A 57,671-nucleotide genomic window follows, 5' to 3' on the forward strand; every position below is an offset into this window, starting at 1 on the left:
GAGCGGCCGGAGTCAACGCCAGCGACTGGAAGAAGCGCCAGGGCCTGATGGATCAGGAGCTTCCGCAGACCATGGGCTACGAGGCGGCGGGCATCGTCGACGAACTCGGCGAGGGCGTCACGGACGTGGCCGTGGGCGACCGCGTCTTCGGGTTCTCCGCCGACGGTACGGCGCAGGCCGAACTGGCGGTGCTGGCCTACTGCGCGCCGGTCCCGCCGTCGCTCGACTTCCCCGCTGCCGCCGCACTGCCCGCCGCCGTCGAGACGGCCACGCGTGCGCTCGACCAGCTGGGTGTGGGGGAGGGGGCGGCGCCGGGCGGCACGCTGCTCGTCAACGGCGCGTCCGGGAGCGTCGGCAGCGCCGCGGTACAGCTGGCCGTGGCGCGCGGCGCGCGGGTGATCGGTACCGCCGGTCCCGCCAACCACGCGTACCTGCGCTCGCTGGGGGCTGAGCCCGTGGCCTACGGCGAGGGCCTCGTCGAGCGGGTTCGCGCGCTGGCGCCGGACGGTGTGGACCTCGCGCTCGACGTGGCCGGGAGCGGTGTCCTGCCCGAGCTCGCCGAGCTCGCGGGCGGCCCCGGGCACGTCGTCACCCTCGCCGACTTCGCCGGTGCGCGGGAGCACGGGGTCCGGTTCAGCAGCGGCGACGCCGGACGCGCGCTCCACGCGCTCGGCGGGATCGGTGAGCTGATCGAGTCCGGGCGCTTCGCGCTCCCGGCCGTGCGGACCTTCCCGCTCACCGAGGTCGCGGAGGCGCACCGCGCCGGGGAGGCCGGTCCGGGGCGGGGGAAGCTGGTACTGGTGGTCGGCGCACCGGCGGACGGGGCCGGTGACGCCCCCGCCTCCGGGTGACGCCCGGCCGGGCGGGCCGGAGTGCGGCCGCTCAGGAACTGACCGCGGTTCCGGTCAGCTCCCCCCGAAGACGGCTCGGGTGCTGGTGACGACGGCGCATTTCCCGGCCGCCCAGCGCAGCGCCATCGCATGGTCCCGGGCGGAGAAGTCGGCCACCGCGTCGGCCACCACGAAGGCCTGGATGTCCTGCATCCAGGCGTCGCACGCCGTCATCAGGACCCCGATGTGGGCGTAGACGCCCGTGATGACGATCTGGTCCCGGCCCTGTTCGCGCAGCCGCTCCAGGAGGTCGGTGCGCACGAAGCTGCTGTACTTCCACTTGGTGAGCACCACGTCGTCCCCGTCGGGTGCGATGCCGTCCGCGATGGCGGCGGCGTGCGGGTCGTCGGGCAGGCCCGGCCCCCAGAAGTCCTGTTGCAGGCCGCGCTCGTCGGGGCTCTGCCCGCCGGGCTGCGCGGTGTACAGCACCGGTACGCCGAGCCGCTTCGCCTCCTTCCTCAACTCGGCTACGTGCGAGAGGAGTTCGGGTACCGGTGCGGACCGGCGGTCGTAGGCCGACAGGAAGTAGTTCTGCAGATCGTGGACGAGGAGTACGGCGCGCGCGGGGTCGACACTCCACCCGACCCGGTTGGCGGGCAGCTCGTCGGCGGTCGGCATGGGATACGGGGCGATGGCGGGCAGGGCCATGGTGCTCGGGTTCCGTTCAGGGTTGGGGAAGGGAGGGCCGGGTGCGGGTCCCGCAGGCGAGGGGCTTCTGGCCCCGGCGGGTCAGCCGGCCGGGGCGGCGGCCGCGGCGGTCCGCAGGTCCCGCTTGGAGATCTTCCCGACGCCGGTCTGCGGGAACGTCCCGACGAACTCGACTCTGTCCGGCACCTTGTACGCGGCCAGTCCCCGGTCCCGTACGAACCGTTTGATGTCCACCGGCTTCAGCGGGCCCTCGCCGGGATGCAGGATGACGTAGGCGCAGACGCGCTCGCCCAGGTACGGGTCCGGCTCGGCCACCACGTTGGCGTCGTGCACGGACGGGTGGGCGAGGATGTGGTTCTCGACCTCCTCGGCGGCGACCTTCTCGCCACCCCGGTTGATCTGGTCCTTGGCGCGGCCCTCGACGACGATGTGCCCGCTCGCGGTGACGCGGACGACGTCGCCCGTGCGGTAGAAGCCGTCCTCGGTGAACGAGCGGGCGTTGTGCTCGGGCGCCCGCCAGTAGCCGCGGATCGTGTAGGGCCCGCGTGTCAGCAGGTGGCCCGTTTCGCCCGGGGCGACCTCGCGGTCCTCGTCGTCCACGACCAGGATCTCGTCGTCCGGTGAGATGGGCCGCCCCTGCGTGGTGACGATCGTCTCGACCGGGTCGTCGAGGCGGGTGTAGTTGACCAGGCCCTCGGCCATCCCGAAGACCTGTTGCAGGGTGCAGCCGAGCGCCGGCCGGACCCGCCGTGCCGCCTCCTCGCTGAACTTGGCGCCGCCCACCAGCAGGACGTCCAGACTGCTGAGGTCGTGCGCGGTGGTGGTGGCCGCCCGGGTCCACAGCAGGGCGAGCGGGGGGACCAGGCCGGTGATGGTGACCCTCTCCCGTTCGATCAGCGGGAAGGCGGCCTCGGGGGAGGGGTGGGGGCACAGCACCACGCGCCCGCCGGCGTAGAGCGTGCCGAGCGAACCGGGGGAGGAGAGCGGGAAGTTGTGGGCCGCGGGCAGTGCGCAGAGGTAGACGCTGCTCTCGTCGACCCCGCAGATCTCGTTGGAGCCGCGCAGCGAGTAGATGTAGTCGTCGTGGGTGCGCGGAATCAGCTTCGGGACGCCGGTGCTGCCGCCGGAGAGCTGGAGGAAGGCCAGGTCGTCCGGGCGCGGGGCGCCGTAGCCCACCGGGTTCTGCGCGACGTCGGACAGCGCCTCGAACTCGCCGGGGTCCCCGGCCGCGACGAACACGTGCCGCAGCGTGCCCGCTCCGGCACGGGCCTTCGCCGCCAGCTCGCGGTAGTCGTAGCCGTCGTGTTCGGCCGCGATGACGTACGCGACCGCCTCGGTGAACTCGCAGAAGTACGAGATCTCCGTCTCGCGGTGGGCCGGCAGCGCGAAGACGGGCAGTGCGCCGATCCGGAACAGTGCGAAGACCACCTCGAAGAACTCCGCGATGTTGGGCAGTTGCACCACCACCCGGTCGCCCTTGGCGATGCCGCGGGCGAGGAGGCCCGCGGCCAGCCGGTCGGCGCGCCGGTCCAGGTCCGCGTAGCTCAGGCGCGTCCCCGCGACCGGGTCGACCACCGCGATCCGGTCCGGATGCGCCTCGGCACGCTCCCGGAGCATGGAGCCGAAGGTCTCTCCGCGCCACCAGCCGGCCCGCCGGTACCGTTCGGCGAAATCGGCCGGCCAGGTGGGTGCGTCGTGCGGGCTCACAGCTCGGCCCCCACGGCGCTGAGGAAGGTACGGAACTTGGCCGCCGTCTCGGCGGTCTCGGCCTCCGGCTCGGACGCCGCGACGATACCGGCTCCCGCGTAGAGGCGCAGCGTGCGCTCCTCGGCCTCGGCGCAGCGGATTGTGACGACCCACTCGCCGTCGCCGCCGGCATCGCCCCAGCCCACCACGCCGGTGAAGAAGCCTCGGTCGAACGGCTCCGTCTCCGCGATGACCCGGCGGGCCGTCGCGGTGGGTGTGCCGCACACCGCGGGTGTCGGGTGCAGGGCGCAGGCGAGCGCCAGTGCGGAGGTGCCGGGGGAGGCGAGCATGCCGGTCACCGTGGTCGACAGGTGCCACATGGTGGCGGTGCGGATCAGGGTCGGCCGGGCGGGCACGGTCAGTTCGGTGCAGTGCGGGGCCAGGGCCTGGTGCACGGCGTCCACCACGACCGCGTGTTCGTGCAGGTCCTTCGCGGATTCCAGCAGTGTGGCGGCGCGGCGGACATCCTCCGCGAGGTCACTGCTGCGCGGCGTCGAACCGGCGAGCGGGTTGGCGACGACCTGCTGCCCGTGCCGGGAGACCAGCAGTTCGGGACTGGCGCCGATGAGGGTGCGGTCCGGCCCGGTGGGCAGCGCGAACGTGTATCCGACGGGGTCGCGGCGGGCCAGCCGCTGAAGCATCGCGGGCAGGTCCAGCGTTGCGGGGGAGGTGAGTTCGAGGGTGCGGGCGAGTACCACCTTGCTGAACTCCCCGCGCCACATGCGTTCCACCGCGGCCGCTACACCCGCTCCGTAGACCTCGGGTCCGGGCACCGGGCGTATCCGCCATTCCGCGGCGCCCGACACGCCGACGGGGAGGGCGATCAGCGGATCGGAGGCGAGCGGCGGCGCGATCCGCAGTGCCGCCGGCACGCTCAGGGCGGCCGGTGCCTCGTGGTCGAACGGGATGGCGCCGATGACCACGGGTGCTTCCTGCCCGGCCGCACGGGCCTCGGCCAGGGTGGCGTTCACCCGCTCGTCGAGCGGCCGTCTGCCGTGCGGTACGGGGCGCGCCGCGCCGGATGCCAGCAGGGTGCGGCCGGGGGTGGCGAGGAAACGGTCGCCGGGCCGGTAGCCGTCCAGCAGCGAGGTGGCCGCGCCTACGGCCGGGTGGGCCGGATCGGCCGGGGGTTCGTGCGTGGCGACCTGGGATGCCGTCGGCACAGGGACTCCATTCTCGATGTTCCGTCAGTGGGGGTACCAAGGAGCAGGGCGCGGTTCAGCGCAGGGTCGCGCCGCCGTCGACGTACAGCTCCTGCAGGGTGATGTGGCGGGCGCGGTCCGAGGCGAGGAACGCGACGGCGTCGGCGATGTCCTCGGGGGAGGCGATCCGGCCCAGCGGTATGCCGGTCCGGTAGGCGGCGGGGTCCCCGTCGATGACCCGCTGTTCCGCGCCGGTATCCGTCCACAGGGCGCGTTGCATGGCCGTGTCGGTGGATCCGGGCGCGACGACATTGCAGCGGACGCCGCTGCGGGCGAGTTCGAGGCCGAGACATTTCGTGAACGCGGTGGCCGCCGCCTTCGACGCGGCGTAGGCGGCCATGCCGGTGCGGGGGATCCCGGCGGCATTGGAACCAACGGTGATGACACAGCCGTTGCCCCGGCCGGCCATCAGCGGTGCCAGGGTCTGGGACACGTGGAAGACGCCGTCCGTGTTCACCGCGAAGGTCTGCGCCCAGTCCTCTGCGGAGAGTTCGGCGGCGAGGCCGGTGCGCAGGATCCCGGCGACGTTCACGAGCACTTCCACGGGGCCGAGTTCGCGCTCCACGCGGGCCACCGTGCGCTCCACCGATGGCCGTTCGGTGACATCCATGACGTACGGCTCCAGTCGGCCCGCCGAGCGCCGGCTCCCCGGGCTCTTCGCCTGGAGCCGGTTCCACCGAACGGCCAGGGCGTCGATGCCGCCCTGTGCACGGTCGGTAGCGGCGACCCGGGCGCCGAGTGTGGCGAGCAGCTCGGCGACGGCCGCCCCGATGCCCTGTGCGGCACCGGTCACCAGGACAGTACGGCCGTCGAACTCGCCGTTTCCGCCCGGTATGCGCTCATGCATGAGCAACCTCCTACGGGTTAGTTAGGTAAGGGTAACCTAACTTATTTGACGGATCGATGCGAGGGGGTCGATGTGCTTGAGGGGGTACTCATGTGACGTTCGGTCACCAAAGTGCCGTGCGTCCGGAGGATGGATATCGCCGGGGATCGCGTTCGGGTGCCCCGTGTTCATGGGTTAGGTTAGCCTTGCCTCACCTTGAACGGGAGAGCGGGAATCCCTGCGCGAGGAGCCGTCGAGCGGCAGCGTGCGGGTCTTCGCCGCCGCTGTCGGCGCACGGGGTTCCCGCCACCGCGCGTTCCGGTGAACTCGCCCGTTTATCCGGTCAAGTGGCCTGCCCGGCCGCTGGCTTGTCCCATGACGGCCATGACCACGGGTGTGCGCACGCCGCCCCGTGACGTGGCCCCGTAACCGTTGCCGCCGACGTGCCGACCGCGCCGTCGGCGCCCGTCCAGCAGGAGCCGTCCGATGAACCAGACCCTGTCGCCCGAACGCGTCCGTGCCGATGTCGCGGAGCTGCTCGACTGTGACCCCGCCGCGATCCCGCCCGAGGAGAACCTGGTCGACCTCGGCCTCGACTCGATGCGGATCATGGCCCTGGTGGAGCGCTGGCGGGTCGCCGGGGCGCCCGAGCTGGAGTTCCCCGATCTGGCCGAGAAGCCCGAACTGGCGCACTGGACAGCTCTGCTGACGGGCCGTCCGGCATGAGCGCGGTCGATCACCGGCACCGGCATCTGGACCGGATCGCGGAGGTCAGGAGGGGGCCGCACGCCGAGAAGGTGGGCTACCCGATCGGCATCCGGGCGACCGAGGTGGTGCGCACCGCCATGGTCGGCACCGGTCTGCTGCGGGTGACCCTGGGCGGGGCGGGCGCCGAGGGGTTCGAGGCCCACGCGCCGGACGAACACGTGAAACTGATCTTCCCCGACCCGGACGGCACGCTGCGACTGCCCGAGCGCAACGGGGCGATGCTGCGCTGGCCCAGGCCGGCGCCGGTCTCGCGCGAGTACACCGTGCGCCGCCACGACCCGGCCGCCGGCGAGATCGACATCGACATCGCCCCGCACGCGGGCGGCCTCGCCTCGGACTGGGCGCACGCGGCCCGGCCCGGCGACGTCATGCATCTCGCGGGGCCGCCCGGCGGGCTGATCGTCCCGGACACCTACGACCGGTACCTGCTCGCCGGTGACATCACGGCCCTGCCCGCGATCGCCCGGCGGCTGGAGGAGTTCCCGGGGAGCGCGAAGGGCTGGGCGTTCATCGAAGTCGTCGATGCCACGCAGGAGATCGAGCTGTCGGCGCCCGACGGTTTCGAGGTGCAGTGGCTGCACCGCGGCGAACTGCCGCCGGGGAGCGGCGACGCGCTGGTGCGGGCCGTGACCGCGGTGACCGTACCCGAGGGTGAGCGGGCGTACATGTGGGTCGCGGGCGAGGCTGGACAGATCAAGCCGCTGCGCCGATGGGCCCGCGACGAACTGCGGCTGGCCAGGGCCGACCACGACATCACGGGTTACTGGAAGCGCGGCGTGGCCGACTTCGACGAGGACGTGCACTGACCGGCCGGCCGCGCGGGGGCGGGTGTCGCGCCGGCCGCCGTGGTTGTCCTGCCCGGAGAACATCAACTAAGGTAAGCCTTACCTAAGTAACAAGGAGCATCGCATGTCCATACGCAGATCGTCCGGCCTTGTCGGAGCGCTGTCGCTGGCCCTCGCCCTGACCGCGTGCGGTTCGTCGGACGGCGGGTCGGACGCCTCGGGGGAGACGAAGACCCGGGTGTTCGCCGCGGACAACGGCAAGATCACCATCCCCGCGCACCCGAAGCGGGTCGTCGCCACCGGCTACGCCGTGCCCGCCATGATCGAGGCCGGCGCACCGCTGGTCGGGATCTCGTCCTGGCAGCGCGGTGAGCCGATGATGACCGAGGAGGACCTCGCCACCTACAAGAAGCTCCCCAAGGTGGCGGGTGAGCAGGCGGCCGAGACCAACTACGAGGCGGTGGCCGAGGCCGAGCCCGACCTGATCATCATCGGGGTCCCCGCGCCCGTGCTGGGCGACATCGACATCAAGCGGCTGGAGTCCATCGCCCCCGTCGTGGCGATCGGCCCGACCGTGCCCTCTGCCTGGCGCGAGCTCTCCCGCAAGCAGTCCGACGCCGCGGGCGCGCTCAAGGAGTTCGACGTCGCGAAGAACACCTACGAGGAGAAGGCCGCCGCGCTGGCCGAGAAGTACAAGGGCGTGCTGCCCCGGCTCGAGCTGGGCCACGTGGGCGCGTACGGCGACGCCGCCAAGGGCACCTTCCAGCGCGAGTTCGACGGTTCGTGGGGAACCAACATCGCGGACGACATCGGCGCGAAGTACTACGGCAAGGTCAAGAAGTCCGGTCCGGGCTCCCAGTCGGTCAGCGAGTACCCGTCCATCGAGGAGCTCCCGGCCGCGTTCCGCGAGGCCGACGTCATGACGTACTCGGTCAACGCCGACGGCAGCGTCCCCGAGTCCGTCAAGTACGTCCTGGACTCCAAGCTCTGGAAGAACCTTCCCGCCGTCAAGGCCAAGAAGGCCTTCCCGTTCCGTTACACCGAGGCCGCGACCTACGGGGAAGCGATGAAGACCCTGGACGCGATCGACAAGTCGCTCGCTCCGCTGCTGAACCGGTGACCGTCGCGGGCCGCGCGTTCCGGGCGGCGGCAACCGGGCGGGCCGCGCCACAGATCGCCCTGCTCGCCGGCGGACTGGTCCTGCTGGCGGCGGTCGCCGTGCTCAGCATGGGCCTCGGGGCCCGTCACGTCCCGCCCACCGAAGTCGTGCGGGCACTCCTGGACTTCCGGGGCGCCGACGACGACCACGTCATCGTCCGGGACATCCGGGCGCCGCGCGCGCTGCTGGCCGTCGCCGTGGGCGCCGCGCTCGCGGTGGCCGGCGCGCTGATCCAGACGCTGGCCCGCAACCCGCTGGCCGAGCCCGGCATCCTCGGGGTCACCGCAGGCGCCGGGTTCGCCGTCACCGTCGGCTCGGCGCTCGGACTGGCCACCGGCCAGGCGGGCGAGCTCGGCTTCGCGGTCACCGGCTCCGTACTCGCGACACTGCTGGTCGCCGCCGTCGGACAGAGCTCACCGCTGCGCCTCGTGCTCACCGGCGTCGCCCTGACCGCGGTACTGGGCGGCATCGCCCTGGGCATGCGGCTGATGCTCCCGGACACCTTCGACAGCTACCGGTTCTGGTCCGTCGGATCGCTCGCGGGCCGCGAACAGGCCCCGCTGGCAGTGCCGTTGACCGCCATCGGGGTGTCCCTGCTCGGCGCGCTGCTGCTGAGCCGGGCGCTCAACGCGCTGGCGCTCGGGGAGAGTGTGGCGCACACCCTGGGCGCCGGCGTGGGCCGGGTACGGGCCGCGGCCCTCGTGCTGATCACCGTGCTCAGCGGGGCGGCGACCGCGGTGGCCGGGCCCATCCTCTTCGTCGGGCTGATCGTGCCGCACCTGGTCCGCAGGCCGGCGGGCGGCTCGGTGCCCTGGCTGATCCTCTACACGATGGTGCTGGGCCCGGTTCTCCTGCTGGTCGCCGACGTCTGCGCCCGGGTCCTGCTGCCGACCGGCGAGGTGCCGGTGGCCATCGTCACCGCTTTCCTCGGCGGACCCATGCTGATCTGGGCCGTTCGCCGCCACGGGGCGGGGGCGCTGTGAACGCGCTCGGGCTGAGGACCGAACGCCGCACGGTGGTACTCGTCGCTGTGATGGCGGCCCTGATGCTCGCCCTCGGCCTGCTCGGGCTCTGCTACGGGGCGTCATGGTCTTCCCCGGGCAAGGTGTTCGCGGTGCTCAGCGGGGCGGACCACTCCGTGGTCATCCGGGACTGGCGGCTGCCGCGGGTACTGGCCGGGCTGGTGTTCGGCGCCGCCCTCGGAGTCGCGGGGGCGATCTTCCAGAACCTCACCCGCAACCCGATGGGCAGCCCGGACGTGATCGGCCTCGACGCCGGTGCCTACACCGGCGCGCTGGTCGCCATGACCGTGCTGTCCGGCACATCCGCGCAACTGGCCACCGGCTCGGTGCTCGGCGGACTGCTCGTCGCGGCCGCCATCTACCTGCTCTCGCTGCGCAGCGGCTTCTCCGGGCTGCGGCTGGTGGTCATCGGTATCGCGTTCAACGCCATGGTGACCGCGATCAACTCGTGGATCGTGCTGCGCGCCGAACTGGAGGTGGCGATCGCCGCCGTCGGCTGGAGCGCCGGTTCTCTCAACGGCGTGGGCTGGCCCGACCTGGGGATCCCGTTCACGGTGATCGCCGTGCTGCTGGCCCTGATGGCGGCCTGGTCGCACTCCATGCACCAGGCCTCGCTCGGCGACGCGATCGCCGTGACCACCGGAGTCGGCCTCGGCCGGCTGCGGCTGCTGATGGTGCTGGTGGGCGTCGGCTGCACCGCCACGGTGACCGCCGTGGCCGGCCCGATCGCCTTCATCGCCCTGGCCGCCCCGCAGATCGGCCGCCGGCTCGCGGGCGCTGCCGGCATACCGCTGCTCCCGGCCGCCCTGACCGGGGCGGTCCTGCTCCAGGGCGCCGACCTGATCGCCCAGATGCTGCTGGCGCCCGTCGCGCTGCCCGTCGGCGTGGTGAGCACCGCGATCGGCGGCTGCTATCTGATCTGGCTGCTGACCAAGGAGGTGAGGCGCGCGTGACCGCACGCCTGAAAGCGCGGGAGATCACCCTGCGCTACGGAGAACGCGTCGTGTCCACACGGCTGAGCCTAGACATCCCCGACGGCGCGTTCACCGCCATCGTCGGCCCCAACGCCTGCGGTAAGTCGACCCTGTTGAGCGCGCTGGTGCGGCTGCTGCGCCCCGACTCGGGGCAGGTGGAACTCGACGGCCGCGACGTCGGCGGCTACGCGACCAAGGCCCTGGCCAGAGAGCTCGGCTTCCTGCCGCAGGACCCCCTGGCACCCGACGACATCAAGGTCCGCCGGCTGGTGGGGCGAGGCAGGTTCCCGCACCAGTCGATGCTGGCCCTGTGGTCCGCCGAGGACGAGGCCGCCGTCACCGGGGCGATGGCCGCCGCCGGCGTCGAGGACCTGCACGACCGCCCCGTGCAGGAGCTTTCCGGCGGACAGCGCCAACGGGTCTGGATAGCCATGGTGCTCGCCCAGCAGACGTCCTGCCTGCTGCTCGACGAACCGACGTCGTTCCTCGACATCACCCACCAGTACCAGCTGCTCGGACTGCTCGCCAGGCTGCGCGACGAGGGCCGCACGGTGGTCGCCGTCCTGCACGACATCAACCAGGCCTGCCGGTTCGCCGACCACCTGGTCGCCATGAAGGACGGCCGGGTGGTCGCCGAGGGCGTCCCCGGGGACATCGTGGACGCCGGGCTGATCAAGGACGTGTTCGACCTGCCGAGCGTCATCGTCCCCGACCCCGTGACCGGCACGCCGATGGTCGTACCCACACTTCAAGGAGAGTAAGTTGAGCACCGCAAGCGCGCCCTCGGACGGCCTTCTCGCCCTGACCGGCGCCCAGTCGGGAATCTGGAACGCGCAGCGCCTGGAGCCCGAATCGCCGTACTACGTGGTCGGCGACGTGGTGGAGATATCCGGCACCGGGCCGGTCGACGCGGACGCGCTGGCCGAGGCGGTCCGCGCCACCACCGAGGAGGCCGAGACCCTGCGGCTGCGGGTGTACGACACCCCGGACGGGCCGCGCCAGGCGGTGAGCGCGGAACCCGTGGCGCTGCCCGAGGTGGTCGACGTCAGCGGCGCGGCCGATCCCGCCGCCGCGGCCCAGGAGCTCGTCGAGGCCGAGCGGGCGCGGGCGGGCGAGGCATGCCGGGGGATGGTGGACCGGGTGCTCTACGCACGTACCGTCATCAGGCTGTCCGAGCACGAGGTCTGGTACACCCAGCTCGGCCACCATCTCGTCTTCGACGGCTACACCGCCGCGATGCTCGCCCGGCGCACCGCCGTCCGCTACACCGCCCTGGTGCGCGGGACGGAGCCGTCCAGGTCGACGTTCGGCAGGTTCGCGGACCTCGTGGCCGCCGACCGGGCCTACCGGGAGAGCGACCGGTTCACGGAGGACCGCGCGTACTGGGTCGAGCGGTTCACCCCGCTGCCCGAACTCGACGACGCCCACGGGGCCTCGGCCCCGGCGCCCGCCGGTGCAGGGCCCGTCCGGACGCTGACCGCCCGCGCCGTCGTCGCCCCCGAGGAGACCGCCCGGCTGCGCGCCTTCGCCGGCCGGGAGGGCGTCGCCTGGGGCGAGGCGCTGATCGCCTGCTACGCCGCCTTCCTGCACCGCATGCTCGGCCGCACCGACCTGGTGTTCGCGCTGCCGCTGATGTGCCGGGCCGGCTCGGCCGAGCTGCGCACCCCCGCCATGTCCGTCAACGTACTGCCGCTACGGGTCGCCGTGCGGGGCGGAGACGGACTGGGGGAGCTGAGCCGCCGGGTCGCCGCCGCCATGCGCGAGATGCGGGAGCACCAGCGCTACCGGGGCGAGGACCTGCCCAGGGACCTCGGAGCACCCGGCGCGGGCGCGCTGCTGCACGGACGCGGAATCAACCTCAAGGCCTTCGACCTGGCGCTCGACTTCGCCGGGGCCGGCGGCGCGATGCGCAACGTCGCGGGCGGACCGCCGGAGGACATGGGCCTGAGCGTCCTGCCGACCCGGGACGGCGGGCTGCTGCTCGGCTTCGAGGTCGACGCCCGCTCCAGGGACCGGGCCGCCGTCGACGCCCTGCTGTCCGGGCTCCTCGCCCTGCTCTCGGGGCTGACCGACGGACAGCCCGTCGGCCGGATCGCCCTGACCGGCGACGCGGACCGGCTGCCCGGCCAGTGGTGCCCGCCCGCCCTGCCCGGCACCCCGCCGGACCTGCCGGCCGCGTTTGCCGCGATGACCGCCGCCGGCCCCGGGCGGACCGTCCTGGTCTGCGGTGAGGACCGGCTGACCGCCGCGGACCTGGCCGGCCGGGTGCACCGGGTGGCCCGAGCGCTGCGGGCCCGCGGGATCGGCCCCGACGACGTGGTGGCACTCGCGCTGCCCCGCTCGGCCGACTCGGTGGTCGCCCTGCTGGCCGTACTGGACGCGGGCGCCGCGTTCCTGCCGCTGGACGCCGCACACCCGCCCGAGCGGCTGCGCGACCTGATCGAGGACACCCGCCCCGCCCTGGTGCTGACCGCCGGCGCGACCGAAGGACTGCCGTGGGAGACCCTGCTCGACGAGGCGGCCCGGCTCTCCGGCACCCCCCTGACGGCCGGTGAACTGGCCGGACCCCGCCACCCCGAGCACCTCGCCTACGTCATCCACACCTCCGGCTCGACCGGACGTCCCAAGGGCGTACTCGGCCGGGCCGGCGGACTGGCCTCGCTGCTGCACCACCAGCGCTCCACCGTCGTGGCCGAGGCAGAGCGCGCCGCCGGCAGGCAACTGCGCGTCGCGCACATCTACTCGTTCGCCTTCGACTCCGCCTTCGACCACTTGGTGTGGCTGCTGTGCGGGCACCAACTGCACGTCTACGACACCGAGACCGCCCGCGACGCCGAGGCGCTGCTCGCCGCCTGCGCCCACGACGGCATCGACGTCGTGGACACCACCCCGTCGATGGCCGCACCGCTGATCGAGGCCGGGCTGCTGGACCTGAGCCCCACGCTCCTGGTCCTCGGCGGCGAGGCCACCGCGCGCGCACTGTGGCGACGCGTCACCGAATCCGGCGTCACCGCACGCAACATCTACGGGCCGACCGAGGCCACCGTGGACAGCACCACCGCACGGATCGAGGGCGACGAGCCGACGATCGGCCACCCGCTCGCCGGCACCCGGACCTACGTCCTGGACAGCGCGCTGCAGCCGGTCCCGCACGGCACGGCGGGCGAGCTCTACCTGGCCGGTCCGCACCTCGCACGCGGCTACCTCGGCATGTCCGGGGCGACCGCCGAACGCTTCGTGGCCGACCCGTTCGGCGCCCCAGGCGCACGCATGTACCGCACCGGCGACCTCGCCCGGTGGGTGCCCGGCCGGGGCCTGGAGTACCGGGGCCGGGGCGACGGACAGGTCAAGATCCGCGGCCACCGGGTGGAGACCGGCGAGGTGGAGGCGGCGCTCGCCGCACTGCCCGGGGTCACCGCGGCAGCCGCCGGAGTGCGCTCGTCCCGGCTGACCGGCTACATCGTCTCCGACACGCTCACCCCGGACGCGGCCCGTGCCCACCTGGCCGAACGGCTCCCCGAGCACATGGTGCCCGCGGCGGTCGTGGTGCTGGACCGGCTGCCGGTCACCCCCAACGGCAAGCTCGACCGCGCCGCCCTGCCCGCGCCCGTGCTGCCCGGCGGCGGGGGCCGCGAACCCCGCACCGAACCCGAGCGCCTGCTGTGCGCGGTCCTCGCCGAGGTGCTGGACGTCGAACGCGTCCGCGTGGACGACGACTTCTTCGCCCTCGGCGGCGACAGCATCACCGCGATCACCGTCAGCAGCCGGCTGCGGGCGGCGGGCCTCGTGCTGCGCCCCCGGGACCTGCTGGCCCGCCGCACCTTCGCCGCGCTGGCGGCCGCGGCCGAACCGGTGACCCGAGCGCCCGAGGAGGCGGACGACCCGGTCGGTCCGGTGCCCGCGCCGCCGATCGTGCGCGGCCTGCTCGACCCGCACCCCGACACCGCCACCGTCGCCGGATACGCCCAGTGGACCGCACTGCACGTCGACGAACTCGCCCGCCACGACCTGGTCACCGGCGTACAGGCCGTGCTCGACCACCACGACGCACTGCGCCTGCGGGTCGCCGAAGGACTGGAGATCCTCCCGCGCGGCACGGTCCGGCCCGTCGTCCACGAGGTGCGGGGCCAGGACGTGACCGCGCTGGCGGAGCGGCTGGCGGCCGAACTCGACCCGGGCTCCGGCGACCTGCTGCGGGCGGCCCTGCTGCGTACCGGCGAGGACACCCCGGACCGGCTGGTCGTCGTCGTGCACCACCTCGCCATGGACGGCGTCTCCTGGCGCATCCTGCTCCCCGACCTGCACACGGCTTGCACCGGCGGCGCCCTCGAACCCGTCGGGTCGTCCTGGCGGCGGCACGCCGCACTCCTCGCCGAGCAGGGCGAATCCGGCGCGCGGCGCGGCGAACTCGACCACTGGCGCACCGCGCTCGCCTCCGCGACCCGGCTCGGCACCCGGCCGCTGGACCCCGCCAGGGACACCGTCTCCACCGCCCACCGCTCGGTCACCGTCGCCTCCGCCGAGGCCACCGAGGCGCTCCTGACCACGCTGCCAGCCGCCTACCGCGCCGGTGTCGACGAGGTGCTGCTCGCCGCACTCGTGCTCGCCCTGCGCGGCTGGGGCGTGCGGGACGACGCGCTGACCGTCTCGATGGAGGGCCACGGCCGAGAACACCTCGACCTGGCCCGCACGGTCGGCTGGTTCACCAGCGAGTACCCGGTGCGCGTCCCCGCGTCCGACGACGTCGGTCAGGCCCTGCGCGCAGCCAAGGAGGCCCGCCGCGGCGTCCCCGACAGCGGCGTCGGCTACGGCGTCCTGCGCCACCTCGACCCGGAGGCCGGCCCCGCGCTGGCCGCCACCCCGCCACCGGACGTCCTGCTGAACTACCTCGGCAGGTTCACCCCGTTGGCCGCCACCGGCTGGCGCCTGCCGGAGCGCGACGCCTTCTCGGTGACCGAGCCCGGAGCCAAGGCCCTGGAACAGATCCTGGCCCTCAACTGCTTCGTCCACGAGGAGCCCGCGCCCCGGCTCGCCGTCGAGTGGACCGCCGCGACCGGAGTGCTCGGCGCCGCCGCCGTGACGGCCCTCCAGGAGTCCTGGGCCGCCGCCCTGGACGCGCTGGCCGCGCACGCGCTGCACACCGGGAGCGGGCTCACCCCGTCCGACCTCCCACTCGTCGGCCTCGACCAGCCCGCGATCGACGCCCTCGAACGCACCGGCCCCATCGCCGACATGCTGCCCGCCACCCCGCTCCAGGTCGGGCTCTCCTTCCATACCCTGGTCCGCGACGAGCAGGACACCGACGTCTACGTCGTCCAGGCCGTCACCACCCTGGCCGGCGAACTGGACCCCGGCCGGATGGCCGAGGCCGCCCGCGAACTGCTGCGCCGCCACCCCGCCCTGCGGGTGTACCTGGGCACCGCCGGGGACGACGTGGTCCAGGTCATCCCCGCCGAAGTCGCCCTGGAATGGCGGCAGGACGACCGGTTCCCCGAAGCAGCCCGCGCCGATCTGGAGCGCCCCTTCGACCCGGCCACGCCGCCGCTGATCCGCTTCCTGCTCTCCCGCGTCGGGCCCGCCGAGCACAAGCTGGTGATCACCAACCACCACGCCCTGCTGGACGGCTGGTCGATGCCGCTGGTCGGCCGCACCCTGCTCGCCCTCTACGCCGAACTGAGCGGCGGCCCCGCCGCACCGGCCTCCCCACCCCTGTCCGAGTACTTCCGCTGGCTGGCCGGCCGCGACCGGGAAGCGTCACTCGCCGCCTGGCGGGACGCGCTGGCCGGCGTGGACGGCGCGACGAGGCTGGCCCCCGCCGGCGTCGAGTCCGGCGTCGAGCGGCCCGGCCGCGAAACCGTCGCGCTGGGCGCCGAATTCAGCGACCGGCTCCGCGCGTTCGCCCGCGACCGGGGCGTCACCCTGACGACCGTGCTCCAGACGGCGTGGGGCCTGCTGCTGGGCCGGCTCACCGGCCGACGCGACGTCGTGTTCGGCTGCCCGGTCTCCGGGCGGCCCGCCGAGGTCGACGGCGTCGAGTCGATGATCGGCCAGCTCGGCACCACGATCCCGGTACGCGTCCGGCACACCCAGGACCAGACTGCGGCCGCCCTGATGGCCCAGGTACACGCCGAGAGCGTCGCCCTGGCCGAGCACCACCACGTGGGACTGCCCGGCATCCAGCGAGCCCTGGGCGTTGGAGAACTGTTCGACACGATGCTCGTCATGGAGAACTTCCCGCTCTCCAGCCGCAAGCGCACCCCGCTCACCCCCGGCCTCGACCTCGCCGGCGTGGACATCACCGACGCCACCCACTACGCCCTCACCGTCATCGTGATCCCGGACGAGGAGATCACCATCGGCCTCGGCTACCAGCCGCGCGCCTTCACCGCGCAGACCGTGCGCGACTACGGCCGCTGGCTGCGCAACCTCCTGACCGAGATCGTCGCCGACCCGGCACGCCCCGCACTCCGCCTCCCCGTGCTCGACGCCGACGAGCGGGCACAGATGCTGCGCACCGGCGCCGACGCCGTACCCGTCAGGCAACGAGGCCACTGGCTCGAGGAGTTCGCCGGCTGGGTGCGGCGCAGGCCCGCCGCCGAGGCGCTGGTCTGCCGCGACCGCAGCCTGAGCTACGAGGAACTGGACCGGCAGGCCAACCGCCTGGCGCGGGCACTGATCGCACACGGGGTACGGCCCCAGGACCCCGTCGCCGTCCTGCTCGGACGCGACATCGAGATGACCGTCGCACTCTTCGGCGTGGCCAAGGCCGGTGCCGTGTACGTACCGATGGACGAGAGCTACCCGCGCGAGCGGCTGGCTCACATGTTCGACGACATGGCCCCGGCGGCCGTCGTGACCACCGGCGCCGCACTGCCCGTCGACCGCGACGTCCCGGTCCTGCGCCTGGACGACCCGGCCACCCTCGCGTCCGTCCCCGGCACCGACCCGGCCGAGGCCCGCGCCCGGCTCACCGAGGACGCCCTCGCTTACGTCATCTACACCTCCGGAACCACCGGACGTCCCAAGGGTGTCGGCGTCACCCACCGTGGCGTACCCGACCTGATCGCCCTCCAGGAGGACGTCGTCGGCGTCACCGAGCACGACCGCTACCTGCACTTCGCCTCGACCGGCTTCGACGTCGCGTTCTGGCAGACCATGGTGCCGCTGCTCTCCGGCGGCACGTCCGTGATCGCCCCCGAAGAGGTACGGGTCCCCGGCGACGAGCTGCTCGACTACATCACCGAGCACCGGGTCACCGGAGTGAACCTGCTGCCGTCGTTCCTGGCCGCGATGCCCGATGACCGCACGGTCGGCCCCGACGTCTTCTTCGTCGTCGGCGCCGAACGCCTCGATCCCGAGCTGGCGCGACGCTGGGGCGAGGGCCGCCGGGCGCTGTTCAACGCCTACGGTCCGACCGAGGTCACCATCAACTCCGTGACCTGGCAGTACGACCCGGACGACACCGGACCGCTGCCGATCGGCCGCCCCGACCCCAACGTCCGTGCCTACGTTCTCGACGGCGGACTCCAGCCGGCCGGCACCGGCGTGACGGGTGAGCTCTACCTCGCCGGGCCGAGCCTGGCCCGCGGCTACCTCGGCCGCCCCGGCCTGACCGCCGCCGCGTTCGTCGCAGACCCGTTCGGCCCGCCCGGCGAACGCATGTACCGCACCGGCGACCTGGTGCGGTGGCGGCCGGACGGACAGCTGGTGTTCCTGGGCCGCGCCGACCACCAGATCAAGATCCGAGGCTTCCGAGTCGAACTGGGCGAGATCGAGTCCACCCTGACCGGCCACCCCGACGTGCGCGCCTGCGCCGTCATCGTCCGCGAGGGCAGGCTCGTCGGCTACGTCATCCCCACCGACGACGCCGACCTCGATACCGCGCAGGTTCGTGCGTACCTGGCCCGGGAACTGCCCGACCACATGGTGCCGACCGCCCTCGTGCCGCTCGACCGGCTGCCGCTGAGCCCCAGCGGCAAGCTCGACTCCGCGGCACTGCCGGCCCCCGGGACCGGTGCGGCCGCCCGGCGCGAACCCGCGACCCGGGCCGAAGCCATCCTGCTCGGCGTGTTCCGCGACGTCCTCGGCACCGATGACATCGGCCCCGACGACGACTTCTTCGCCATCGGCGGGGACAGCATCGTCTCGCTGCAAGTGGTCTCGCGGGCCCGCCGCCAGGGACTCGGCCTGACCGCCAAGGACGTGTTCGAGGGGGAGACGGTCGCCGGGATCGCGGAGCGCGCCGCCGCCCTCGATGCCGGACAGGCCCCCACGACCGGCGATGCCCCGCTGACCCCGGTCATGCGCGACCTGCTGCGCCGGGCAGGAACGGCGGCCGACGGATTCTGCCAGTGGGTCGAGGTCTGCGTCCCGCCGGGCGGCGACGAGACGGCCTGGCGTTCCGTGCTCGACGCGCTGCTGACCCGCCACGACGTACTGCGGGCCCACCTGTCCGGCGACACGCTGCACATCCCGCCGGCCGGCGCGGTGACCGCCGCCGACGTACTCACCCGCGTACCGGCCTCCGGCGACCTGCGCGCCCCGGCCGACAACGCGATCGCCGCGGCCCGAGAGGCGATGGACCCGCGCACCGGTCCGCTGCTGCGCGCGGTGTGGCTGGACGCCGGACCCGGCCGGCCGGGCCGCCTCCTCCTGATCGCCCATCACCTGATCGTCGACGGAGTGTCCTGGCGCATCCTGCTGGACGACCTGGAGCACGTCCACTCCGGCGGGACGCCGACCCGGCACGGCCAGTCCTTCCTCGGCTGGGCGCGATCACTGCGCGAGGCGGACCGGAGCGCCGAACTCCCGCACTGGCGGCGGATGGCCGCCACCCCGGCGCTCACCCGCACCCTCGACCCCGCCCGCGACACCGTGGCCACCGCGAGGCACCACGAGATCCGGCTCGACGCCGAACCGACCCGCGCCCTGATCACCACCCTGCCGGCCGCCCACCGCACCACGCCGGACGCCGTACTGCTGACGGCGCTCGCCCAGGCCGTACGGGACTGGCGCGGCACACCGGAGGTACTGGTCGCGCTGGAGAGCCACGGCCGGCCACGGCACGTCGACCTCTCCCAGACCGTCGGCTGGTTCACCGCCATCCACCCCGTCAGGCTCGAAGCGGGCGACGACGTGAAGGCCGTCAGGGAGCGGCTGCGCGCCCAGGGCGACGGCCTCGGCCACTCCATCCTCACCTCGGCGGGCCTGCTGGACCCCGTGGAACCGGAGATCGCCTGGAACTACCTCGGCCGCTACCCCGGCGCCCCGGACCGGGAGACGCCCTGGCAGGCACCCCCGGACGCCGGCCCGCTCGGCTCCAACGGCTCCGACGCGATGCCCCTGCCGTACAGCCTGATGGTCAACGCCCTGGTACGCGACGACGCGCTCGGGATCCGGATCACCTGGCCGTCCGCGCTGTTCACCGACGCCGAGGCCGAGGAACTGGCCGGGCACCTCAGGGCCGCGCTCCTGCGCCTCGCGGCCGCCTCCGGGAGCGACGCACTTGACGACGGCCGCCCGGCCGCCGACATGCAGCCACTGACCCCGTTGCAGGAGGTGATGCTGCGGCACTCGCGCACCGAGCGGCCCGACCCGTACACCGTCCAGTCGTCGTTCTCCCTCGCCGGCCCGCTCGACCTCGACGCCCTGCGCGCCGCGGGCTCCGATCTGCTGGAACGCCATCCGAACCTCGCCGCCGTGTTCCCCGCCGACCTGGCGGTGATCCCGCAGTCGCCCCGGCCGGACTTCCGGGTGTCCGACGGACCCGTGGACGAGGTGCTGGCGGCCGACCTCGCCGAACCGTTCGACCTCGCCCGCGGCCCGCTCCTGCGGCTCACCGTGATCCGGCGCGGACCCGAACGCGCCGACCTGGTCCTGACCAGCCATCACGTACTCTCCGACGGCTGGTCGGCCCCGCGCATCCTCACCGAACTCTTCGCCCTGTACTCGGCGAGGGTGCGCGGCACGGCCCCGGAGCTGCCGGCCCCCGTCCCGTTCGCCGGCTACCTGCGCTGGTGCGCCGAGCACGAGCCCGGCCTCGACGCCTGGGCGGCCGAACTCGAAGGCCTGCCCGAGGGCGACTACCTGGACGGCGGACAGCCGGGCCCGGCCTGGCAGGAACCCGAGGTCATCGAGTTCGACGCGGAGCTGGTGGCCGGTCTCACCCGGCTCGCCGCCCGGCGTGGACTCACCCCGAACACGCTGGTCCAGGGCGCCTGGGCGGTACTGCTCGCCCGCCGCTCCGGTCGCGCGGACGTCTGCTTCGGCGCGATGGTGTCCTGCCGCCCGCCGGAGCTGGAGGGCGTCGAGGAGATCATCGGGCTGCTGGCCAACACCGTGCCGGTACGCGCCCGGCTCGACGGCACCCTCGCGCAGACGCTCACCCGGCTGCAGTCCCGGCAGCGGGCGCTGATCGAGCACCACCACGTACCCCTGTCCGACCTGGAACGGCTGACCGGCCGGCGCAGGCTGTTCGACAGCATGGTGGTGTTCGAGAACTACCCCGTCGACCCGGACCGCCTCCGCGAACCCGCCCCCGGGCTCACCGTCGTCGGAACCCGCTTCCGCGAGGCCACCCACCACCCGGTGACCCTGACCGTCATGCCGGACGGCGACGGCTGGACCGGAGTGCTCGCCCGCCGGATCACCGCCCCCGGACTCGCGGCGGAACTGCTCGACCTGCTCCGCGGCATGGAGGAGCACCTCGACGACGACGTGCTCGGCCTTCTGGCGGGCCGATGAGCGCGAACGCCGCACCGCCGCAAGAGCGGGCCGACCGGGAACTGCTGCGGATCGCCTTCATCCTGGTGCTCGGCACCTTCATGGCGACCCTGGACGCCACGATCGTCAGCGTCGGAATCGAGCGTCTCACCGACGAGTTCGACGTGTCCGTCGCCGGGATCCAGTGGGTCACCACCGCCTACCTGCTGGCCGTGGTCGCCGCCGTGCCCGCGTCCGGCTGGCTGGCCGACCGGTTCGGCGGCAGGCGGACGTGGCTCGCCGCCGTGGTCGTCTTCCTGCTCGGCTCGGTGCTCTGCGCGTCGGCCTGGTCGGTGACCAGTCTGATCGTGTTCCGGGTGATCCAGGGCCTCGGCGGCGGCCTGCTGCCCGCGACCGGGCAGGCGCTGCTGGCCCGCGTCGCGGGCCCCGGCCGTACCGGGCGGGTGATCAGCGTCGTCGCGGTCGTCCCGCTGCTGTCACCGGTGTTCGGCCCGCTGGCGGGTGGCTCGATCCTCTCCGTGGCGCCCTGGCCGTGGCTGTTCCTGGTCAACCTGCCGATCGGTCTGACCGCCGCCCTGCTGGCCCGCCGCTACGTGCCGGCGGCGCCCCCGGCCAACCGGCGGACTCCGTTCGACCTGCGCGGGGCCCTGCTGCTCTCACCCGGCCTGGCCGTGCTGGTGTTCGGCCTCACCGAGGTCGCCCACGGCCGCGCCGTCCCCGCCACCGCCGGTGCCTGCGCGGGGCTGGCGATGCTCGCCGCGTTCACCGTGCACGGCCTGCGGACCCGCCGCACACCCCTGATCGACCCCCGCCTCTTCACCAGACCCCCCTTCGGCGCCGCCGCCGTCGCCCTGCTCGTCCTGGGTGCGTCGGTGTTCGGCACGATGTTCCTGCTCCCGCTCTACTTCCAGACCGGCCGAGGTATGTCGGCCTGGGCGGCCGGACTACTCCTCGCGCCACAGGGACTCGGGGCGGCGGCCGGATCGGTCCTGGTCACCCGCACCATCACCAAGGTCGCCCCCAGGACCCTGGTGGTCACCGGCATCGTGCTGATCCTCGCCGGCACCGCCCCCTTCACCCAGCTCCACCACGGCCTCCCGGACGCGGCGGTCGCCGCAACCCTCGCGGTCCGCGGTTTCGGCATGGCCATGGTCGGCGCACCCGTGATGAACATCGTCTACAGCCGCATCGAACCCGAACACCTCCCACGCGCCTCCGGCGCGCTCAACCTGCTCAACACGGTCGGCGGCTCGATCGGCACCGCCGCCCTCGCGGTGGTCCTGCAGAACCGCCTCTCCGCCCGGGGCCCCGACATCCCCGCCGCGTTCGCCGACACCTTCTGGTGGGTCCTCGGCTGCTGCCTGTTCGCGGCGGCGGGTGCGACGAGACTGCCCGGGACGGGGGTCAGGAGGGGGGCTCCGGAGAAGTCCTGAGGCCGCTGTCCGGCACCGAGGCGGCCGGATCCCGGATGTGGAGGGTGAGTCCGGTGATGTGTCCCGACTGAATCACCGGGCCCTCGTGCACACCACCGGTGATGCTGTTGTGAACGGTGACCGGGCCCGGCCCGGCGGTGTCCGTGATCCGCTGAAGCGAGGCCAGCAGTTCGCCCAGATCGTTCCCGGTGACGGCGCCGGTCCGCAGCAGCTCGTGCAGGCGGATGTGCCACTGGGCGGTGATCTCCCGGGTGGCCCGCGCGCGGTCGCGGGCGTCGGCTGCGAGCAGTGTGGCCCGTCCGGCGTCCAGCTCCGCGACCGGGGCACCGTCCGACGAGCCGCGTGCGACGAGCCGGCCGACGAGCTGACGCGCCTGCGCCCAGGCGTCGGTGACCATGAGCGAGACCAGGGTGGTTGCTCCCGCGGCGGCGAGAGCGGCCGGCTCAGCGGTCATCGTTCTCCTCCCGAGGCCGTGCCGTGAACGTCGTACCGGCCCCGCCGTCGGGGGAGTCCGGGGCCGGGTCCGTAGCGTCCGGTGTGAACGTAGCCTGCGGGCCGAATCGGCTCAGCACCTCGTCAGCCGTCTCGTGCTGATCCTGAGTCCGGATGACTTCGGCCATCTGTTTCGCCAGGATCGCCCGACGGGGATCCCCGTCGGGAAAGTCCAGCGCGTTCAGCCCGTCCGCGAGAAGGTCCGCGGCCGTCGGCGGCGCTTCGAAGGGAGCGCTCCGCCCCTCCAGCAACTCCCGGAACTCCGCGTCCCCGCGCTGCCCGGGAATCAGATCGCGCAGCCGGTCAGGGACGTCGGTGTCGTTGGCCGCGGACGCGAGCCGGGCAAGAAGGCCAAGGTCGGCCACGGTCTTCTCCACATGATCATCGTTCTTGGCGAGCCACCACACCACCGCACTGCCGGTGTCCTTGAGCACGTCCTCACCCAAGTACTTGCGCTTGCTCTGTTCGTACTTGCGCTGGTGCTCCCAGACCGCCTTGTCCTTGCGCACTCCGGCGAGTCTGTCCAGGCGCTCCTGGTCGTGCTCGTGCAGGGTGAGCGTCACGTTCTCCGCCATCGCCTGGAGGTGTCCGGTGCTGTCCGGACGCATCCGGCTGAGCGCACCGCTCAGCTCGTGCTGCACGAGCGACACCCGGCCGGGCTCGCGCCACTCGGTGATCCCACGGGCCCGGTCCAGCACCGCTTCGACCGCGAGGCCCGCCGGGTTGAGCACGGGATCGTCGTCGGATGTGTCGAAGGGGTACCAGCGAACGGTCGCTGAGATCAGGAAGTCGTAATCTGGCCAGTGACTGGGCAGGGCAATACGGCTGACATGGTGTTCCCTGCGCTCGACAGGAGCCGCGGTGAGCTGCTCCTCGAACGTGATCCGCGTGGGCCCGCGACGGCGCGCGGCGATCCTGAAGGCCGCGGCCGGCGCGGCGCCGAGGACCACGGCCAGGACCGGCCACGCCCACGGCGGCCACCGCTCCGTGAGACCCAGAATGGTCAGCAGCAGCCCGCACAGAACGGTGAGGAAGACAGTCGTCGTCCTGCATCCGGTTGTCATGATTCGGTCTCCCTCGCAGATTCCGCCTGCGGCGGTGTGGTCGGCCGGCCGAGGCCCTGCGCCGCACAGATCTTCTGGAACAGCAGGTCAGTGGTCTCCGCGGCGCACGCGGATCCGAAGGGGGCGGTGCATTCGGCATCGCGGGCGCTCGCGTACAACGCGGCGAAAGCCGCGCCCCGGCGGCTGCCGCACCGGTCGGCCGCGTCGACGAGGACATCGAGCAGGATGCCACCGAGGCGGTCGCCGACGGCCGCCGTGTGCAGCCAGCGTCGGGCCTGCGACTGCCAGCCGCTCGGTGGCAGATCTCCCAGTACGTCCCGCCAACAGGCCGTCAAGGCGCCCCGCACGGCGCTCTCCTCGACCAACGCGCGCCCGTTGTCGTACGGGTCGGTGAGCGGCCCCGGGGCGCAAACCGACAGGAAGATGTCGAGCTCCGCCGGTGAGAGTGCTGGGCCCGCGAGCCGGTTCAGTAACCGTCGGCGCAGTCGGTGGCTCGTGTCCACCAGCTCGCACAGCGCCCGGAGCGCATGCGTGGTGTCGGGCTCGCGGCGGGCCAGGTAGTAGAGGCGGAGCAGGGCCTGGTCGGGATGGCTCGACGCGATGACATCGGCGCACACCTGGACGAGCACTTGGGCGAACTTCCCCCGGAGCCGTCTGTTGGCGCACCATTGATAGACCCTTTCGCGGAAGTGCCTGCCGTGCGCGGGATCGTTCAGGCCGCAGGTGAGCGCCTGCACGGCCGCCTCCAGCCCGGCGCGGCTCGCGCTGGTGGAGCTCCACTCCTCGGCGAGGGATGCCAGCTCCTCCCCGTGCGCCGTCCGCAGATACTGTCCGGCCAGCTGGGTCACCATCCCGTCGCGGAGTCCCCGGGTGACGTGTGTTCCGTCCAGGTCCACGCTGTGCGCGGTCCAGACGCCCAGATGCTGCCGCAGGTCCGGCATGTGGTCCCAGAAGTGGGTGCGGACCGCGGAGTCGTAGTCCAGTTCCGTGAACCGGACATGCCCGTCAGGTCCGGTCTCCGCGGATATCTCCGTCAGACGTTCGGCGAGGTCCCTGCGCTGGAGCAGCGGGACTTCCTCGGGCGGGGACCCGGTAACGCCCAGCAGAAGCTGGGTCGCGCGGTGGATGACGTCGGCGTGTGCGCCGTGGAGCATGGCCACGGTGATCAGGAGGGCCCGCTGAGGGCTCTCCCGCAGACGTGCGACGAGAACGGCGACATCGTTTCGCCGGTCGGCCCGTGACCTGAGCGCGGTCGCGCACCACTGCGGGAATCCGTCGCCTGCCCGCGTTGCCCCGCGGGCCCGGCGGACAAGGTCGGCGAAGTCCGCGATCTCCCGCATCGGCCTGCGCTCGCGGAGGAAATCGTCCACGGTGGGATCGGGCCGCAGATACTGCTCGCACGGCAGACCGTGCATCCGCAGGTGCCGCCGGAAGACGTTCACGCCGGGTGGGTCATCGATCACGACCCGGTTGCGCTGGAGGTCGGATTCCAGGACGCCGCCGTGCGGCATGACGACCACGAGACGCGCCTGCTGATCGTGCACGGCTTTACGCAGAGCGGGGAGTCCGGACCGCGCCGCAGCCCATCGAGCGGCGTCGGACGCCGACAGATCCAGCAGTAATCGGTCGCCGGATCCGACCAGACCCGGGTCCGTGAGGGACAGCTCGCCCTCCTCGCCCGGCAGGAGCTCACGGAAGACGCCGGAGTCGCGATGAGACTCGCGCAGGAGCACCCGGGCCGCGGAGGTCCGGCCGCTTCCGGGCAAGCCGTCCAGGATCACCGTGCCGGTATCGGCCAGTTCGGCACGGGCCGCGCCCATGCCGCTCGGGGCGACCAGCACTCGACGCAGCCATGTGAGCTGGTCGTCGGCGATCCGGCGGAAGGACGGCCGGCCCGGATCCCCCAGATCAGGACCGACGGTGACGTACATGTTGCCGCTGCCGGTGTGCATGGGGCCCTGTGCGCCCTCGACCCGTGTGCTGCTGCGCTCGCTCACCGAACGTCGTCCTCGCGCCGGTCCGGTTCGCCGAAGCGGTGCTGGATGCCGCCGTGCTGGTCGCCTTCGAAGTACGTCATCCCGTTGCCGGAGAAGTGCCGTCCGCCCGAGTCGTGGCGGGAGTTCTGGTAGATGTCGCCGTGACCCGTGTGGACCGGTCCGCCCGCGCCTTTGACGACGGTGTTGCCGACGTCTCCGGTGAAGTCGCGGCTCTGGACGGCCGTTCCGCTCACGTCCCCGACCGTGTTCACCACGGAGTCGGGAACGAGCGAGGCGGCGTCGTCCAGGTCCAGGTCGTGCAGTCCGGGGACCATGTCGGCCACCACATCACCGAGACGTTTCAGCCCGGCCCCGGTGTCCTGTGTACTGAACGCGATGGACTGGAGGTCTGCGAGCCGGGCCAGTTCGCCGGGCAGGTCCTTCTTGCTGAGCCGGTCCGTCTTGCGGCCGTCCAGTACGGGAACGACCGGAAGCTCACGGGCGAACGCCTCGACGAGCTCCCGGCGCACCCAGTCCTGCGGATCGCGCAGCCGCTCGCGGAAGTTCGTCCAGTCGGGGCCGATGACCGCCAGGAGTACGCTGCTGCGCCGCAGGCCGTTCAGCAGGTCGTCGGGGTAGGGCCGACCGGGTGCGACGGACTTCGAGGCCCGGAAGATCCGTCCGCTTCCGAAGCGGCGCGAGAGCTCCTGGTCGATCAGGGCGGCGGTCTTCTCGCCGTCCCCCGTGCGGTAGTTGATGAAGACGTCGGTCATGACGATGCCTCTCTTCAAGAAGTGGGAAGGCGTGACAACGTGCCGAGCCGGGGGCCCAGCCGGCGCACCGATGCGTGATCGGAGTGGCGGGCCAGTACGCGGGCGAGGCGGTGGAGGTCGATCGTGATGGTCGCGGAACGGATGGTCGCCACCCCGTCCAGCAGGGGTGCCGTCAACGCACAGGCGTGGTCGATCTCGCCGTTCGACGCGTAGGCGAGTGCCCTGCGGACGCCGTACCGTGCCTGGGTACGCAGCGCGTCGCCGGAGACCAGGGAGAGCTGCCGGTCGAGCTCCTCGGCAGCCTGGCCGGGCCGGCCGAGGTCGACCAGGCACCAGCCGGTGACCATTCCGACTGAATCGGGCAGATGCATGCTGCCGATCACCGTCGCGTCGGGGCTGCCCTCGTCAGCGGCGAGCAGCGCACGGGCGCGGTCCAGCGCACGCAGACAGGCCCGGTGGTCACCCGCAAGCGCGTGCCCCTGCGCTTCCCGCTGCGCAGCCAGTCCGCGGATCCGCGGTGGCAGCGTGCCGCTCTGGGCCCGCCGGGCCAGGGCCACCGTCTGCTCGGCGTTGTCCTGGTACAGCGTGATCAACGCCCTGCGGACCAGCGCGTAGCCTGCCAGCGCCGGGTCACCGCCGGCGGCCGCGAGGTCCACCGCGCGCTGCGTCCACCACAGCGCCGCCTGTTCGTCTCCCGACTCCTGGGCGAGCCAGCCGATGTACTCGGCGTATCGCGAGGCGAGTTCAAGCAGCTCGCGGCGGGTGGTGCCGTCGGAGTGCGCGGACAGTTCCCGCAACGTGTGGGTCTGTGCGATCAGAGCGGGCAGCAGGAATCCGGGCTGGACGCTCTGGCCCAGTCGCCGGTAGTGCGTGAACAGCGAGCGGGACGCCTCCAGCATTCCGATGCCCGCGGCCGGGGTGGCCGGGCCCTGGCCACCAAGACCCAGCCGCATCAACGAGGCGGCGCCCGCGCCCACGACCTGTCGCCGCCCCAAGGGCCGGAACTGGCCCCTGCCTTCCGGTGACAGCTGCATGATCCAATCCTCCTCATCGACTTCTCCTGGCACGGCGTCGACCGGTGTGCCGGCAACGGCTGGGGTGCCGAGGGCGTTCAGCGCGCCGTCGGCCTTCAGAGCGGCGTCGCACAGCCGGACGAGATCGCGGCTGGGCGGCTTGATGCCTCGTTCGACCTTGCTCAGCTGAGCCTTGCTGTAGTGAACGGCGGCAGACATTGCTGTGAGGCTGAGTCCGGCGTCCAGGCGACGCCTCCTCAGCTCCTCACCGAACTCGGTGGACGGCTGGGGCACGGGAACCTCCATAACCATCCGTCCAGGCGAAGGGCCCGCACGAAAGAGTGCGGCAATCCCCGCCCGGCGGACAAGGCGATCGGTGCTGTTTCCCGTTTCATCTCCCCATGGAGATGCGATGTCTCACCGCGAGCGGCCGGTTCGGCCAATGACCGCTGGAACGTTCGCTGTATGTCCTGATTCCGCTGTGCTCCGGGTGAGCTCCGCTCCGGACCCGCCCCGGCAGCCACCAGTAGCACCCGCACATGCGAACCATAGAGATGCTGGTGCCGTCCGCCGGCAATGCCGACACCGTCGGCCTGCTTGCGCTCGACGCCGGCGAGCTCACCCGGTACGTGGCCGATCCCGCATACCCGTGGTGGCGGCGCAGGTCCTGCGTTCTCGCGCTCGCCGGGCGGGTGCCGGAGCGGTACGCGGCCGAGTTGATCGCGCGCGTGCAGGACCCGGACGATGTGGCCGAGGTGCGCATCGCGCTTCTCGACCTGCTCGCGGGCCGGGCGGCGGAGCTGCTTCCCTGGCTGAAGCACGAGGACCGCCGCAATGAGCGTTCGTACGCCATGCCCGAGGCGATCCTCAAAGCGCGTGGTCTGTTCGGTGACCGGTCGGCCGCGCCCGAGCTGGTGACGCTGGCGGCCTCTCCGTGGCCGCACCGGCGGACAGCGGGCGAGGCCACGATGGACGCGCTGGTCACGCGGTACGGCGCTGAGGAGATCCTCGCCGATACCGGTGTCGAGCGGCCCGAGGCCCGAGCGTTTCGTGTCCGGATGCGGCATCGCGCGGGAGCGGACGTGACCGACGCGCTGGCGGACCGCGATCGCGGCGTCGCGTACCTGGCCCAGTCGCTCCTGACGGATCCGGTACGGCTCCGCGATTACCTCGGCGATGCGCCGACGACGGATGCCGCGCTCTGGGCCGCGTACGCGCTGCACCGCCTCACCGGTGACGCGGCCGAGACCCGGGCCGTGTACGAGACCCTGGGGCGCCCCAGGGTCGAGGTGGACGGCCTGGACGAGGAACTCCGCAGCGCGATCCTGCACGAGTACGCGAGTCGTTGCGAACGGGGAAGCGATCCCCGCTGGCGCGTCGAGGCGCTGTGCACCGAGCCGCCGTCACCCGTCGCTCAGGACGGACAACTCCACCGAGCGACAGCGGCGTTGAAGGAGGCGGGGCTCGCGCCGGAACCCCCTGTGCCGTGCGGCGAACACCACCACCAGGGCGGTGGGTCCTACCACGTGATCGAGTGCGGCGAGGGCCGGCTGTGCGTCAGCACCCTCGGGCGGTTCGCCACCGGCGACGGCACGGACGACGGCATCGGTCTCGCCGCACGCGCTGCCCTCGAATCGGCCGGCTTCCGCTGGATCGACGGAACCACCGGCGCGATCCGGGTCACCGGCCTCTGCGTCTACTACTTCGGCGAGCGTGAACCCGTCAGCGTCGACACCCTGTTGTTCTACTGGCAGGACTGAGGGCCGTCCGGGCGGCTGCAGCCAACGCCCCGTCCGCCGGGTGAGGAGTCGTTCGCGACATTGGGTAAGTCTTTGCCCATGGCCGGAATGAGTTGCTCCGCCACGCCCCGGCCCCTGCGGTGCGGGAACGTCCCGTGACGCCACGCTGCCGCGCGGTGCGGGGACCGGCCGAAACCGTTCGGTGGCGGGCCTCAGCGGTGTTACGGCCACGTTGACCGTATGCAATGACGCGACGCACTCTCGTTACGTAACTGCGCAGTACATCTAGTTCGGCCGGGAGTGGCGCAGGCCTCGAATCCGCTGTTCAACTGTGGTTCCCGGGCCCCGGTCGACGACAGCACGCAGGAGGTAGCGCATGTGTGGCATCACCGGCTGGGTCTCCTTCGAACGCGATTTGCACAGTGAGACCGCCACCCTGGACGCGATGACGGAGACGATGTCCTGCCGCGGTCCCGACGACTGCGGTACGTGGATCAACGGCCCGGCCGCCCTCGGGCACCGTCGGCTGGCCATCATCGACCTGCCCGGCGGGCGCCAGCCGATGACGGCCGACACCCCGCAGGGTGCGGTCGCCCTCGTCTACTCCGGGGAGACGTACAACTTCACCGAGCTGCGACGTGAACTGACCGGGCGCGGACACCGGTTCACCACGGACTCCGACACCGAGGTCGTGCTGCGCGGGTACCTGGAGTGGGGCGAGGCGGTGGCCGAGCGCCTCAACGGCATGTACGCGTTCGCCGTGTGGGACGGGCGCCACGACAGGCTCGTCATGGTCCGTGACCGGATGGGCATCAAGCCCTTCTACTTCTACGAGACCCCGGACGGCGTCCTGTTCGGCTCCGAGCCCAAGGCGATCCTGGCCAACCCGCTGGCCCGCGCCCGTGTCGGCCTCGACGGGCTGCGCGAGCTCTTCGCGTTCGTCAAGACCCCCGGCCACGCCGTGTGGGAGGGGATGAACGAGGTCGAGCCGGGCACCGTCGTCACCGTCGACCGGGGCGGGCTGCGCCGGCACGTCTACTGGCAGCTGGAGACCCGCCCGCACACCGACGGCAAGGACGACTCCATCGCCCATGTGCGAGCGCTCCTGGACGACATCGTGCGCCGCCAGATGGTCTCAGACGTGCCGCGCTGCACCCTGCTCTCCGGCGGCCTCGACTCCTCCGCCATGACGGCGATCGCCGCGCGTCAACTGGCCGAGAACGGCGAGACGGTGCGCAGCTTCGCGGTCGACTTCGTCGGCCAGGCGGACAACTTCGTCGCCGACGAGCTGCGTACCACCCCGGACACGCCGTACGTGCACGACGTCGCGCGGTCGTCGGGCACCGACCACCGCGACATCGTGCTGGACTCGCACGCCCTGGCCGACCCCGAGGTGCGGGCCAAGGTGATCCGGGCCCGGGACATCCCGATGGGCTTCGGTGACATGGACGCCTCGCTGTACCTCCTGTTCCGGTCCATCCGCGAGCACTCGACCGTCGCGCTCTCGGGGGAGTCGGCCGACGAGGTCTTCGGCGGCTATCTGCAGTTCTTCGACGAAGGGGCGAGGCGCGCCGACACCTTCCCCTGGCTCGTGCGCTTCGCCCAGCACTTCGGGGACGACTCCGATGTGCTGAGGCCCGACCTGACGGCCGCCCTCGACCTCCCGTCGTACATCAAGGACAGCTACGACACCGCGGTCACCGGCATACAGCGGCTGGACGGCGAGAGCGATTTCGAGTTCAGGATGCGCAAGATCTGCCATCTGCACCTGACCCGCTTCGTGCGCGTCCTGCTCGACCGGAAGGACCGGGCGAGCATGGCGGTCGGACTCGAAGTGCGCGTGCCCTTCTGCGACCACCGCCTCGTCGAGTACGTCTACAACACGCCCTGGTCGCTGAAGTCCTTCGACGGCAGGGAGAAGTCCCTGCTCCGCGAGGCCACGGCGGACGTGCTGCCGAAGTCGGTCTATGACCGGGTCAAGAGCCCCTACCCCTCCACCCAGGACCCCAAGTACGCGCTCGCGTTGCAGGGGCACGCCAAGGATCTCCTGGCTCGGCCGTCGCACCCGGTCTTCGACCTCGTCGACCGTGACCGGGTCGCCCGCGCGGCGCAGCACGACGCACCGCAGATCACGCAGGCCTCCCGGCGCGGGCTGGAACGCACCCTCGACCTGGCGCTGTGGCTCGACCTCTACAAGCCGGACATCTCGCTCTCCTGAGAGGCCGTGTGCGGCGGCGGGCGGCCGCTGGATATGGTAGCGGGCAGCTTTCAGGCGCGCACCGGGACCGAAGCCGCCCCCGCCGCTACGCCCCGTACCTCTCGGTGCGGCCGCCCAGATCCTCCACGGTGTCGCGCATCGTGCGGACCGAGGGAAGCGTCCGCGCCAGATGCAGGGCGGCATCGGCCCCGTCCCGCCCTGCCAGGGGGCGCGCGATCCCGGCCTTCGCCGCCGCGGCCGACACCGCGGTGAGCGATGCCTCGGCCTGCTCCGCCAACTCCAGCAGCCGCCGGGTCAGGGTCACCGCCGCTTCCACCCGCTCTTCGAAGCTGGGCTCGCCCGGTTCGGTTTCGCCGGACACCGTCGGCCCGACGCCACCCGGTCCCCCCAGGGCCGGTGCCGTACCCGCTCCGGCCGGTGCCGGCAGGAGCGGGAAGGGCCCGGTCGCCACGCTTCCGGGCTGGTGCCGCCACGTGTGCAGAGGGAACAGCGCGGTGGCCGGAGCAGTGCCGGCTGAGCCGTTCTGTACCGTGGCCGCACTGCTCGGGCCCGGCCGGGGAGCGGGGACCTTCGGGCGGCGTTTGCCGGAATCCTTCGGGAACTCCCTGTCGAACCAGGCGGTGGTCATCTCCTCGATCAGCAACGCGCCGGAACGGCTGACGCGGATGGGCCTGCGGTCACCCTCGTCCATGGCTTTCGCCAGCTCACGCAGCACGGCGACGGCCATGATCCGGTTGCTTCGCAGGGCGTTGAGATGGTTCTTCACGGTGCGCCGGACGCGCGCCGCCTTGGCGCCGTCGTCGTCGTCCGTCTTCTGGCCGGCCAGCGAGCCCCGGTCGGCGTCGATGATGTCGAAGGCAGCCAGCCAGTGGGCCGCACGATAGGCCACGAGTTCCTCGAACGCGTCGTCATCCTTGTCGGCGACGTTGAGCAGTTCCCGGAGCGGGCGTTCGGAGAAGTGCAGCCCCGCCCGGACGGATCCGGCGTTGAACACCTCGGCGATACGGGGATTCCACGGGGCCGGGTAGCTCTCCGAGGTCAGCGCGGACCAGGCGCGGGCACGCCGGTTGATCTCGGGGCTGCTCAGCTGTGAGGGGGGCGACTCGCTGAGTGCGCGGCGGATCAGTAGCTTCTTGTAGGGATCTACCGGAAAGAGCTCTCGCAGGATCATCATGGAGCGGAGATCCCGCAGTTCCGAGACCGTTGCGTCCTCAGCGGCGGTGCTCAGTTCGTTGACGGGTGCCAAGCCCGACAGCACCTGTGATTCCCTCTCGTCGAGAACGCCTTGCGCCACGTACATTCCGAGCACGCTGCGCCCCAGTGCCCGCCCTCGGTCATTGGGCACGAACTCCAGTGGCGGATGAACGTGGTCGCGGCGATTGCTCATCTGCACGATGCGATAAAGACGTTCAGGAGTCGGCGTACCGACGACCAGGTGGGCGGTCACCACCGCCACATTGGTCGCGCGGATCGCCGTAGCCTCATCATCACCCGAAATCTGGGCGTCAGCCCATTCCTGGTTGAGTCGGTAGGAGAGCTTCTCCAGCCAGAACTGCGGATCGAAGAATACTTCGTCACCGGGGAGGCCGAGCTTGCTTGCCGGAACCCCGGTAAGGACTTCGGCGGAAGTCAGGCCAAAGATGTCCTGGCGTCGCTTCGTTCGATTATTGCCTCGAACGGCCATCCAGCCCACGTATTCAGCGGGGTGTTCCGCCACGCCGTCGGCGCCTACCGGTGGCTGCTCAGCGAGGCAGAAACGTTGAGGGATGTACATGCCGGGTTCTTGCTGGCCGTTGAGGACCAGATCCTCTTTGAGGTCATAAGAACGCAGGCCGTCCCGGCGGTCCAGTTCGTCAGAAGCCTCTTCTGTGTTGGACGTGAGCCACTGTCGGTTGGGGGGATGACTGAGCAGCGCCGCGTAGGGTTGGTTGTCTTCGTCGGGGCTCTCATGGGGCCAAGGGTGCACCCTGGTGAGGGAACGTTTGGTGCCGCGGCCGACCGAAGGATCCGCTGTCGAGTGCCAGAGGGAGCTGATCCGCTCGTTGTGTTCCCACACGATCCCGGCCACTCCGTGCATCTGCACTTCGACCACCAGCATCTCACCCGCATCGGTCCGTACGGTCCGCAGCGCCCCTTCTCTGATGGTGCGGACGCCGTTGACGTCCGGCTCGCTCAAGGTGTGTTCCGGGTCGACGAGGAAGGCGGCGGCGTTCTGCAGAGCGGAACGAGGCGACTTCACGTGCGGAGTCGCCAAAGCGGCCTCCACCCAGACATTTTGGCGTTCTATCGAAACAGGAGACCGGAACGGGCCGTTGGTTTGGTGGTCGCTCATCACGTACCCCTTCACTCATCGTCCAACTCGAACAGCTTGGCGAATTGCCTCATGGTTCTCGCCACCACGGTCCAGACCTCGCTGTCGGATCCGTTGAGTGCCTCTCGTGCGGAGAGCAGGAGGCCAGCCACTCGAACAGCCTGGCCGAGTCCGAAACGGTTCCGATTCCGCAGCTTGGTCAACTCGCCCTCAATTGACTGGAGCTGGCGATGCACATCGAGACTGAGGGCAGGCTCGGGAATGCGTTCGGAACTGGTTTCGGGGCTGGTGTCAGGCTCCGGTGAAGGGTCCGAAGGCGAGTGGACGGACATCGAGGTGAACCCTTCGAGCGGCGGCTTGGATTGCCTACCGTGCCACCGTTCAGGGTGAGGGTGTGCGTGATGACCGCATGAAGCGGCAAACTGCTTGGTGTTTGTCGTATTGAGGGCAAGGGTAAGGCGATGTGGCCGCCTCGTCGATCAAATACGATCAAGAAAGAAAGCAGCTTAGAAAAACGAACGGCCCGTCAGCGGCTATCGAGCGCGCGGCCACCGTTCGTTCTGCGGTGCGGGGTGGTGAGGCATGCGAGTTGACATCGTGCGAGTGTGCGTGGTATTGGGCTGAGGAGTGTGGCTCACCCGCCGCCGCAGTCGGGGCACAGCCCCCGGTACGTCACCTCGACCTCGGAGACGGTGAAGCCGAACCGTTCGGAGTCCGGCAGCCCGGCCAGTGGGTCGGCGTCGGGGTGGACGTCCCGGATGGTGCCGCACGCCGAGCACACCAGGTGCTGGTGCGGGTGATGGGCGTTCGGGTCGTAGCGCCTGGCCCGGCCGTCGGTACCCACCTCGATCACCTCGCCGAGCGACACCAGTTCGCCGAGGGTGTTGTAGACGGTGGCGCGAGAGATCTCCGGCAGCCGGGCGGCGGCGCGTACGAGTACCTCGTCCGCCGTGAGGTGGACGTGCTCGCCCGAGAGGACCTCGGCGACCACCCTGCGCTGAGCGGTCATGCGCCAGCCGCGTTCACGGAGCCGTTCCAGCAGGTCACTCATTCCCACCAGCCTCACTGTGCGTTGTTCTACGAATGATTCGTACAGACCCGTCTGTCGTATTGACTTGGACTAGGTCCATCGTAGGATCGGTTCCGGCTGACAGCCAAGGGTCAGGTCAACAGCAGGGGAAAATGCGTGTCTTCAGGAGACGGGTGCGCCCACGCCGGCATCCGGACTGTGATCGCCTCGCATCCGAGGCGATCGCCTCCGGGCTGCGGCGACGCCCAGGCCGCCGTCTCCCTCCGCTCCCTCCCGGTCCGTGATCCCGGCGCCCTCGGTCCCGCCACCCTCGATTCCAGTACCCCCCGGATCCACCACCCTCAGTTCCAGAGCAATGTGATCCGCCCCGTCCGGAAGGATTTCCATGACTGAGAACCATGACGCGATCGTCACCGATCCGAAGACCGAGGAGGTCTCCGGCTGCCCGGTCGCGCACGGTCGCGCGCCGCACCCGACCCAGGGCGGCGGAAACCGCCAGTGGTGGCCGGAGCGGCTCAACCTGAAGATCCTCGCCAAGAACCCCGCCGTCGCGAACCCCCTCGGTGAGGACTTCGACTACGCCGAGGCCTTCAAGAGCCTCGACCTGCCGTCCGTGAAGCGGGACATCGCCGAGGTGCTCACCACCTCGCAGGACTGGTGGCCCGCCGACTTCGGCAACTACGGCCCCTTCATGATCCGGATGGCCTGGCACAGCGCCGGCACCTACCGGATCAGCGACGGCCGAGGCGGCGCCGGAGCCGGCCAGCAGCGGTTCGCCCCGCTCAACAGCTGGCCGGACAACGCCAGCCTCGACAAGGCCCGCCGGCTGCTGTGGCCGGTCAAGAAGAAGTACGGCAAGAACCTCTCCTGGGCCGACCTCATCGTGCTCACCGGCAACGTCGCCCTGGAGTCCATGGGCTTCAAGACCTTCGGCTTCGGCGGCGGCCGCGCGGACGTGTGGGAGCCCGACGAGGACGTCTACTGGGGTCCTGAGACCACCTGGCTCGGGGACGAGCGCTACACCGGCGACCGGGAGCTCGAGAGCCCGCTCGGCGCGGTCCAGATGGGCCTCATCTACGTCAACCCCGAGGGCCCGAACGGCACCCCGGACCCGATCGCCGCGGCTCGCGACATCCGCGAGACATTCCGCCGGATGGCGATGAACGACGAGGAGACGGTCGCCCTGATCGCGGGCGGCCACACCTTCGGCAAGACCCACGGCGCCGGCCCGGCCGACAACGTCGGCCCCGACCCCGAGGCCGCCCCGCTCGAGCAGCAGGGCCTCGGCTGGCAGAGCACGTACGGGACCGGCAAGGGCGCCGACGCGATCACCAGCGGGCTCGAGGGCATTTGGACGGACACCCCGACCGCCTGGGACAACAGCTTCTTCAACATCCTGTTCGGGTACGAGTGGGAGCTGTTCAAGAGCCCCGCGGGCGCCCACCAGTGGCGGCCGAAGGAAGGCGGCGGTGCGGGCACCGTCCCCGACGCGTTCGACGCCTCGAAGACCCACGCACCGACCATGCTGACGACCGACCTCTCCCTCCGCTTCGACCCGGCGTACGAGGACATCTCGAGGCGCTTCCACCAGAACCCCGACCAGTTCGCCGACGCCTTCGCCCGCGCCTGGTTCAAGCTGACCCACCGCGACATGGGCCCGATCGTGCGCTACCTCGGCCCGGAGGTCCCGGCGGAGACGCTGGTGTGGCAGGACCCGCTGCCGGCGCGGACGTACGAGACCGTCGACGCCTCGGACGTCGCGGCTCTCAAGGCCCGGATCCTCGACTCGGGCCTCCCGGTCTCCGAGTTCGTCTCCACCGCCTGGGCCTCGGCCTCCTCCTTCCGAGGCAGCGACAAGCGCGGCGGTGCCAACGGCGCGCGCATCCGTCTGGAGCCGCAGAACGGCTGGGACGTCAACGGCCCGGACCAGCTGGCCGGGGTGCTGCGCACCCTCCAGGGGATCCAGGAGTCCTTCAACTCCGAGCAGTCCGGAGGCAAGCAGGTCTCGCTCGCCGACCTCATCGTGCTCGCCGGTGCCGCAGGCGTCGAGAAGGCGGCCAAGGATGCCGGCTTCGACATCGAGGTCCCCTTCACCCCGGGCCGCGTCGACGCGTCGCAGGAGCAGACCGACGTGGAGTCCTTCGTCGAGCTGGAGCCGGCCGCCGACGGGTTCCGCAACTACCTCGGCAAGGGCAACCGGCTGCCGGCCGAGTACCTGCTGCTCGACCGGGCGAACCTGCTGACCCTCACCGCCCCCGAGCTGACGGTCCTCGTCGGCGGGCTGCGGGTGCTCGGCGCGAACCACCAGCAGTCCTCGCTCGGTGTCCTCACCGAGACCCCCGGGCAGCTGACCAACGACTTCTTCGTCAACCTGCTCGACCTGGGTACGACGTGGAAGGCGACGTCCGAGGACGCCACCACCTTCGAGGGCCGCGACGCCTCCGGAGCGGTGAAGTGGACCGGCAGCCGCGCCGACCTCGTCTTCGGGTCCAACTCGGAGCTGCGCGCACTCGCGGAGGTCTACGCGAGCGATGACGCGAAGGAGAAGTTCGTGAAGGACTTCGTCGCGGCGTGGGACAAGGTCATGAACCTGGACCGGTTCGACCTGGTCTGATCACAGGAACGGGCCGTCGCGGCAGGGGGTTTCCCTGCCGCGACGGCCCGTTCCCGTCGGGTGCGTCAGGCCGTGGCCACCGCGAAGACGTGGATCACACCGCCGTCCGTGGTGGACGGCAGGGTCACGCTCGCGAGCTGCTTGCCCGCCTGGAGCGCGATCGGGGCGGTGGCGAAGATCTCGGTGCCCACCGGGTCCGTCCCGCCGCCCTGGACGTCGCGGTACGCGGTGTGCACCGCGACCGTGTTGCCGAACGACGGCTTGTCCGCGCCGCCGCCCAGCGTCCAGTCGCTGAAGCCGATCTCCGCCTGCTGCGTGGTGCCGTCGGTGTACGTCAGCGTCGCCTGCCCGGACGCCGAGCCCTCGGCCGCGCTGCCCAGCAGGCTGAGCTTCGTGTCGCCGGGGGCGGCGGGAACGTTCACCACCTGCGGTTCGGTGCCGGCCACCTCGATGTTGTCCGGGTCGCCCGCCGCCACCTCGGGCCAGCCGAAGTCGAAGCCGCCGGACGAGACCTTCCCGCCGGGTGTCGCGCCCGCCGCGGCGAGCGCCTTGGCCGAGTAACTCCAGCCCTCACCGTCGAAGTTGGCCTGCGGGTTGTCGTCGTCGGCGGAGATGGCGGTGCTGTTGCGGTTCCACAGCATGCCGTTCTTCTCCGCCACGGTCACCGAGGCCGAGGTCTTCGGGAGCTCCTCACCTGTGGACGACTTCAGTGTCACCGGGACCGTGTAGTGACCCTCGGCCGTGTCCGCAGCCGCTGACACCTTCAGCGTCGCGCTCACCGAACCGCGGGCCGGAACGGTGAAATCACCCTCTGCCGGGGTCACGGTGACGCCGGCCGGAGCCTTCGCCGTCCAGTGCACCGTGGTGGCCTTCGTCTCGATGCTCTGCACCTTGACGGTGGTCTGCGCACTGCTGCTGCCCGGCTCGATCTTCAGCTGCTCGGGGGTGGCGCCGGTGAAGTACTTCAGACCGCCGCCGGGGAAGGACGGCGGGGCGTCGGCCTTCGCCGCACCCCAGGAGGTGTCCGCCGTGGAGCCGAGGGTGTAGTCCAGCTTCCCGCCGTGGGTGACGAGCGAGGCGGGCACCCACGGCTTCGTGGAGGTGCGGCCGTTGACCTTCAGCCCGTGGATGTAGGTGTTGTCCGCCGAGGCGGCGGGCGCGTCGACCGTGATCGTCCTGCCGCGCCCGGTGTGCACCACCGCGTGCGGGAACAGCGGTGCGGTCAGGGTCAGATCGGCCCGGCTGGGGTTCTGCGGGTACATGCCGAGCGCCGAGAAGACGTACCAGGACGACATCGTCCCCGCGTCGTCGTTGCCGGGGATGCCGCCGGGGGAGTCGGTCCACAGCTGGTCCAGCTCCGCGCGGACCGTCTCCTGCGTCTTGTACGGGGCGCCCAGGTAGTCGTACAGGTAAGGGGCGTTGATGTCGGGCTCGTTGGTCGCGTCGTAGCGCGTGTCGTCCTTCGCCGAGAAGTCGAACTTCCCGTCCGGCGTGCGGAAGAAGGCGTCGAGGCGCTTCACCGCCTGGTCGTCACCGCCCATCGCGCCGGCCAGGCCGGCCACGTCCGAGTACACCATCCAGGTGTAGCGCGCGCTGGACCCCTCGACGAAGCCGCTGCCGGTGCCCGGCGTGAAGGTGCCCGCCCAGGTGCCGTCCGCCTTCCGGTCGCGTATGTAGCCGCCCTGCGGGGTGGCGTTGGCGTCGAACACGTTGGTCCAGTTCCCCGAGCGGTCCAGGAACCTCTTCGCGTCGGCTGTCCGGCCGGTCTGGCGGGACAGCTCGGACAGTCCGTAGTCGGCCGCCGCGTCCTCCAGCGTCTCGGCCGCGCCGCCCCAGCAGTGGCAGTTGTCCGCCGGTACGTACCCGAGCTCCAGGTACTTGTCGAGCGCGGGCCGCTGGCCCACGCACTCGACGTTGCAGCCCGAGCTGTCGGAGTCGTTCGCCGTGGGTACCGTCGCGGCCTCGACCAGTGATTTCAGCGCGCCCTTGACGTCGAAGTCATGGCCGCCGAAGGCGTAGATCCCGGCGAGGGCCGCATCCGAGGGATCACCCGACATCACGCTCGTCTTGCCGTTCTCCAGCAGCCAGCGGTCCCACTCGCCGCCGCGCTGGCCCGCGTAGTTGAAAAGCGACTGCGCGTAGTCGCTGCCCGCCCGCGGATTGAGCAGCGTCATGAGCTGCACCTGGGCGCGGTACTGGTCCCAGCCGGAGAACGTGCCGTACTGGGCGTGCTGGCCCTTGGCGAGCCGGTGCGGCTTGCGGTCGGCGCCGAGGTAGCGGCCGTCCACGTCATTGGTCAGGGTGGGCTCCAGCATGGAGTGGTAGAGCGCGGTGTAGAAGGTGGTGCGCCGGGCCTCGCTGCCGCCGCCCACCTCGACCGACTTCAGCGCCTTGTTCCAGGCGGCGGCGGCCTGGGTCCTGACGGAGTCGAAGCTCTTGCGGGGGCCGTTCTCCGCGCGGAGGTTGGCCTCGGCGTTCTGCGCGCTGACGTAGGAGACGGCGACCTTGGCGCCGGCCTCGGTGGTCCCGTCGGCGAAGGTGACGTACGCGCCGGAGCCCTTGCCCTCGACGGCGTTGCCGGACGAGCTGTACCCCGTACCCCCGGAGGCGGAGGTCGAGCCGGGCTCGACCTTGCTGTCGGTCCAGGTGCCGGTCTTCGCGAACGCCTTGTCGAAGTGGGCGGTGAAGTACAGCGTGTAGAGGTCCTTGCGGTTGTTCGCGCTCTGCGGACCGCAGAAGTTGCCCGCCGTGACGGAGCCCGTCACGGTGCGGGCCGCCTTGTCGATCTTCACGGTGGCCCCGGTGCTGCCGCTCTCCGAGTTGGAGGTACGGAACAGCATGCTGGCGGGCTTGTCCGCGGGAAAGCCGAACTTCCCCGAACCGGTCCGGGCGGTGGTGGTGAGCGCCGCCGAAGCACCGCTCGCCAGGCCGACCTTGTAGTAGCCGGGCGATGCGCTCTCGTCGGCGTGCGAGAAGCTCGCGGCGTACTTCGCGTCGGTGGTGTCCGCGCTGGGCGAGGAGTCGACGTCACCCACGTACGGCATGATCGGGATGTCGCCGTTTGCGCCCGAGCAGCCGACGCCGTTGAGATGCGTGAGGCTGAAGCCGCGGATCTTCGTCGCGTCGTACTGGTAGCCGCCGGGAGCGGGGGTCGAGACCTGCTTGCCCCTGGAGTTCTGCGGACTCCAGGCCAGCATGCCGAACGGCTGCACCGCGCCCGGATAGGTGTTGCCCGCGTTGGACGTGCCGATCAGCGGATTGACGTACGACACGGGATTCTTGACGGTGCCGTGGGGGGAGGCCGCGGAGGCGGGGGAGGCCGTGGCGGCCAATCCCAGCGCGGCCATGGCGGTCACCGCGACGGAGCTGATGATTCCGATCCCGGTGCGCGCCCGGTGGTTGTGCGTGTCTGACACCGTTCCTGCCCTTCGTGTATGACGAACGGTCAACGCGGCGGGAGCAGGTGCGCCGTGACCACTCCGCGACGGCGGCCGCCCCCGACAACGTTGTCAACGACGTGAGGATGCTCCTCCTGCCACTCCGGGGTGTCAAGGATTCACGGAATCCCGCAGTCCGGACCGGGCGGGGGCGGGGGAGGGGCAGTCGGACGAAACCTCGCATATCTCGCGGGCGGTCCGGGGAACGGCGAAGGGCGTGCCGCGTACGGACAGCGGCACGCCCCGGGGTGTCGCGGGACTACAGGTCGAACTCGGCCGGTGCGATGCCGGCGGCGAAGCAGGCCTCGCGGACCACGGCGCGCTCGGTGCTGTCGAAGTTGCCGTCGGCGCCGCCGATGACGATGCCGATCTGGATGACCGCGCGCGCCTCGGTGGGCTTCTTGCCGACCTTGCCGACGGTCTGGAGGAGGCTGACCTTCCCGAAGTCGAAATCGGAGATCAGCTGCTGGCAGTAGTCGTTGAACCGGCGCTGCAGATCCTCGGCGGGAAAGTTCCGCAGTACCTCGTTCCCCGCGATCAGCGAGGCCACCCGCTGCCGCTCGACGGGGTCGATGGAGCCGTCGGCCGCGGCCACGAGGGCGCACACGGCCATGCTCGCGTCGCGGAAGGCTCCGCTCTTCAGGTCGTTCTTCTTGGCGTTGAGCTGCGTCTGCATCGTCGATGCCGATTCCTTGACGCGGTCCCACAGTGCCATTCGAATTACTCCAGGGTCGGTCGAAGTGATGAGTGCCGGCCGGTGCGCGAGGGCGCGTGAGCCGACGGGCAGGCCCTACAGATGCGCGGCGACGGCCGGCATCAGGTCCTGGAAGGTGCGCCCCTGGGCCGCGCTGCCGATGGCCGTCATCTGCCATCCGGTGCCGGACCGCTGGACCTTGGCCATGATCTGCGCGGTGTGGCGTCCGCCGCCGGTCAGCGTGTACCGCGCCAGTTCCTGCCCCGTGGTCTCGTCGACCAGCCGGCAGAAGGCGTTGTCGACCTCCTCGAAGGTCTGGCCCGTGAACGAGTTCACCGTGAAGACGATCTGGTCGACGTGGGCCGGGACGCGCTGCAGGTCGACGACGATCGACTCGTCGTCACCACCCTCGCCGGCGCCGCCGACCCGGTTGTCGCCGTTGTGCCGGACCGAACCGTCGTCGCTGGTCAGGTGCTGGAAGAAGACGACGTCCTGCGGGGCCGCGCCCGCGAAGAGGACGGCGGAGGCGTCGAGGTCGATCTCACGGGCGGCCAGCCGGGCGAGAAACCCCCTGCGGGGTGCGGACTTCCAGCCCAGGCCCATGCGTACGACGGTGAGTTCCCCGCCGCCCGTCTTGGTGAGGCTGATCTGCTGGCCCTTGGTCAGGTTGACGGTCATGGCTCCACTCTCGGCAGGGGGCGGTACGACGGTGACCCGGAGCGGGTCAGAGGCTGACGCCGAAGTCGGCGACGATTCCGCTGAGTCCGGCGGCGTAGCCCTGTCCGACGGCGCGGAACTTCCACTCGGCGCCGTTGCGGTACAGCTCGCCGAAGACCATGGCGGTCTCCGTGGAGGCGTCCTCGCTCAGGTCGTAGCGGGCGATCTCGGCGCCGCCCGCCTGGTTGACCACGCGGATGTAGGCGTTGCGGACCTGGCCGAAGCTCTGGCCGCGTCCCTCCGCGTCGTGGATCGAGACGGGGAAGACGATCTTGGCGACCTCGGCCGGCACGGCAGCGAGATCGACCTTGACGATCTCGTCGTCGCCCTCGCCCTCGCCCGTGAGGTTGTCGCCGGTGTGCTCGACCGAACCGTCGGGGCTCTTCAGGTTGTTGTAGAAGACGAAGTTGTCGTTCGAACCGACCTTCCCGGCCTCGTCGCACAGCAGCGCGCTGGCGTCCAGGTCGTAGTCCGTGCCGGTGGTCGTGCGGACGTCCCAGCCGAGGCCGACGAGGACCGCGGTGAGTCCGGGGGCCTCCTTGGTCAGCGAGACGTTTCCACCCTTGGAGAGGCTCACGCCCATGGTTTTCTCCCTCTGCGCATCGCGCCGCGCATCGTTGCGACCGCGCGTGATCGCGCGGACGCCGAGTGGCAGCACCTGAAATCTACAGCACTGTAGAGTTTGTGTGGCGGGTACGGCCGCGGTCTCCGCCGGGCCCACGGGACGTCCGGGCGGCTGGGTAGGATGCCCCGGCGCCCGGCAGCCGGACGAGCGGCCGGGCGGAGTTACGAAAGGGGCCGCGTCGTGGGCGGAGAGAAGGCAGGCCGTCCGCAGGAGCCGCGGGCCCGCCGGCGTGGCCAGGGCGAACTGGAGACCCAGGTGCTGGCCGTACTGGGCGGGGCGAGCGAACCCGTCACCGCCGCCTGGGTACAGGAGCGCCTCGACGGCGGACTCTCGTACAGCACGGTCATCACCATCCTGACCCGGCTGCTCGGCAAGCAGGCGGTCACCCGTACGGGTTCGGGCCGCCCGGTGCTGTGGCAGTCGACGGCGAACGGGGCCGGTCTCACCGCGTTCCGGATGCGCCGGCTGCTCGACCAGCGCGACGACCGGGACGCCGTGCTGTCCAGCTTCGTGTCCGCGCTGTCGCCGGACGACGAGGACCTGCTGAGGTCGCTGCTCGGCGAGAGCGGCTCCGGCCCCGCCGGGCGGGCCACGGACGAGCCGGAGAGTTGACCGATGGGTGTCTTCGTCTGTCTGCCCCTGATCCTGCCCCTCACGGCGCTGCCCATCGCACGCCTGGCGGAGCAGCATCTGCATCCGCGAAGTGCCGCCCGTCTGCTCGCGACCATCGCCGTGATCCTGGCCTCGTGCAGCACGCTCTGCCTCGGTCTTCTGGCGGTGGTCGGCACGGCCCAGCTGCCCGGCAACCCGCTGCCCGACGGCTGGTCCGACGACGAGGTCAGGAAGGCCGTTCCGCACGACAGGTTCGTCGGCAAGACGGCGATCGCCGCGCTCGTGGCCGTGGCCGCGGGCTGCGCCTCCGTAGTCCGGCGCCACTACCGCTTCCGCTCCCGTGCGCACCGCACGCTGGCCGGGCTGTCGACGACGGCCGAGCTCGCGGTGCTGCCCGACGGCGTGCCGTACGCCTACGCCCTGCCCGGCTCGCCCGGCAGGATCATGGTCTCCTCCGCGATGCTCGACTGCCTGACGGAGGCCGAGCAGCGGGCACTCCTCGCCCATGAACGGGCCCATCTCGCGGGCCGCCACCACCGCCTGCTGCTCGCCGTCCAGCTGGCGGGCTGCGCGAACCCGCTGCTGCGGCCGCTGCGCGCGGCCATCACGTACAGCACGGAGCGCTGGGCGGACGAGGAGGCGGCCGTCACCACCGGGGACCGGCGGCTCACCGCCCGCACGGTCGGCAAGGCGGCGATCATCTCGCACCGGGCCGCCACCGAGACCGTCCCGGCCTTCGCCGCAGCCGGCCCCGTACCCCGGCGGGTCGCCGCACTGCTGGGGCCGGTCCCGCCGGAGCAGGGCTGGCCGCCGATCCACACCCCGACCGGGATCGCCGCGTACGTCGCCGCGGTGGGAACGGCCCTGTCCACCGGGTCCTCGCTGAACGCGGCCTTCGCGCTCTTCGTCGCGCTCGAAGCGGCGACGCCGCTGTAGGACCCGGCCGCGCCGGGTGCCGGCAACTCCGTGCGGGGGCTCGGCTCGGGCACGTCCTTGTCGATTTGCGCCGCCATCCGTTACGGGAATCATGGAACGCGGAGTGCTCGCTCGGGGACTGCGCCCCCGGTACGGGGCGTCCACACACTGGAGTGCACATGACGCAGGTTCCGCCGCCCGTCACCCCGTTCCTCGAGCCGGCCGCGAAGGAGCTGGCCGAGGCCACCGACCCGCACCCCCGGATCTACGAGGTCCCGCCGGAGCAGGGCCGCGAGATCCTCGCCGGCCTGCAGAGCGGTGAGGGGGTGGACCGGCCCGAGGTCGACGAGGAGTGGGTCGACGTCGACGCGGGTGAGTGGGGCACGGTGCGTACCCGTGTCATCCGCCCCAGGGGCGCCACCGGGCCACTGCCCGTGGTGGTCTACATCCACGGAGCCGGGTGGGTGTTCGGTGACGACAGGACCCACGACCGCCTCTTCCGCGAGCTGGTCGTCGGAGCGAACGCGGTCGGCGTGTTCCCGGTGTACGACCGTGCGCCGGAGGCGAAGTACCCCACGCAGGTCGAGCAGAACTACGCCGTGGGGCAGTGGGTGCGCAAGAACGGCGCCGGCCACGGCATGGACACCTCGCGCGTGGCGGTGACCGGGGAGTCGGTCGGCGGGTGCATGTCCGCCGTCTTCGCGCTGATGAACAAGGAGCGCGAGAACGGCCTCGACCTGAAGGCCCAGGTCCTGCTCTACCCGGTCACCGACGCCGACTTCGACACGCCTTCCTACCACCAGTTCGCGGAGGGCTACTACCTCACCCGCGACGGCATGAAGTGGTTCTGGGACGCCTACACCAACGACCCCGCCGAGCGTGTCCAGCACTACGCCTCACCCCTGCGGTCGAGCCTGGACCAGCTCAGAGGCCTGCCCACCACCCTGGTCATCACCGACGAGGCCGACGTCCTGCGCGACGAGGGCGAGAGGTACGCCGACAGGCTCCGCGAGGCCGGAGTCGACGTGACCTCCGTCCGCGTCGCGGGCATGGTCCACGACTTCCTTCTCCTGGACAGCCTGCGCGACACCCGCGCCGCGAACGTCGCTCGCAGACTCGCCGTCGACGCCCTGCGCACCGCCCTGCACGACGGCTGATCCCCACCGGGCTCCTGGCCGGCGTCTCATGCCAGGAGCCCCCACGGGCGCCGTCAGCGCAGGGTCTCGGGCAGCTTCTCGCGATGGATGATGCCCAGGCGCTGGGTGGCGCGGGTCAGCGCCACGTACAGATCGCTGGTCCCGTACCGGCCGGGCTCCACGACCAGTACATGGTCGAATTCGAGCCCCTTCGCCTGCCGGGGTTCGAGCAGCACCACCGGGCGGGTCAGGTCGGGCTCGGCGCCGGCCGTGACGCCGTCCAGCGGCGCCGCGATCTCCGCGTGGAGGGCGGCAGGCGCGATCACCGCGAGGCGGCCCTCCTCGGGCGTCAGCTCGGAGACCGCCCGCGCCACCGCGCCCGCCAGGTCCTCGCCGGCGTCCCGGATCCACGGCACCTCGCCGGTGGACCGCACCGAACCCGGCGGCTCGAAGGAGGGGTCCTCGGCCCGTACCACCCGGGCCGCCAGCTCCATGATCTCGGCGGGCGTACGGTAGTTGACCCTGAGCGTCGTGTGCTCGAAGCGGTCGCCCACGTAGGGCTGCAGGATCTTCTCCCACGAGCCGACGCCCGCCTCCTCGGAGGTCTGCGCGGGGTCGCCGACCAGGGTCATCGCACGGGTCGGGGAGCGGCGCATCAGCAGCCGCCACGCCATCGGTGAGAGCTCCTGCGCCTCGTCGACGATGATGTGCCCGAAGGCCCAGGTCCGGTCGGCGGCGGCGCGCTCCGCCGCGCTGCGGTGATCGGCCTCCTCCTGCCGGTCCGCCATCCGTTCGGCGTCGATGATGTCGTGCGCGGCGAGCACCTCGGACTCCTCGTCCTCGAACTCGTACGACTCCGAGCCCCTCGACAGCTCCAGGACGCCTTGTGCGTAAGCGATCCGCTCCTGGCGTTCTGCCTCGGCGGCCGCGCGCTCCGCGCTGTCGTCGACCCCCAGGAGTTCCGCCACCTCGTCCAGCAGCGGGACGTCGGCGGGCGTCCACGCCCCTTCGCCGGGCGCACGCCGGACGGCCGCGGCGTCCGCGTCCGGTACGTAGACGGGCTCGGCCAGATAGTCGCTGAGGAACCCCTCCGGGGTGAGCGGCGGCCACAGCTCGTCGACCGCGGAGTGCACCTCCTTGCTGACGGCCACGTTCCTGCCGAGCTGGGCGATGTCGTCGGGGCCCAGGAAGTTGGGCCCGCCGTGCGGGTCGGCGCCGATGCGCTCGGTGAGCTGCGCGGTGAGCGCGTCGATGATCCGGAAGGCGAAGTGGGGGCGGGCGAGGTTGTGGGGCAGCCGGGTTTCGCGGGCCGCCTGCCGGGCCTCGTAGGCGATCTCCCAGTCCAGGACGAGATCGCCGTCGTCGTGCCGGATGACCAGCGGGGCGCCCGGCTCGGGCAGCTGCTGCCGGTCGCGGACGGCGAGGGCGAGTGCCTCGGCCATCGCCGCGCCGCCCTTGACGGCGGCGGCGCGGGAAGTGTCGGTGCCGTCGGCATGGACCCCGGGGAAGAGCTCGGCCTGGGTGGCGAGCAGGACGCCGGTCTCGCCGAGCGCGGGCAGCACCTCGCCGATGTAGCGCAGGAAGGCCGGGTTCGGGCCCACGATCAGGACCGCGCGCTTGGCGAGCAGTTCCCGGTGCTCGTACAGCAGATACGCCGCGCGGTGCAGGGCCACCGCCGTCTTTCCGGTGCCGGGCCCGCCCTCGACGACGAGGACGCCGCGGTGCGGGGCGCGGATGATGCGGTCCTGTTCGGCCTGGATGGTCCGCACGATGTCGCTCATGCGGCCGGTGCGGGCGGAGTTCACGGCGGCGAGCAGCACGGCGTCGCCGCTCGGATCCTCGAAGCCGGTGCGCTCCCGGTCCCCGACGTCGAGGATCTCGTCGTGCAGCTCCGTGACGGCTCGGCCCTCGGTGGTGATGTGCCGGCGCCGGCGCAGCCCCATCGTCGTGTGACCCGTGGCGAGGTAGAACGGGCGGGCCACCGGTGCGCGCCAGTCGATCAGCAGCGGTGTGTGCGCGGTGTCGTCCTCGCGGATTCCGATCCGGCCGATGTGGTGGGCCGCGCCGGTGGCGAGGTCGATGCGGCCGAAACACAGCGAGCCGTCCACGGAGTTCAGGGCCGCCAGCAGGCCCGAGCGTTCGGCGACAAGCACGTCGCGCTCGTGACGGGCCTGCAGACCCGTACCGACCGGGGTCAGCGCGTCCTGGACGTGCTGGGCGGTCGTGCCGCGCAGCGCATCGACGCGGTCGTAGAGCCGGTCGATGAATTCCTGCTCCTTCTGCAATTCGGAGCTTTCCCGAGTTGACAAAATGGCTCCCTGCCGGATATGGTTTTGCTTAGTGGCCCCCAGTGAGGGGCCTTTTCTGTGGGCGCACAGAAACACTCAATATACCTGGGAAAATCCCCGGTCCGCAATTGCGGGCCGGGGATTTTCCGTTCCGTGGGACGTGCCGTGACGTGCCCCGGGACGGTCGGCCGCCCGGCCTGCGGGGCGCGGCGCTGGTTAGGCTGCTCGTCATGAACACGGCTTCGACCGGCGGCAGAACGTGTGAGCCCGCCATCCTGGACGCGGCGGACCTGGCGTCCGACGCGGAGCGTGGGCCCCGGTTCGCGGCATCGGCCCACCGCATCGTGGCGGACCTCGTCCGGGACGGCGCCGCGCTGGGCTGGGTCGACCCTCCCGCGCCCGATGAGGTGGCGGACCTCCTCGACGGGGTAATCGCCGCGACGCGGGTGGGCGATGCCGCCCTGCGCGCCGTGTACATGGACCGAAGCCTGGTCGGGCTGGGCTACTGGACGCGCTATACGCGGCCCACTCACCGCCCGCACGCGGATCTGGAGAAGGTCGCGGTGGCCGCCGCCGTCCACGGCCGGGGTATCGGCCGGGCGCTGACCGCCGCGCTGGTCGCCGATGCCAGGAAGGCGGGGATCGAGGTCCTCACCCTGGACGCCCGGGGCGACAACAGCGGTGCCCTGCACCTCTACCGCTCTCTCGGCTTCACCGAGTACGGGCGCCTGCCCGGCTTCGTCGCCGTCGGTGAACGCCGCTACGACAAGGTCTTCTGCATGCTGGACTTCCGCCAGGAGGCGTGACGCGCGCGGGCGGAGGACCCGTCGGCCCAGCCGGGCGGAAGCCAGGTGTCAATCAGGGTTGACACAATTCATTGTGTCAACCTACATTGACGGGATGGGGAATCAAGTCCTGCTCGTCTGCGGAATGGCCGCCGGCCCTCTCTTCACCGTCGCGTACCTGCTGGAAGGCGCCGGCCGCGTGGGCTACAGACCGCGCCGCCATCCCGTCAGCTCGCTCACCCTCGGCCCTGCCGGGTGGGCACAGACCGTCAACTTCCTCTTCGCGGGCGGGCTGTCGCTGGCCTTCGCTGTGGCTCTGTGGCGTGTCGGGCCCTTCGAGTGGGGCGCCCTGCTGGTCGGCGCGTGGGCGGTCGGTCTGCTGGGAGCAGGCGCCTTCCGGACGGATCCGGTGAGCGGCTACCCGCCCGGCACGCCTGATCGGCTCCGGCGTCACACCCGCGCGGGGGCTCTGCATGACCTGTTCTCCTCCATCGGCTTCCTGGCCCTCGCTGCCGCCTGCTTCGTATACGCCCCGTCCGGCCCGCCCGGCTGGGCCGTCTGCTCGATCGCCTGCGGTGTCCTCTTCGTGGCGACGATGGCCCTGGCCAGTGCCGCGTTCGATCAGCGGCAACGCTGGGTCGACATCGGCGGACTGCTTCAGCGCATCTCGCTGACCATCGGCTGGGCCTGGCAGCTACTGCTCGCCGTGCGCATCCTGAACACCTGAGCAGGCGGGCAAATCCAGGCAGCGGGAGGCCGCGTGTCACGCGAGCCGGAGATCATTCACGGGACAGCCCTTAGGCTGCCAACCGTCGCCGTCGCCTTCGCGCGGCGCCCGTCCCCGTCACCGATCCAGGAGCGCGCAAGATGTCCGACCCCGCCCGGCAGTACCCGTACCCCGACGCGTTCCGGCCGGACGACGCGCCTGCTCCGCACGCGCTGCTCGCACCACTGACCGGGTTCCTGGGCACCTGGACCGGGCAGGGCCGCGGTGAATACCCGACGCTCGCCCAGGAGTTCCGGTACGCGCAGGAGGTGACGTTCAGTCATGACGGGCGCCCCTTCCTCCACTACGAGGCGCGCGCCTGGCTGCTCGACGCGGACGACGCCCCGCTGCGGCCCTCGGCGCGGGAGAGCGGCTGGTGGCGGATGCAGCCGGACGGGCGTGTGGAGGCGCTGATCACTCAGCCCACCGGTGTCGCGGAGATCCTGACGGGCAGTGCTGCGGACGGCGTGGCCGACCTGGCCACCCATCGGGTCGCCCTCGCGCCCACCGCCAAGGAGGTCAGCGCCACACGCCGCCGTTACACGCTGACGGCCGACGGCACGCTCGAATTCGTCCACGACCTCGCGGCTGTCGGCCAGCCGCTCCAGCACCACCTTTCCGCGCTTCTGCGACGCGAGGGGAGCCGGAACCTCTCGCTTTGACCGGGTCGGATCTGCCGTCTGCCGTCTGCCGTCTGCCGTTCGCCGTCGTGTGGGGCGGCGGTCGCCCGTCATCGTCCCGGCCGGCCGTGCCCGCGCTCATGCGCTGGACGGCACGTTCCGCAGCCGGGCCGCGAACGCCCGCGGATGCGTGGTGTTGCCGTTGACGGTGCGGCCGGGTCGGGCGCCACGACCAGCGCGAGCTGCCCCGGGGTTGCCGAGCGCGGCGGGCCGGAGCCGCGGACCTCGTAGTGGAGCGTGGCGCCGTCGGTGTCGAGGAAATCAGGTTCTCCCGGTCGCAGTGGCGGGCGGCGCCCGGAGCGTCGGCCGATGCCCCACACCGTAGTGCATCTATTTAGATGCATCTGTGGAGATGGATTAGAGGCGACGCCGAGCCGGGGTGGCGGGTCGTCACCTCCAGTGAAATGTCCTGATTGAGTGATTAATCGGAATCGTCGTTAATCGCCCACCGAAGACGCTTTTCTGTGGCTCAAAGGGTATGGAGATTGAGCAAATCACCCTTTTCGGGCGCAGTGGTCAGCATCACCTTCCCGGCCCGTGACGCGGTGCGTCCGGCTTCGGTTCCCTGTCGTGCCAAGAAAGTTGACTTGGCTTCGGGGATCTGATTCTGAGCATTTCCTTGAATTGATCTTGCGAATCAATTGCGATCAAGAATTCAGGGCTTGTTCCGCCCGACGCTTTTCGCTTACGGTCACCGTCAATCCGGATGGAACGCCGAATCCTGCCGCCGTCCGGGAACCCGACCACTCACGTACGGCAGGAGCGGGGGACCCAGGTTTGCCGCCGGTCCGGTATCCGGAGCGGCTAGGGGTTAAGTCGCCATCACGTGCGGCCGGACATCTCCAGTCCGAACCCGACAGCTCACCTCGCAGGCGGCGGAGAGGAAATGCGCCATGCCCATCATGGGTAACCACCGTCGTTCCAAGTCCACCTCCCTGACCCGCGGTTTCATCGCCGTGAGCACGGGCGGAGTCGTTCTCGCGCTCCCCCTGATCATGTCCGGGTCCGCTTCTGCCGCACCGGCGCACCCGGTCGTCGCAGAAAAGTCGGCGACCTCGACCGCCTTTGCTGCCAAGGGAATTGCTGCCCACAAGGCCGAGTCCGCCACCTATTCCGTGGTCTCCGGTGATTCGCTTTCCAAGATCGCCCGGGGTCATTCCCTCAGCGGTGGCTGGGAGCGGCTCTACCAGGACAACCGGAGTGTGGTCGGCGGAAACCCCGATCTGATTCACCCGGGCCTCAAGCTGACCATTGGCGCCAAGTCCGCAGCCGCCCCGCACAAGGCCGCGCCGACCGCCGATTCGAAGGCAAAGGCCGCGTCCGAGGCAAAGTCCGCGGCCGACGCGCAGTCGTCCGACCGGTCCGAGAGTGCCGACCGCGCCGACCGTTCCCAGCGGACGGTCACGCCTGTGGCGGAGAAGACCGCCGCCACCGAGACCGTCGCCACCGAGACCGCGGCCACCACTCCCGCACAGGGCGCGACCGCGTACACCGACGACCTCGACGGCTGGATCAAGGAGTCGCTGGCCGTGATGGCCCAGCACGGCATCCCCGGCAGCTACGACAGCATCCACCGCAACATCATCCGCGAGTCCTCCGGCAACCCGCAGATCGTCAACAACTGGGACTCGAACGCGGTCGCCGGCACGCCCTCCAAGGGCCTGCTCCAGGTGATCCAGCCCACCTTCGAGGCCTACCACGTGGCCGGTACGTCGATGGACATCCTCGACCCGGTCGCCAACATCACCGCCGCGTGCAACTACGCCGCGGCCACCTACGGCTCGATCGACAACGTCTTCGGCGCCTACTGACATACCCCGGCCCCCACCTTCGGGAGGAGCCGGGCGCAGGGGTGGGAGGGAGCCACGTGGCTCCCTCCCACCCCTTTCGCGTGCCGTACAACCCTTGCGGCCCACAGGCGGTCGAACGGGACGCGGGGAAGGCAACGGGCCCTTCCCCGCGTCCCCCCGGACTCGCCCGGTCATCCTTGAACCGAGGAGCCGCTCGTGCGCACCAACCGCTCGGCCGCCGTTGTCGCGGCCGCCTGTCTCCTGACGGCGGTGGCCGGCATCGCTGCCCCCGCCGCCCACGCCGGTACTCCCGGCGGAACGCACGCGAACGACCGCAACAGCGATTTCGACGGCGACGGCTACGACGACGTGCTCACCGGCGCGCCGGGCGGCACCGTCGGCGGGAAGAAGGGCGCGGGGTACGTCACCGTGCAGTACGGCTCGCCCACCGGCACCGGAACGGCCCGCGCGGCCGTCCTCAGCCAGAACACCGCCGGTGTACCGGGGGCCGCCGAGGCGGGCGACGGCTTCGGCCGGGCCCTCGCCACCGGCGACCTCGACGGGGACGGCTACGACGACGCGGTCGTCGGCGTACCCGGTGAGGACGTCGAGCCGGTGACCGACGCGGGCGGCGCCGTCGTGCTGTGGGGCTCCGCGAAGGGGCTCACGGGCGCGGCGGGCGACTGGCTGCAGGCCGACGCTCCCACGGCCGGTGCCAGGTTCGCCGGCGCCCTCGCGGCGGCCCACTTCAGCCCCGACATCCCCGGCGACCAGCTCGCCGTGACCGACCACGACGACCTCACGCTCTACCAGTACGACGCGGCCGCGCGCCGGGCATCCGCACCCCCGCCGCCCCTCTCCCACCAGCGGCTCCCCGGCACGCCGGGCCGCCCGATCCTGCCGGGGGCGATGACCACCGGCGACTACGACGGCAACGGCCTCGCCGACCTCGTCGTCTCCGGAGTCACCGGGGGCGACGAACCGGGGTACGGCTGGTCCGCGCTCTTCCTGGCCGAGGTCCAGGGCCTGCGCTACGACCGGGACCTGCGTGGCGGCCCGGCCGTCGCGTCCGGTGACATCAACGGCGACGGCTACGACGACCTGGTCACCGGGGAGCCCAGCAGCCCGGACGACGGCGGCGAATTCGTGAACGGCGGCGTGGTCGGCGTGTACTACGGCAGCGCCGGCGACGGCCCGGTCGGCGCCGAGGGTCCCGGCACACCGCCGGTGTGGTGGACCCAGGACACCGCCGGTGTCCCCGGCACGGACGAGCGCGGTGACAACTGGGGCGCGGACCTCTCGGTGGCGGACACCGACGGCGACGGATACGCGGACGTGGCGATCGGCGCCCCGGGCGAGGACATCGGCGCGGTCGCGGACGCCGGAGCGGTCTGGGTGCTGCGCGGCGCGGCCGACGGGCTGACCGCCGCCGCCGCGGCCTCCTGGGACCAGGACTCGGGGAACGTGCCGGGCGTCCCCGAGAAGGGGGACCGCTGGGGCGGCCAGGTCCGGCTGTCCGATCCGGACAAGGACGGCCGCTCCGGTCTGCTCGCCGCGGCGCCCGGCGAGGACGCCGGCAACGGCGTCGTCTGGGTGCTGCCGGCCGGCCCCGGCGGGGTCACCGCCGCCGGCTCGTGGACGTACGACGGCGGATCACTCGGCGGCCCGGCGGCCGGCGCCGCGTTCGGGGCCGCGATCGACGAGTAGCGGCGGGTGCGGCGGGCGGTCCTGACACGGGCCGGGGCCGCCCCGCAAGCCGGTGCGCGATGGCACTATGAACCTTTCATCCCGCGCGCTACCCTCCGCCGCATGATTTCCACGGTGGTCTGGGGAACCGGCAATGTCGGCCGCGCGGCCATCCGCGCCGTCGAGGCCCATCCGGCCCTGAAACTGGCGCACGTGCTTGTTCACGATCCCGGCAAGGTGGGCCGCGACGCGGGCGACCTCGCCGGGACCGGCCGCGATCTGGGCGTCGCGGCGACCGACGACATCGACGCGGTGCTGGCCACCGCTCCCGGCGCGGTGGTGTACGCGGCGTCCGGGGACATCCGCCCCGACGAGGCGCTCGCCGACATCGTCAGGGCCGTCCGGACCGGGGCGGTGGTCGTCACCCCGGCCCTGTACGCGCTCTACGACCAGCGGGGCGCCCCGCCCGAGCTGCGCGACCCGGTCCTGGCCGCCGTCGCGGACGGCGGCGGCTCACTGTTCGTCTCCGGGGTCGACCCCGGCTGGGGCAACGACGTACTGCCCCTGCTGATCAGCGGACTCGGCAGCACGATCGACGCGATCCGCTGCCAGGAGATCTTCGACTACTCCACCTACGACCAGCCCGAAGCGGTCCGCGACCTGATCGGCATGGGCCACCCGATGGAGTACGAACCGCTGATGCTCGCGGCCTCCGTCCCGACCATGGTGTGGGGCGGGCAGATACGGCTGATGGCCAGGGCGCTGGGCGTGGAGCTCGACGACATCCGCGAGACCATGGCCCGGCGGCCGCTGGAGAGCGCGGTCACCACCCGCACCATGGGCGGCTTCGAGGCGGGCACCCAGGGCGCGGTGCGGTTCGAGGTACAGGGCATCGTCGAGGGCGAGCCCCGCATCGTCATCGAGCACATCACCCGGATCCACCCGTCCTGCGCCCCGGACTGGCCGTCGCCGCCCGACGGCGCCGGTGCCCACCGCGTGATCATCGAGGGCCGCCCGCGCATCGAGGTCACCGTCGAGGCCGGCGACGAGGACGAGAACCGCTCGGCGGGCGGCAACGCCACCGCGGTCGGCCGGCTCGTGAACGCCATCGACTGGCTGGTGGACGCGGAACCCGGGCTCTACGACGCGCTCGACGTCCCCCTGCGCCCCGCAACCGGCAGACTCGGAAGGAAGCAGCCATGATCATCGACATCCCCGAGGGCCAGGAGCCGATCGGATACGTGTGGGGGGACATGGTCCCCGGCATCGGGATGGCCGCCGCGAACTTCTCCCTTTCGGTGTACCAGCACACCACGCTGGGCCTGCGGGAGTTCGAGGCGGCCCGGCTGCGGATCGCCCAGATCAACGGGTGCCTGTTCTGCCTGGACTGGCGCACCGAACGGGACGGCGAAAAGGTCGAGGAGGAGTTCGCCGACGCGGTGGACGAATGGCGCACCGCCGGGTCCTTCGACGACCGGACCCGGCTGGCCGCCGAGTACGCCGAGCGGTACGCCCTGGACCACCACGGTCTGGACGAGGAGTTCTGGACCCGGATGACCGCGCACTACAGCCAGCGCGAGATCGTCGAGCTGAGCATGAGCATCGGCTCCTGGCTGGCGTTCGGCCGGCTCAACCACGTACTGGGTCTCGACGCCGTGTGCGTGCTGCCCGGCCACTGAGCCGGACGCCCCGGGCCCGTCCCTTCCGCCCGTGCCCGGGGCGTACCCAGGAGGAGAGCCGCCATGCCCGTCTCCTCCTGGCCTGCCTGCCGTGCCTGCCGTGTCGGGCCGGTGTCACAGATCGGTGGCGATGATCTTCTCGATGTTCCGTTCGGCGAGTGCCGTGATGGTGACGAACGGGTTGACGCTGGTGTTGCCGGGGATCAGCGAGCCGTCGATCACATACAGGCCCGAGTACCCGTGCAGACGCCCGTAGTTGTCGGTCGCCCGGTCCAGCACCGCGCCCCCGAGCGGGTGGTAGGTCAGGTGGTCGCCCCAGATCTTGTACACGCCGAAGAGGTCGGTCCGGTAGATCGTCCCCTCCTTCGCGTTGATCTTGTCGAAGATCGTCTTGGCCATGTCGATGGACGGCTGCTTCCACGCGGTCTGCCAGTTCAGGTCGACCTTGCCCGTCGCGGGGTTCCAGGAGAACTGGGCCCGGTTCGGGTTCTTCGTGATCGACAGGTAGAACGAGGCGAACGTCTCGATCCCGGTCGGCAGCGGCGCGACCTCGGCGAACGCGCCGCCGGCCGCCCAGTTGTCGATGCCTCCGCAGGGGATGCTCGACTGCACGGCTCCGGTCGGGTCCCACAGGTGGTTGGCCCGGCCGCACATCACGTTGCCGTTGTCGCCCCAGCCCTTGCCGATCTCGTCGTTGAGGGCGGGCAGCTTGCCGGTGGCCTTCAGCTCGGTCAGCAGCTTGCTCGTGCCGACGCTGCCGGCCGCGAAGAACACCTTGTCCGCGGTCACCGTCTTGGTGGCCTCGGTGCTGCCGTCGGTGCGCAGCTGGTCGATGACGACCGTGTAGCCCCCGGCCGAGGCAGGGGAGACCGAAGTCACCTTGTGCAGAGGCGAGATGGTGACGTTCCCGGTCGCCATGATCTGGGCGAGGTAGGTCTTCTGCAGCGACTTCTTGCCGTAGTTGTTCCCGTAGAGGATCTCACCCGCCAGTGCCGACTTGGGTACGGTGCCGGCCGCCTCCTGCTCCATGTAGTCCCAGTCGTACACGTCGGGCACGAAGACGAACGGGAAGCCCGAGCGCTGGGCCTGCTTGCGGCCGACCCGGGCGTACTTGTAGCAGTCGACGCTGTCGAACCAGGCCGGGTCGACGGTGCCGACGCCGAGGCCGGAGTTGGCGCGCGGATAGTAGGTGGAGTACATCTCGTCGGCGTTGACCGTGGGGAGGACGGCGCCGAAGTTCTCCCGCTTCGGGGTGACGGCCATGCCGCCGTTGACCAGTGAGCCGCCGCCGACGCCGCGCCCCTGGTAGACCGTGATGCCGCTGAAGTCCTCGGCGTCCAGGATTCCGGTGTAGCGGGGGATCGACCTGTCGATGGGGAAGCCGAGGAAGTTGCTCAGCGGCTGCTTGGTCTTGGTGCGCAGCCAGTACGAGCGGCCGTCGGGGCTCGTCGTGTTGGCGAAGATCTTGCCGTCCGAGCCGGGGGTGTCCCAGGACATGCCCATCTCGACCATGTGGACCCTGATGCCCGCGCGGGCGAGCCGCAGGGCGGCCACGGAGCCGCCGTACCCGGTTCCGATCACCAGGACCGGGACACGTTCCCCGTTACCGATCGCCGTGGCTCCGGCGCGGCTCGCCGCCGTGGCGGGGGTGATGTGACCCGAGAGGGCGGCGGCCCCCACTATGAAACTTGTTCTAGCGATGAATCTGCGCCGCGAGACACCGCTCGATCCCTTGTCGGGTAAGCTTGATTCGGTCATGTGACGTTCCTCACTCTCGATCGAATGGGAACGAGTTCTACTGGCGCTCGCTCAAGAAGTCACTACATACCTGCGGGTAATTTCCCGGGGTTCGGACCCTTCGCGGCCTGCGGCGGCCCTCTCCGTCCCCGGGTGCGGCGCCCGGGTATCGCGTGGATGCTGGGTATGCCGGCGTTCCATGAGGAGGACAGTCATGAGCATGCTCGACAAGATCAAGGACCTGATCAAGGGGCATCCGGACCAGGCCCGCCAGGGAGTCGAGAAGGGCGGCGACCTCGCCGACCAGAAGACGCATGGCAAGTACAGCGGCCAGGTCGACTCCGCCCAGCAGAAGCTAAATGACCAGCTCGGTGACAAGCGGCCGCCCGCCGACGGCAGGTAGGTGAGGGGCGCACGTCCCCGCAGTCCGACGGAGCGGCAGTCGCCATCGATGGCGACTGCCGCTCCGTCGGACTGTGTGTGGGGGGTGAAGTCCGGTCGTCGGTCGTGCTGTCAGTTGTGGCCGAACTTCCGCTCGCGCTTGTGCGAGACATGCTCCGAGATCGCCTTCACGCCTTCGGGCTCGGGCGCGGTGCTCGTCTGCTCCTTGGGCTCCGCACTCGTGGAGTGCTCATGGCCGCCGCTGCGGGCGCCACGGTTGTGCCGGCTCTGCTTCTTGCCCATGATCGTGCCTCCTGTGCGGATGTCGGACGATGGGC

Annotated in this window: 41 protein-coding genes and 1 riboswitch (1 of these 42 running past the window's edge); of the genes, 23 read left to right on the plus strand and 18 right to left on the minus strand. The window is 71.4% G+C overall.

Features of this window, described 5'->3' with window-relative positions; genetic code table 11:
* A protein-coding gene (locus EDD93_RS30070; protein WP_123529434.1) for an NADP-dependent oxidoreductase crosses the window boundary here: on the plus strand, nucleotides 1-851 show its 3' portion. The gene continues 103 nt to the left of window position 1, outside the view; only the last 851 of its 954 coding nucleotides appear in the window; its start codon lies beyond the left edge, outside the window; its stop codon occupies nucleotides 849-851.
* A gap of 54 nt (nucleotides 852-905) precedes the next feature.
* Here EDD93_RS30070 and EDD93_RS30075 read toward each other — a convergent pair whose 3' ends face one another.
* From EDD93_RS30075 to EDD93_RS30090, 4 genes are all read right to left on the minus strand, one after another.
* Nucleotides 906-1,538 carry an isochorismatase family protein gene (locus tag EDD93_RS30075; RefSeq protein ID WP_123528634.1) on the minus strand — a complete coding sequence of 211 codons (633 nt, stop codon included), beginning with the start codon at nucleotides 1,536-1,538 and terminating at the stop codon, nucleotides 906-908.
* A gap of 81 nt (nucleotides 1,539-1,619) precedes the next feature.
* A complete protein-coding gene (locus EDD93_RS30080) occupies nucleotides 1,620-3,245 on the minus strand; it encodes a (2,3-dihydroxybenzoyl)adenylate synthase (RefSeq protein WP_123528635.1) in 1,626 nt (541 codons plus the stop codon).
* Nucleotides 3,242-4,447: an isochorismate synthase DhbC gene (gene dhbC / locus EDD93_RS30085; RefSeq protein WP_123528636.1), complete on the minus strand. Its 1,206-nt coding sequence runs from the start codon at nucleotides 4,445-4,447 to the stop codon at nucleotides 3,242-3,244. The genes EDD93_RS30080 and dhbC overlap by 4 nt, the downstream gene beginning before the upstream one ends.
* A 55-nt stretch (nucleotides 4,448-4,502) precedes the next feature.
* Nucleotides 4,503-5,333 (minus strand): 2,3-dihydro-2,3-dihydroxybenzoate dehydrogenase, encoded by an 831-nt coding sequence (locus EDD93_RS30090; protein WP_123528637.1) that lies wholly within the window; start codon nucleotides 5,331-5,333, stop codon nucleotides 4,503-4,505.
* Nucleotides 5,334-5,798: 465 nt separating this feature from the next.
* Between EDD93_RS30090 and EDD93_RS30095 the strand changes: the two genes are divergently transcribed.
* From EDD93_RS30095 to EDD93_RS30130, 8 genes are all read left to right on the plus strand, one after another.
* Entirely contained in the window at nucleotides 5,799-6,038 is a 240-nt protein-coding gene (locus EDD93_RS30095) for a phosphopantetheine-binding protein (RefSeq protein WP_123528638.1), read from the plus strand.
* Complete coding sequence (locus EDD93_RS30100) at nucleotides 6,035-6,886, plus strand: siderophore-interacting protein (protein WP_123528639.1); 852 nt, start codon at nucleotides 6,035-6,037, stop codon at nucleotides 6,884-6,886. Before EDD93_RS30095 ends, EDD93_RS30100 begins: the two co-directional genes overlap by 4 nt.
* Before the next feature lie 103 nt (nucleotides 6,887-6,989).
* Nucleotides 6,990-7,985: an ABC transporter substrate-binding protein gene (locus tag EDD93_RS30105; RefSeq protein ID WP_123528640.1), complete on the plus strand. Its 996-nt coding sequence runs from the start codon at nucleotides 6,990-6,992 to the stop codon at nucleotides 7,983-7,985.
* The gene (locus EDD93_RS30110) at nucleotides 7,982-9,007 is read left to right on the plus strand and encodes an iron ABC transporter permease (protein ID WP_123528641.1); all 1,026 of its coding nucleotides are present in this window, start codon (nucleotides 7,982-7,984) and stop codon (nucleotides 9,005-9,007) included. Before EDD93_RS30105 ends, EDD93_RS30110 begins: the two co-directional genes overlap by 4 nt.
* Nucleotides 9,008-9,057: 50 nt before the next feature.
* The gene (locus EDD93_RS30115; protein WP_123529436.1) at nucleotides 9,058-9,999 is read left to right on the plus strand and encodes an iron chelate uptake ABC transporter family permease subunit; all 942 of its coding nucleotides are present in this window, start codon (nucleotides 9,058-9,060) and stop codon (nucleotides 9,997-9,999) included.
* Entirely contained in the window at nucleotides 9,996-10,781 is a 786-nt protein-coding gene (locus EDD93_RS30120) for an ABC transporter ATP-binding protein (protein WP_123528642.1), read from the plus strand. The genes EDD93_RS30115 and EDD93_RS30120 overlap by 4 nt, the downstream gene beginning before the upstream one ends.
* A gap of 1 nt (nucleotide 10,782) precedes the next feature.
* Nucleotides 10,783-20,763, plus strand: a complete 9,981-nt coding sequence (locus tag EDD93_RS30125) for a non-ribosomal peptide synthetase (protein ID WP_123528643.1) — start codon at nucleotides 10,783-10,785, stop codon at nucleotides 20,761-20,763.
* Nucleotides 20,760-22,175, plus strand: a complete 1,416-nt coding sequence (locus EDD93_RS30130; RefSeq protein ID WP_123528644.1) for a DHA2 family efflux MFS transporter permease subunit — start codon at nucleotides 20,760-20,762, stop codon at nucleotides 22,173-22,175. The genes EDD93_RS30125 and EDD93_RS30130 overlap by 4 nt, the downstream gene beginning before the upstream one ends.
* Here the strand turns inward: EDD93_RS30130 and EDD93_RS30135 are convergent.
* From EDD93_RS30135 to EDD93_RS30160, 5 genes are read right to left on the minus strand one after another with little or no spacing between them, the layout of a single operon-like run.
* Nucleotides 22,147-22,629 (minus strand): hypothetical protein, encoded by a 483-nt coding sequence (locus EDD93_RS30135; protein WP_185092567.1) that lies wholly within the window; start codon nucleotides 22,627-22,629, stop codon nucleotides 22,147-22,149. The genes EDD93_RS30130 and EDD93_RS30135 overlap by 29 nt on opposite strands.
* Complete coding sequence (locus tag EDD93_RS40465) at nucleotides 22,619-23,731, minus strand: hypothetical protein (RefSeq protein ID WP_260255996.1); 1,113 nt, start codon at nucleotides 23,729-23,731, stop codon at nucleotides 22,619-22,621. The genes EDD93_RS30135 and EDD93_RS40465 overlap by 11 nt, the downstream gene beginning before the upstream one ends.
* On the minus strand, nucleotides 23,728-25,728 hold the full coding sequence (locus EDD93_RS30150; protein WP_123528645.1) for a hypothetical protein: 2,001 nt from the start codon (nucleotides 25,726-25,728) through the stop codon (nucleotides 23,728-23,730). The genes EDD93_RS40465 and EDD93_RS30150 overlap by 4 nt, the downstream gene beginning before the upstream one ends.
* The gene (locus EDD93_RS30155) at nucleotides 25,725-26,480 is read right to left on the minus strand and encodes a toll/interleukin-1 receptor domain-containing protein (RefSeq protein ID WP_123528646.1); all 756 of its coding nucleotides are present in this window, start codon (nucleotides 26,478-26,480) and stop codon (nucleotides 25,725-25,727) included. Before EDD93_RS30155 ends, EDD93_RS30150 begins: the two co-directional genes overlap by 4 nt.
* Nucleotides 26,481-26,494: 14 nt before the next feature.
* Nucleotides 26,495-27,787 carry a helix-turn-helix transcriptional regulator gene (locus EDD93_RS30160; RefSeq protein ID WP_185092568.1) on the minus strand — a complete coding sequence of 431 codons (1,293 nt, stop codon included), beginning with the start codon at nucleotides 27,785-27,787 and terminating at the stop codon, nucleotides 26,495-26,497.
* A 245-nt stretch (nucleotides 27,788-28,032) separates the two neighbouring features.
* Here EDD93_RS30160 and EDD93_RS30165 point away from each other — a divergent pair, with 245 nt between their 5' ends.
* Both EDD93_RS30165 and asnB read left to right on the plus strand, forming a co-directional pair.
* On the plus strand, nucleotides 28,033-29,253 hold the full coding sequence (locus EDD93_RS30165) for a hypothetical protein (RefSeq protein WP_123528648.1): 1,221 nt from the start codon (nucleotides 28,033-28,035) through the stop codon (nucleotides 29,251-29,253).
* Nucleotides 29,254-29,608: 355 nt separating this feature from the next.
* A complete protein-coding gene (gene asnB / locus EDD93_RS30170; protein WP_123528649.1) occupies nucleotides 29,609-31,450 on the plus strand; it encodes an asparagine synthase (glutamine-hydrolyzing) in 1,842 nt (613 codons plus the stop codon).
* An 85-nt stretch (nucleotides 31,451-31,535) separates the two neighbouring features.
* Here asnB and EDD93_RS30175 read toward each other — a convergent pair whose 3' ends face one another.
* Together EDD93_RS30175 and EDD93_RS30180 are read right to left on the minus strand one after the other, a co-directional pair.
* Complete coding sequence (locus EDD93_RS30175; protein WP_123529440.1) at nucleotides 31,536-33,782, minus strand: hypothetical protein; 2,247 nt, start codon at nucleotides 33,780-33,782, stop codon at nucleotides 31,536-31,538.
* 613 nt (nucleotides 33,783-34,395) lie between these two features.
* Nucleotides 34,396-34,812: a Fur family transcriptional regulator gene (locus EDD93_RS30180; RefSeq protein ID WP_123528650.1), complete on the minus strand. Its 417-nt coding sequence runs from the start codon at nucleotides 34,810-34,812 to the stop codon at nucleotides 34,396-34,398.
* A gap of 364 nt (nucleotides 34,813-35,176) precedes the next feature.
* Here EDD93_RS30180 and katG point away from each other — a divergent pair, with 364 nt between their 5' ends.
* Complete coding sequence (katG, locus tag EDD93_RS30185) at nucleotides 35,177-37,405, plus strand: catalase/peroxidase HPI (RefSeq protein WP_123528651.1); 2,229 nt, start codon at nucleotides 35,177-35,179, stop codon at nucleotides 37,403-37,405.
* Nucleotides 37,406-37,470: 65 nt separating this feature from the next.
* Here the strand turns inward: katG and EDD93_RS30190 are convergent, their stop codons facing one another.
* From EDD93_RS30190 to EDD93_RS30205, 4 genes are all read right to left on the minus strand, one after another.
* Nucleotides 37,471-40,752 carry a GH92 family glycosyl hydrolase gene (locus EDD93_RS30190; protein WP_123529442.1) on the minus strand — a complete coding sequence of 1,094 codons (3,282 nt, stop codon included), beginning with the start codon at nucleotides 40,750-40,752 and terminating at the stop codon, nucleotides 37,471-37,473.
* A gap of 349 nt (nucleotides 40,753-41,101) precedes the next feature.
* A complete protein-coding gene (locus EDD93_RS30195; RefSeq protein ID WP_123528652.1) occupies nucleotides 41,102-41,557 on the minus strand; it encodes a tellurite resistance TerB family protein in 456 nt (151 codons plus the stop codon).
* A gap of 75 nt (nucleotides 41,558-41,632) precedes the next feature.
* A complete protein-coding gene (locus EDD93_RS30200; RefSeq protein WP_123528653.1) occupies nucleotides 41,633-42,214 on the minus strand; it encodes a TerD family protein in 582 nt (193 codons plus the stop codon).
* 46 nt (nucleotides 42,215-42,260) lie between these two features.
* Nucleotides 42,261-42,836 carry a TerD family protein gene (locus EDD93_RS30205; protein ID WP_123528654.1) on the minus strand — a complete coding sequence of 192 codons (576 nt, stop codon included), beginning with the start codon at nucleotides 42,834-42,836 and terminating at the stop codon, nucleotides 42,261-42,263.
* A gap of 222 nt (nucleotides 42,837-43,058) precedes the next feature.
* Here EDD93_RS30205 and EDD93_RS30210 point away from each other — a divergent pair, with 222 nt between their 5' ends.
* The 3 genes from EDD93_RS30210 to EDD93_RS30220 all read left to right on the plus strand — a co-directional run bounded on the left by EDD93_RS30210 (nucleotide 43,059) and on the right by EDD93_RS30220 (nucleotide 45,562).
* A complete protein-coding gene (locus tag EDD93_RS30210) occupies nucleotides 43,059-43,490 on the plus strand; it encodes a BlaI/MecI/CopY family transcriptional regulator (protein ID WP_260255997.1) in 432 nt (143 codons plus the stop codon).
* Nucleotides 43,491-43,493: 3 nt separating this feature from the next.
* Entirely contained in the window at nucleotides 43,494-44,426 is a 933-nt protein-coding gene (locus EDD93_RS30215) for a M56 family metallopeptidase (protein ID WP_123528656.1), read from the plus strand.
* 158 nt (nucleotides 44,427-44,584) lie between these two features.
* Nucleotides 44,585-45,562: an alpha/beta hydrolase gene (locus EDD93_RS30220; protein WP_123528657.1), complete on the plus strand. Its 978-nt coding sequence runs from the start codon at nucleotides 44,585-44,587 to the stop codon at nucleotides 45,560-45,562.
* Nucleotides 45,563-45,615: 53 nt separating this feature from the next.
* Here EDD93_RS30220 and EDD93_RS30225 read toward each other — a convergent pair whose 3' ends face one another.
* Entirely contained in the window at nucleotides 45,616-47,826 is a 2,211-nt protein-coding gene (locus EDD93_RS30225) for a UvrD-helicase domain-containing protein (protein WP_123528658.1), read from the minus strand.
* A gap of 233 nt (nucleotides 47,827-48,059) precedes the next feature.
* On the opposite strand from EDD93_RS30225, the gene EDD93_RS30230 reads away from it, so the two are divergent.
* The 7 genes from EDD93_RS30230 (at nucleotide 48,060) to EDD93_RS30260 (ending at nucleotide 55,215) form a co-directional block, all read left to right on the plus strand.
* Nucleotides 48,060-48,635, plus strand: a complete 576-nt coding sequence (locus EDD93_RS30230) for a GNAT family N-acetyltransferase (RefSeq protein ID WP_123528659.1) — start codon at nucleotides 48,060-48,062, stop codon at nucleotides 48,633-48,635.
* A 94-nt stretch (nucleotides 48,636-48,729) separates the two neighbouring features.
* Nucleotides 48,730-49,341, plus strand: coding sequence for a DUF998 domain-containing protein (locus EDD93_RS30235; protein WP_185092569.1), 612 nt, complete (start codon nucleotides 48,730-48,732; stop codon nucleotides 49,339-49,341).
* A gap of 140 nt (nucleotides 49,342-49,481) precedes the next feature.
* Nucleotides 49,482-50,042 carry an FABP family protein gene (locus EDD93_RS30240; protein WP_123528661.1) on the plus strand — a complete coding sequence of 187 codons (561 nt, stop codon included), beginning with the start codon at nucleotides 49,482-49,484 and terminating at the stop codon, nucleotides 50,040-50,042.
* Between the two features lie 720 nt (nucleotides 50,043-50,762).
* Nucleotides 50,763-50,948: riboswitch (cyclic di-AMP (ydaO/yuaA leader) on the plus strand.
* A 5-nt stretch (nucleotides 50,949-50,953) separates the two neighbouring features.
* A complete protein-coding gene (locus tag EDD93_RS30245; protein WP_123528662.1) occupies nucleotides 50,954-51,871 on the plus strand; it encodes a LysM peptidoglycan-binding domain-containing protein in 918 nt (305 codons plus the stop codon).
* A 195-nt stretch (nucleotides 51,872-52,066) separates the two neighbouring features.
* Nucleotides 52,067-53,557, plus strand: coding sequence for an FG-GAP repeat protein (locus EDD93_RS30250; RefSeq protein ID WP_123528663.1), 1,491 nt, complete (start codon nucleotides 52,067-52,069; stop codon nucleotides 53,555-53,557).
* A 102-nt stretch (nucleotides 53,558-53,659) separates the two neighbouring features.
* A complete protein-coding gene (locus tag EDD93_RS30255; RefSeq protein ID WP_123528664.1) occupies nucleotides 53,660-54,739 on the plus strand; it encodes a dihydrodipicolinate reductase in 1,080 nt (359 codons plus the stop codon).
* Nucleotides 54,736-55,215, plus strand: a complete 480-nt coding sequence (locus EDD93_RS30260; RefSeq protein WP_123528665.1) for a carboxymuconolactone decarboxylase family protein — start codon at nucleotides 54,736-54,738, stop codon at nucleotides 55,213-55,215. Before EDD93_RS30255 ends, EDD93_RS30260 begins: the two co-directional genes overlap by 4 nt.
* A gap of 114 nt (nucleotides 55,216-55,329) precedes the next feature.
* Here EDD93_RS30260 and EDD93_RS30265 read toward each other — a convergent pair whose 3' ends face one another.
* A complete protein-coding gene (locus tag EDD93_RS30265; protein ID WP_123528666.1) occupies nucleotides 55,330-56,973 on the minus strand; it encodes a GMC oxidoreductase in 1,644 nt (547 codons plus the stop codon).
* 193 nt (nucleotides 56,974-57,166) lie between these two features.
* On the opposite strand from EDD93_RS30265, the gene EDD93_RS30270 reads away from it, so the two are divergent.
* Nucleotides 57,167-57,355: an antitoxin gene (locus EDD93_RS30270; protein WP_123528667.1), complete on the plus strand. Its 189-nt coding sequence runs from the start codon at nucleotides 57,167-57,169 to the stop codon at nucleotides 57,353-57,355.
* A gap of 110 nt (nucleotides 57,356-57,465) precedes the next feature.
* Here EDD93_RS30270 and EDD93_RS39745 read toward each other — a convergent pair whose 3' ends face one another.
* A complete protein-coding gene (locus tag EDD93_RS39745) occupies nucleotides 57,466-57,636 on the minus strand; it encodes a hypothetical protein (RefSeq protein WP_185092570.1) in 171 nt (56 codons plus the stop codon).
* Nucleotides 57,637-57,671 lie beyond the last annotated feature (35 nt).

It is taken from the genome of Streptomyces sp. 840.1, from assembly GCF_003751445.1.
In the GTDB taxonomy this organism is placed as follows: Bacteria; Actinomycetota; Actinomycetes; order Streptomycetales; family Streptomycetaceae; genus Streptomyces.

Bases quoted from the DNA above. Each gene is read 5' to 3' on its own strand.
- EDD93_RS30075 (WP_123528634.1), bottom strand. From the start codon at position 1,538: ATGGCCCTGCCCGCCATCGCCCCGTATCCCATGCCGACCGCCGACGAG.
- EDD93_RS30090 (WP_123528637.1), bottom strand. From the start codon at position 5,333: ATGCATGAGCGCATACCGGGCGGAAACGGCGAGTTCGACGGCCGTACT.
- EDD93_RS30095 (WP_123528638.1), top strand. From the start codon at position 5,799: ATGAACCAGACCCTGTCGCCCGAACGCGTCCGTGCCGATGTCGCGGAG.
- EDD93_RS30100 (WP_123528639.1), top strand. From the start codon at position 6,035: ATGAGCGCGGTCGATCACCGGCACCGGCATCTGGACCGGATCGCGGAG.
- EDD93_RS30105 (WP_123528640.1), top strand. From the start codon at position 6,990: ATGTCCATACGCAGATCGTCCGGCCTTGTCGGAGCGCTGTCGCTGGCC.
- EDD93_RS30115 (WP_123529436.1), top strand. From the start codon at position 9,058: ATGGCGGCCCTGATGCTCGCCCTCGGCCTGCTCGGGCTCTGCTACGGG.
- EDD93_RS30130 (WP_123528644.1), top strand. From the start codon at position 20,760: ATGAGCGCGAACGCCGCACCGCCGCAAGAGCGGGCCGACCGGGAACTG.
- EDD93_RS30135 (WP_185092567.1), bottom strand. From the start codon at position 22,629: ATGACCGCTGAGCCGGCCGCTCTCGCCGCCGCGGGAGCAACCACCCTG.
- EDD93_RS40465 (WP_260255996.1), bottom strand. From the start codon at position 23,731: ATGACAACCGGATGCAGGACGACGACTGTCTTCCTCACCGTTCTGTGC.
- EDD93_RS30155 (WP_123528646.1), bottom strand. From the start codon at position 26,480: ATGACCGACGTCTTCATCAACTACCGCACGGGGGACGGCGAGAAGACC.
- EDD93_RS30165 (WP_123528648.1), top strand. From the start codon at position 28,033: ATGCGAACCATAGAGATGCTGGTGCCGTCCGCCGGCAATGCCGACACC.
- asnB (WP_123528649.1), top strand. From the start codon at position 29,609: ATGTGTGGCATCACCGGCTGGGTCTCCTTCGAACGCGATTTGCACAGT.
- EDD93_RS30175 (WP_123529440.1), bottom strand. From the start codon at position 33,782: ATGAGCGACCACCAAACCAACGGCCCGTTCCGGTCTCCTGTTTCGATA.
- EDD93_RS30180 (WP_123528650.1), bottom strand. From the start codon at position 34,812: ATGAGTGACCTGCTGGAACGGCTCCGTGAACGCGGCTGGCGCATGACC.
- katG (WP_123528651.1), top strand. From the start codon at position 35,177: ATGACTGAGAACCATGACGCGATCGTCACCGATCCGAAGACCGAGGAG.
- EDD93_RS30190 (WP_123529442.1), bottom strand. From the start codon at position 40,752: ATGGCCGCGCTGGGATTGGCCGCCACGGCCTCCCCCGCCTCCGCGGCC.
- EDD93_RS30195 (WP_123528652.1), bottom strand. From the start codon at position 41,557: ATGGCACTGTGGGACCGCGTCAAGGAATCGGCATCGACGATGCAGACG.
- EDD93_RS30200 (WP_123528653.1), bottom strand. From the start codon at position 42,214: ATGACCGTCAACCTGACCAAGGGCCAGCAGATCAGCCTCACCAAGACG.
- EDD93_RS30205 (WP_123528654.1), bottom strand. From the start codon at position 42,836: ATGGGCGTGAGCCTCTCCAAGGGTGGAAACGTCTCGCTGACCAAGGAG.
- EDD93_RS30215 (WP_123528656.1), top strand. From the start codon at position 43,494: ATGGGTGTCTTCGTCTGTCTGCCCCTGATCCTGCCCCTCACGGCGCTG.
- EDD93_RS30220 (WP_123528657.1), top strand. From the start codon at position 44,585: ATGACGCAGGTTCCGCCGCCCGTCACCCCGTTCCTCGAGCCGGCCGCG.
- EDD93_RS30230 (WP_123528659.1), top strand. From the start codon at position 48,060: ATGAACACGGCTTCGACCGGCGGCAGAACGTGTGAGCCCGCCATCCTG.
- EDD93_RS30235 (WP_185092569.1), top strand. From the start codon at position 48,730: ATGGGGAATCAAGTCCTGCTCGTCTGCGGAATGGCCGCCGGCCCTCTC.
- EDD93_RS30240 (WP_123528661.1), top strand. From the start codon at position 49,482: ATGTCCGACCCCGCCCGGCAGTACCCGTACCCCGACGCGTTCCGGCCG.
- EDD93_RS30245 (WP_123528662.1), top strand. From the start codon at position 50,954: ATGCCCATCATGGGTAACCACCGTCGTTCCAAGTCCACCTCCCTGACC.
- EDD93_RS30255 (WP_123528664.1), top strand. From the start codon at position 53,660: ATGATTTCCACGGTGGTCTGGGGAACCGGCAATGTCGGCCGCGCGGCC.
- EDD93_RS30260 (WP_123528665.1), top strand. From the start codon at position 54,736: ATGATCATCGACATCCCCGAGGGCCAGGAGCCGATCGGATACGTGTGG.
- EDD93_RS30265 (WP_123528666.1), bottom strand. From the start codon at position 56,973: ATGACCGAATCAAGCTTACCCGACAAGGGATCGAGCGGTGTCTCGCGG.
- EDD93_RS30270 (WP_123528667.1), top strand. From the start codon at position 57,167: ATGAGCATGCTCGACAAGATCAAGGACCTGATCAAGGGGCATCCGGAC.
- EDD93_RS39745 (WP_185092570.1), bottom strand. From the start codon at position 57,636: ATGGGCAAGAAGCAGAGCCGGCACAACCGTGGCGCCCGCAGCGGCGGC.